This is a genomic window from Pseudomonas sp. S06B 330, assembly GCF_002845275.2.
Classification (GTDB): domain Bacteria; phylum Pseudomonadota; class Gammaproteobacteria; order Pseudomonadales; family Pseudomonadaceae; genus Aquipseudomonas.
The window spans coordinates 863472-921142 of sequence record NZ_CP088149.1 but is presented as its reverse complement, the minus strand read 5'-3'; the positions used below and the strand labels follow the sequence as shown (position 1 = coordinate 921142).

At 59.1% G+C, this 57671-nt stretch carries 48 protein-coding genes and 2 tRNA genes (2 of these 50 cut by a window edge); 20 read left to right on the top strand and 30 right to left on the bottom strand.

Annotated features, from left to right (window positions below):
• Positions 1-1000, bottom strand: partial view of a pyridoxal phosphate-dependent aminotransferase gene (locus tag CX511_RS04350; protein WP_045182805.1) — the 5' portion only. Its footprint begins 173 nt before the window's first position; 1000 of the gene's 1173 nt are visible here — the first part of the coding sequence; its start codon is at positions 998-1000; the stop codon falls past the left edge of the window.
• 210 nt (positions 1001-1210) lie between these two features.
• Here CX511_RS04350 and dksA point away from each other — a divergent pair, with 210 nt between their 5' ends.
• The 15 genes from dksA to CX511_RS04275 all read left to right on the top strand — a co-directional run bounded on the left by dksA (position 1211) and on the right by CX511_RS04275 (position 22159).
• On the top strand, positions 1211-1657 hold the full coding sequence (dksA, locus tag CX511_RS04345; protein WP_045182803.1) for an RNA polymerase-binding protein DksA: 447 nt from the start codon (positions 1211-1213) through the stop codon (positions 1655-1657).
• A 69-nt stretch (positions 1658-1726) separates the two neighbouring features.
• Positions 1727-2611, top strand: coding sequence for a tRNA glutamyl-Q(34) synthetase GluQRS (gene gluQRS, locus CX511_RS04340; RefSeq protein ID WP_045182801.1), 885 nt, complete (start codon positions 1727-1729; stop codon positions 2609-2611).
• Between the two features lie 330 nt (positions 2612-2941).
• Positions 2942-3118 (top strand): hypothetical protein, encoded by a 177-nt coding sequence (locus CX511_RS04335; protein WP_003250005.1) that lies wholly within the window; start codon positions 2942-2944, stop codon positions 3116-3118.
• Positions 3102-6056 (top strand): sensor histidine kinase, encoded by a 2955-nt coding sequence (locus CX511_RS04330; RefSeq protein WP_177327759.1) that lies wholly within the window; start codon positions 3102-3104, stop codon positions 6054-6056. Before CX511_RS04335 ends, CX511_RS04330 begins: the two co-directional genes overlap by 17 nt.
• Before the next feature lie 22 nt (positions 6057-6078).
• Positions 6079-7518, top strand: a complete 1440-nt coding sequence (locus CX511_RS04325; RefSeq protein ID WP_045182799.1) for a sigma-54-dependent transcriptional regulator — start codon at positions 6079-6081, stop codon at positions 7516-7518.
• A 700-nt stretch (positions 7519-8218) separates the two neighbouring features.
• Positions 8219-9607: a polynucleotide adenylyltransferase PcnB gene (locus tag CX511_RS04320; protein WP_045182797.1), complete on the top strand. Its 1389-nt coding sequence runs from the start codon at positions 8219-8221 to the stop codon at positions 9605-9607.
• Between the two features lie 2 nt (positions 9608-9609).
• A complete protein-coding gene (gene folK, locus CX511_RS04315; protein WP_045182795.1) occupies positions 9610-10086 on the top strand; it encodes a 2-amino-4-hydroxy-6-hydroxymethyldihydropteridine diphosphokinase in 477 nt (158 codons plus the stop codon).
• 250 nt (positions 10087-10336) lie between these two features.
• The gene (panB, locus tag CX511_RS04310) at positions 10337-11137 is read left to right on the top strand and encodes a 3-methyl-2-oxobutanoate hydroxymethyltransferase (protein WP_101292250.1); all 801 of its coding nucleotides are present in this window, start codon (positions 10337-10339) and stop codon (positions 11135-11137) included.
• Positions 11134-11991 carry a pantoate--beta-alanine ligase gene (panC, locus tag CX511_RS04305; RefSeq protein WP_101292251.1) on the top strand — a complete coding sequence of 286 codons (858 nt, stop codon included), beginning with the start codon at positions 11134-11136 and terminating at the stop codon, positions 11989-11991. The genes panB and panC overlap by 4 nt, the downstream gene beginning before the upstream one ends.
• Positions 11992-12125: 134 nt before the next feature.
• On the top strand, positions 12126-13790 hold the full coding sequence (gene pgi, locus CX511_RS04300) for a glucose-6-phosphate isomerase (RefSeq protein ID WP_045182789.1): 1665 nt from the start codon (positions 12126-12128) through the stop codon (positions 13788-13790).
• Between the two features lie 92 nt (positions 13791-13882).
• A complete protein-coding gene (gene acs / locus CX511_RS04295; RefSeq protein ID WP_101292252.1) occupies positions 13883-15817 on the top strand; it encodes an acetate--CoA ligase in 1935 nt (644 codons plus the stop codon).
• A 36-nt stretch (positions 15818-15853) separates the two neighbouring features.
• Positions 15854-16723, top strand: a complete 870-nt coding sequence (locus tag CX511_RS04290; RefSeq protein WP_045182785.1) for an oxygenase MpaB family protein — start codon at positions 15854-15856, stop codon at positions 16721-16723.
• A gap of 127 nt (positions 16724-16850) precedes the next feature.
• Positions 16851-18029 carry an acetyl-CoA C-acetyltransferase gene (locus CX511_RS04285; protein ID WP_101292253.1) on the top strand — a complete coding sequence of 393 codons (1179 nt, stop codon included), beginning with the start codon at positions 16851-16853 and terminating at the stop codon, positions 18027-18029.
• 79 nt (positions 18030-18108) lie between these two features.
• Positions 18109-19125 carry a class I SAM-dependent rRNA methyltransferase gene (locus CX511_RS04280; protein WP_045182782.1) on the top strand — a complete coding sequence of 339 codons (1017 nt, stop codon included), beginning with the start codon at positions 18109-18111 and terminating at the stop codon, positions 19123-19125.
• A 46-nt stretch (positions 19126-19171) separates the two neighbouring features.
• Positions 19172-22159: a DUF748 domain-containing protein gene (locus CX511_RS04275; RefSeq protein ID WP_436278567.1), complete on the top strand. Its 2988-nt coding sequence runs from the start codon at positions 19172-19174 to the stop codon at positions 22157-22159.
• 176 nt (positions 22160-22335) lie between these two features.
• Here CX511_RS04275 and CX511_RS04270 read toward each other — a convergent pair whose 3' ends face one another.
• The 16 genes from CX511_RS04270 to rlmE form a co-directional block, all read right to left on the bottom strand.
• On the bottom strand, positions 22336-22686 hold the full coding sequence (locus CX511_RS04270) for a BON domain-containing protein (protein WP_101292254.1): 351 nt from the start codon (positions 22684-22686) through the stop codon (positions 22336-22338).
• 260 nt (positions 22687-22946) lie between these two features.
• On the bottom strand, positions 22947-25052 hold the full coding sequence (gene pnp / locus CX511_RS04265; protein WP_045182776.1) for a polyribonucleotide nucleotidyltransferase: 2106 nt from the start codon (positions 25050-25052) through the stop codon (positions 22947-22949).
• A 250-nt stretch (positions 25053-25302) separates the two neighbouring features.
• Positions 25303-25572 carry a 30S ribosomal protein S15 gene (rpsO, locus tag CX511_RS04260; protein WP_010222985.1) on the bottom strand — a complete coding sequence of 90 codons (270 nt, stop codon included), beginning with the start codon at positions 25570-25572 and terminating at the stop codon, positions 25303-25305.
• Between the two features lie 152 nt (positions 25573-25724).
• Entirely contained in the window at positions 25725-26642 is a 918-nt protein-coding gene (gene truB, locus CX511_RS04255) for a tRNA pseudouridine(55) synthase TruB (protein ID WP_045182773.1), read from the bottom strand.
• 3 nt (positions 26643-26645) lie between these two features.
• Positions 26646-27044, bottom strand: a complete 399-nt coding sequence (gene rbfA / locus CX511_RS04250) for a 30S ribosome-binding factor RbfA (protein ID WP_028944523.1) — start codon at positions 27042-27044, stop codon at positions 26646-26648.
• Between the two features lie 121 nt (positions 27045-27165).
• Positions 27166-29670 carry a translation initiation factor IF-2 gene (gene infB / locus CX511_RS04245; RefSeq protein ID WP_045182771.1) on the bottom strand — a complete coding sequence of 835 codons (2505 nt, stop codon included), beginning with the start codon at positions 29668-29670 and terminating at the stop codon, positions 27166-27168.
• A 27-nt stretch (positions 29671-29697) separates the two neighbouring features.
• Positions 29698-31179 carry a transcription termination factor NusA gene (gene nusA / locus CX511_RS04240; RefSeq protein WP_028944525.1) on the bottom strand — a complete coding sequence of 494 codons (1482 nt, stop codon included), beginning with the start codon at positions 31177-31179 and terminating at the stop codon, positions 29698-29700.
• Positions 31180-31238: 59 nt separating this feature from the next.
• Positions 31239-31697 (bottom strand): ribosome maturation factor RimP, encoded by a 459-nt coding sequence (gene rimP, locus CX511_RS04235; protein ID WP_045182876.1) that lies wholly within the window; start codon positions 31695-31697, stop codon positions 31239-31241.
• Positions 31698-31826: 129 nt separating this feature from the next.
• A tRNA-Met gene (locus tag CX511_RS04230) sits at positions 31827-31903 on the bottom strand.
• Positions 31904-32000: 97 nt separating this feature from the next.
• Positions 32001-32086, bottom strand: a tRNA-Leu gene (locus tag CX511_RS04225).
• 19 nt (positions 32087-32105) lie between these two features.
• The gene (secG, locus tag CX511_RS04220) at positions 32106-32492 is read right to left on the bottom strand and encodes a preprotein translocase subunit SecG (RefSeq protein ID WP_045182769.1); all 387 of its coding nucleotides are present in this window, start codon (positions 32490-32492) and stop codon (positions 32106-32108) included.
• A 3-nt stretch (positions 32493-32495) separates the two neighbouring features.
• Complete coding sequence (gene tpiA / locus CX511_RS04215) at positions 32496-33251, bottom strand: triose-phosphate isomerase (protein WP_101292255.1); 756 nt, start codon at positions 33249-33251, stop codon at positions 32496-32498.
• A 66-nt stretch (positions 33252-33317) separates the two neighbouring features.
• Positions 33318-34658 carry a phosphoglucosamine mutase gene (glmM, locus tag CX511_RS04210; RefSeq protein ID WP_045182765.1) on the bottom strand — a complete coding sequence of 447 codons (1341 nt, stop codon included), beginning with the start codon at positions 34656-34658 and terminating at the stop codon, positions 33318-33320.
• Positions 34659-34674: 16 nt separating this feature from the next.
• Positions 34675-35526, bottom strand: a complete 852-nt coding sequence (gene folP / locus CX511_RS04205) for a dihydropteroate synthase (protein WP_045182763.1) — start codon at positions 35524-35526, stop codon at positions 34675-34677.
• An 8-nt stretch (positions 35527-35534) separates the two neighbouring features.
• On the bottom strand, positions 35535-37442 hold the full coding sequence (gene ftsH / locus CX511_RS04200) for an ATP-dependent zinc metalloprotease FtsH (protein WP_101292256.1): 1908 nt from the start codon (positions 37440-37442) through the stop codon (positions 35535-35537).
• Between the two features lie 212 nt (positions 37443-37654).
• Positions 37655-38278: a 23S rRNA (uridine(2552)-2'-O)-methyltransferase RlmE gene (gene rlmE / locus CX511_RS04195; protein ID WP_045182759.1), complete on the bottom strand. Its 624-nt coding sequence runs from the start codon at positions 38276-38278 to the stop codon at positions 37655-37657.
• 100 nt (positions 38279-38378) lie between these two features.
• Here rlmE and yhbY point away from each other — a divergent pair, with 100 nt between their 5' ends.
• Positions 38379-38687, top strand: coding sequence for a ribosome assembly RNA-binding protein YhbY (gene yhbY, locus CX511_RS04190; RefSeq protein ID WP_038606752.1), 309 nt, complete (start codon positions 38379-38381; stop codon positions 38685-38687).
• 12 nt (positions 38688-38699) lie between these two features.
• On the opposite strand, the gene CX511_RS04185 is transcribed toward yhbY, so the two are convergent.
• From CX511_RS04185 to grpE, 8 genes are all read right to left on the bottom strand, one after another.
• Complete coding sequence (locus tag CX511_RS04185; protein WP_045182874.1) at positions 38700-39095, bottom strand: hypothetical protein; 396 nt, start codon at positions 39093-39095, stop codon at positions 38700-38702.
• Positions 39096-39123: 28 nt separating this feature from the next.
• On the bottom strand, positions 39124-39600 hold the full coding sequence (gene greA, locus CX511_RS04180) for a transcription elongation factor GreA (protein ID WP_045182755.1): 477 nt from the start codon (positions 39598-39600) through the stop codon (positions 39124-39126).
• Positions 39597-42818: a carbamoyl-phosphate synthase large subunit gene (gene carB / locus CX511_RS04175; protein ID WP_045182752.1), complete on the bottom strand. Its 3222-nt coding sequence runs from the start codon at positions 42816-42818 to the stop codon at positions 39597-39599. The genes greA and carB overlap by 4 nt, the downstream gene beginning before the upstream one ends.
• A gap of 106 nt (positions 42819-42924) precedes the next feature.
• A complete protein-coding gene (gene carA / locus CX511_RS04170; RefSeq protein ID WP_045182750.1) occupies positions 42925-44061 on the bottom strand; it encodes a glutamine-hydrolyzing carbamoyl-phosphate synthase small subunit in 1137 nt (378 codons plus the stop codon).
• Positions 44062-44373: 312 nt separating this feature from the next.
• Positions 44374-45177: a 4-hydroxy-tetrahydrodipicolinate reductase gene (gene dapB, locus CX511_RS04165; protein WP_045182748.1), complete on the bottom strand. Its 804-nt coding sequence runs from the start codon at positions 45175-45177 to the stop codon at positions 44374-44376.
• Between the two features lie 13 nt (positions 45178-45190).
• Positions 45191-46315 (bottom strand): molecular chaperone DnaJ, encoded by a 1125-nt coding sequence (gene dnaJ / locus CX511_RS04160; protein ID WP_045182746.1) that lies wholly within the window; start codon positions 46313-46315, stop codon positions 45191-45193.
• Between the two features lie 211 nt (positions 46316-46526).
• The gene (gene dnaK / locus CX511_RS04155) at positions 46527-48443 is read right to left on the bottom strand and encodes a molecular chaperone DnaK (RefSeq protein WP_045182744.1); all 1917 of its coding nucleotides are present in this window, start codon (positions 48441-48443) and stop codon (positions 46527-46529) included.
• A 101-nt stretch (positions 48444-48544) separates the two neighbouring features.
• Positions 48545-49099 (bottom strand): nucleotide exchange factor GrpE, encoded by a 555-nt coding sequence (gene grpE, locus CX511_RS04150; protein WP_045182742.1) that lies wholly within the window; start codon positions 49097-49099, stop codon positions 48545-48547.
• Positions 49100-49329: 230 nt separating this feature from the next.
• Here grpE and recN point away from each other — a divergent pair, with 230 nt between their 5' ends.
• On the top strand, positions 49330-51003 hold the full coding sequence (recN, locus tag CX511_RS04145; protein ID WP_045182740.1) for a DNA repair protein RecN: 1674 nt from the start codon (positions 49330-49332) through the stop codon (positions 51001-51003).
• A gap of 65 nt (positions 51004-51068) precedes the next feature.
• Here recN and fur read toward each other — a convergent pair whose 3' ends face one another.
• Positions 51069-51473 (bottom strand): ferric iron uptake transcriptional regulator, encoded by a 405-nt coding sequence (gene fur, locus CX511_RS04140; RefSeq protein WP_028944541.1) that lies wholly within the window; start codon positions 51471-51473, stop codon positions 51069-51071.
• 97 nt (positions 51474-51570) lie between these two features.
• Here fur and CX511_RS04135 point away from each other — a divergent pair, with 97 nt between their 5' ends.
• Positions 51571-52104, top strand: coding sequence for an outer membrane protein assembly factor BamE (locus CX511_RS04135; RefSeq protein ID WP_045182738.1), 534 nt, complete (start codon positions 51571-51573; stop codon positions 52102-52104).
• A gap of 56 nt (positions 52105-52160) precedes the next feature.
• Here CX511_RS04135 and CX511_RS04130 read toward each other — a convergent pair whose 3' ends face one another.
• Genes CX511_RS04130 through CX511_RS04120 form a run of 3 tightly spaced genes read right to left on the bottom strand, consistent with a single transcriptional unit; the run spans position 52161 to position 54316 of the window.
• A complete protein-coding gene (locus CX511_RS04130) occupies positions 52161-52478 on the bottom strand; it encodes an RnfH family protein (protein ID WP_045182735.1) in 318 nt (105 codons plus the stop codon).
• Positions 52471-52905, bottom strand: coding sequence for a type II toxin-antitoxin system RatA family toxin (locus tag CX511_RS04125; protein ID WP_045182733.1), 435 nt, complete (start codon positions 52903-52905; stop codon positions 52471-52473). The genes CX511_RS04130 and CX511_RS04125 overlap by 8 nt, the downstream gene beginning before the upstream one ends.
• Before the next feature lie 7 nt (positions 52906-52912).
• Positions 52913-54316, bottom strand: coding sequence for a sodium-dependent transporter (locus CX511_RS04120; RefSeq protein ID WP_045182731.1), 1404 nt, complete (start codon positions 54314-54316; stop codon positions 52913-52915).
• 117 nt (positions 54317-54433) lie between these two features.
• Between CX511_RS04120 and smpB the strand changes: the two genes are divergently transcribed.
• Complete coding sequence (smpB, locus tag CX511_RS04115; protein ID WP_045182729.1) at positions 54434-54916, top strand: SsrA-binding protein SmpB; 483 nt, start codon at positions 54434-54436, stop codon at positions 54914-54916.
• A 90-nt stretch (positions 54917-55006) separates the two neighbouring features.
• On the opposite strand, the gene CX511_RS04110 is transcribed toward smpB, so the two are convergent.
• Positions 55007-55774 (bottom strand): FCD domain-containing protein, encoded by a 768-nt coding sequence (locus CX511_RS04110; RefSeq protein WP_045182727.1) that lies wholly within the window; start codon positions 55772-55774, stop codon positions 55007-55009.
• A 253-nt stretch (positions 55775-56027) separates the two neighbouring features.
• Here CX511_RS04110 and CX511_RS04105 point away from each other — a divergent pair, with 253 nt between their 5' ends.
• Positions 56028-57671 carry the 5' portion of a lactate permease LctP family transporter gene (locus CX511_RS04105; RefSeq protein ID WP_045182725.1) on the top strand. Its footprint extends 24 nt past the window's final position, so the window shows 1644 of its 1668 coding nt (coding positions 1-1644); it begins with the start codon at positions 56028-56030; the stop codon falls past the right edge of the window.

Below are 57671 nucleotides of genomic sequence, written 5' to 3'. Positions count from 1 at the left end.
ACGCATCACCGCCAAAGGCGCTGATGTCGGCATACAGGTAAAACGCCCCCTGCGGCTCCACGGCAATCTTGAAGCCAAGTTCACGCAGGGCGGGTAGCAGGAAGTCGCGACGGCGAGCGAACTCGTTGCGGCGTTCTTCAAGGATGGCCAGCGTTTGCGGCTGGAAACAGGCCAGTGCCGCATGTTGGGCCATGCTGGGGGCGCTGATGTAGAGGTTCTGGGCCAATTTTTCCAGATCAGCCACTGCTGCCGGTGGGGCCACCAGCCAGCCGAGGCGCCAACCGGTCATCCCGAAATACTTGGAAAAACTATTCAGGACAAAGGCGTGGTCGTCGACTTCCAGCACGCTGGCGGCGTCCATACCGTAGGTAAGCCCGTGGTAGATCTCATCCACCACCAGATGGCCATTGTGCGCGCGCGTTGCCGCCGACAGGCTGGCCAGCTCGCTACGGTCAAGCACAGTGCCGGTTGGATTGGCCGGGGACGCCACCAGCGCACCAACGGTGTCCTGATCCCAGTAGCGTTCGACCAGGTCAGCGGTGAGCTGATAATTGACCTCTGGGCCCACGGGCACCAACTGCGCCCCCCCTTCGACCAGGCGCAGAAAGTGTCGGTTGCACGGGTAGCCAGGGTCGGCCAGCAACCAGTGCTTGCCCGGATCGACCAGCAGGCTGCTGGCCAGCAGCAAGGCACCGGAGCCGCCCGGGGTAATCAGGATTCGTTCGGGATCGATGCTCAGGCCGTAGCGCTGCTGGTAAAAACCGGCAATCGCCTCGCGCAGTGCGGGCAAGCCTCGCGCGGCGGTGTAGCGGGTGTGCCCGGCGGCCAGTGCGGCCTGGCCGGCCTCGACGATTGGGGCGGCGGTGGTAAAGTCCGGTTCGCCGATTTCCAGGTGAATAACATCACGGCCACTGGCTTGCAGCTCATTGGCGCGGGCCAGCAGGGCCATGACGTGGAAAGGTTCGATGGCGCGACTGCGCGCACTGTAGGGCTGGGCCATAGCCTTCTCTCAAAAGGGTCTAGAATAATGATTCTACTCATGTGCTGAGGCGAACGTGTGGCTAAACCTGCTGTCAACCACGAAGACAACCGGGAGTAGCGCGCCCCGATTCGATCTGGTAAGTTCGGCGGCTCGCAGTCGCAGGGCCGGCGGGCGCCGGAGATGGAGCAGCCTGCGCAATGGATTAGAAGAGTGAGAGGCGGTCTATTCATGTCCACCCAAGAAAAGCAACAAAGCAGTCAACTCGTTCGCGGCTTCGAACCCTATAAAGAAACCAAGGGTGAGGAGTACATGGGTGCCCCCATGCGAGCGCACTTCACTAAACTCCTGCACAAGTGGAAGCAGGAGTTGATGGAAGGCGTCGACAAGACTGTGGACCACATGAAAGACGAGGCAGCCAACTTCCCTGACCCGGCCGATCGCGCCAGCCAGGAAGAAGAGTTCGCCCTTGAGCTGCGCAATCGCGATCGCGAGCGCAAGCTGATCAAGAAAATCGACAAGACCCTGCAACTGATCGAAGACGAAGAATACGGCTGGTGCGAAAGCTGCGGCGTTGAAATCGGCATTCGGCGCCTGGAGGCCCGCCCTACTGCGGACCTGTGCTACGACTGCAAGACCTTGGCAGAAATCAAGGAAAAACAGGTCGGTAAGGCCTGACGTAACCAGAACGGGGCGCTCTAGGCGCCCCGCTTCATTTATAGCTGTGACGATTGCTTGCGCATGAGCATGAACAACCCTCGCTACATCGGGCGTTTCGCCCCCACTCCAAGCGGATTTCTGCACTTCGGATCACTGGTTGCCGCGCTCGCCTCCTGGCTTGATGCCCGTGCGGTTGGCGGACAGTGGCTACTGCGCATGGAAGATATCGACCCACCCCGCGAAGCGCCCGGCGCTCAGGCGGCGATCCTGCACACCCTGGAAAGCTATGGCCTGGAATGGGATGGTGAGGTGGTCTACCAGAGTCAACGCCATGAGGCATACGCCGAAGTGATCGAGCGCTTGTTCCGTCAGGGTCTGGCTTACGCCTGCACCTGCTCGCGCAAGCAACTGGAAGGCTACAACGGTATTTACCCAGGTCTGTGTCGCAATGCTGGCCATGCGCAGGAAGATGCTGCCATTCGCCTGCGCGTACCTGAACTGACCTACCACTTCACAGATCGCTTGCAGGGCTACTTTGAACAGCATCTAGGCCGCGACGTTGGCGACTTCGTGATTCGTCGGCGCGACGGGTTGTACGCGTATCAGTTGGCGGTTGTGCTGGATGATGCCTGGCAAGGGGTAACCGACATCGTGCGTGGTGCCGACCTGCTGGACAATACCCCGCGCCAGCTTTACCTGCAGGAGTTGCTGGGGCTGTCGCAACCACGCTACCTGCATGTGCCACTGATTACCCAGCCCGACGGGCACAAGCTGGGTAAGTCATATCGCTCGGCACCACTGCCGCCGGAGCAGGCCACGCCCCTGCTGTTGCGCGCCCTGCGCGCCTTGGGCCAGCCCATCGAGGCGAGCATGCTGCAAGGCACTCCGGCCGAAGTGCTGACCCACGCTGCTTCGCGTTGGAACCCCGACACCTTGCCTCAGCGCCGAAGCGTGCCCGAAGCAGACCTCTAGCCCAGTCAGCTGTAGCCGCTGCCGCCAGGCTGCGATCGGGCGTGAAACGCCCGCAAAACCAGACTGCCGCGATTCGTCAGGAGCAATGCAATGGCCGAGGTGCGACTGCGCTGCAGTCGATCGCAGCCTCGTGCCTCGGCAGCAGCTACCGCAAGTGCTGCTGCCTAATGTGCGATAAGGCTCGCTCTCACACACAAAGCCCAATAAATTCAAATCTTTGGCTAAAACACGCAAGGTCGTTTGCAGTCTTGAGCCCATCCGTTACCATCGCCGCAGCCATTTGCGCCAATAATAAGTTCAAGCCGCAGCGCCCTAACCTTTGAGGCCAGCATGTATATCTATCGTTTGGTCCTGCTTCTGGTCGTGGGGATCTATCTGTTCTCCCCGGCCATCATGGACTGGTGGATCGAGCCAACCGGTGCCTGGTATCGCCCATACCTGCTCTGGCTGATCCTGATCGTCGTGACCTTTATCCTGCAGAGCCAACGTGATGCCGATGAGCTTTAGCCTGACCCAGATGATCCTGATCAGCGCCGCCTACCTGCTGGTGCTGTTCGGTGTGGCCTGGATCAGCGAACGCGGCATGATCCCGCGTTCGATCATTCGCCACCCCTTGACCTATACCTTGTCGCTGGGCGTCTACGCCAGCGCCTGGGCCTTCTATGGTTCAGTCGGTCTGGCCTACCAGTACGGTTACGGCTTTCTTGCCTGTTACCTGGGGGTTTCCGGCGCTTTCCTGCTAGCGCCGGTGCTGCTGTACCCGATTCTGAAGATCACCCGCACCTATCAGTTGTCGTCGCTGGCCGACCTGATCGCCTTCCGCTTTCGCAGTACCTGGGGCGGAGCGCTGACTACAGTGTTCATGCTGATCGGTGTGCTGCCGCTATTGGCCCTGCAGATTCAAGCGGTGGCCGACTCCATCAGTATTCTCACGGGCGAGCCGGTCAAGGCTCGCGTAGCCCTGGCCTTTTGCGCCTTGATTACCCTGTTCACCATCTTTTTCGGCTCGCGCCATATCGCCACCCGAGAAAAACACGAAGGCTTAGTGTTCGCCATCGCATTTGAGTCGGTGATCAAGTTACTGGCTCTGGGCGGTATAGGCCTGTACGCGCTGTATGGTGTGTTTGGTGGGCCGCATCAATTGGAAGTCTGGTTGCTGCAAAACCAGACAGCCCTTGCGGCCCTGCACACGCCGTTGCAGGAAGGCCCGTGGCGAACCCTGCTGCTGGTGTTTTTCGCCTCAGCTATCGTCATGCCGCACATGTATCACATGGCTTTTACCGAAAACCTCAACCCGCGCTCGCTGGTCAGCGCCAGTTGGGGCTTGCCGTTGTTCCTGCTGCTGATGAGCCTGGCGGTGCCGCTGATCCTCTGGGCCGGCTTGAAGATGGGTGCCAGCACCAGCCCTGAATACTTCACGCTGGGCCTGGGGATCGCCGCCAACAATCAGGCCCTGGCGCTACTTGCTTATGTCGGTGGGCTATCAGCCTCAAGTGGCTTGATCATCGTCACCACCCTGGCTCTCTCGGGCATGGCCCTGAACCACTTGGTACTGCCGCTCTACCAGCCGCCAGCCGAAGGCAATATCTATCGCTGGCTGAAGTGGACCCGGCGAGCGCTCATCGTTGCCATCATCGCTGCCGGTTTTGGTTTCTACCTGACCCTTGGCAGCCAGCAGGACCTGGCCAACCTTGGCATCGTTGCCTTCGTTGCCACCCTGCAGTTCCTGCCGGGCGTACTTTCGGTTCTCTATTGGCCGACCGCTAACCGTCGGGGTTTCATTGCCGGACTGCTGGCCGGGATTCTGGTGTGGATGGTGACCATGCTGCTGCCCCTGGTGGGCAATCTGCAGGGCTTCTACATCCCGTTGCTGAACATGATCTATGTGCTCGACGATACCAGTTGGCACATGGCGGCCATTGCCTCGCTCGCCGCGAACGTATTGCTTTTCACCCTGATCTCGCTGTTCACCAACGCCAGTACCGAAGAAGTCAGCGCCGCCGAAGCGTGCGCTGTGGATAACGTGCGTCGCCCGCAACGCCGCGAGTTGCATGCTGCCTCACCACAGGAGTTTGCCACGCAACTGGCCAAGCCCCTGGGGGCAAAGGCTGCGCAGAAGGAAGTGGAGCAGGCCCTGCGCGATCTCTACCTGCCCTTTGACGAGCGCCGCCCTTATGCGTTGCGCCGTCTGCGTGATCGCATCGAAGCCAACCTGTCGGGGTTGATGGGGCCGAGCGTGGCCCAGGACATGGTGGAAACCTTCCTCCCCTACAAGTCCGGGAATGAAAATTACGTCACTGAAGACATCCACTTCATTGAAAGCCGGCTGGAAGACTATCACTCACGCCTGACCGGCCTCGCCGCCGAGCTCGACGCCCTGCGCCGCTACCACCGCCAAACCTTGCAGGAACTGCCAATGGGCGTTTGCTCGCTAGCCAAGGATCAGGAGATCCTCATGTGGAACAAGGCCATGGAAGAGCTCACCGGCATTCCCGCCAAGCGCGTTGTTGGCTCGCGCCTGACCACCATTGGCGAACCCTGGCGTGGCCTGCTGCTCGGCTTCACCAATATTCCCGACGAACACCTGCACAAGCAGCGCCTGGGCCTGGACGGTCAGAACCGCTGGCTGAACCTGCATAAAGCGGCCATCGACGAGCCACTGGCGCCGGGCAACAGTGGCTTGGTGGTATTGGTCGAAGACCTCACCGAAACCCAGGCCCTGGAAGACAAACTGGTGCACTCCGAACGCCTGGCCAGTATTGGCCGCCTGGCTGCCGGGGTCGCTCACGAGATCGGCAACCCTGTTACCGGCATCGCCTGCCTCGCGCAGAACCTACGCGAAGAGCGTGAGGATGATGGCGAGATCACTGAATTGAGCAGCCAGATTCTTGAGCAGACCAAGCGTATTTCACGCATTGTCCAGTCGCTGATGAGCTTCGCCCATGCCGGTAGCCACCAGCACAGTGACGAGCCGGTCTGCCTGGCCGAGGTTGCGCAGGACGCCATCGGTCTGCTGGCCTTGAACCGGCGCAATTTCGAAGTACAGTTCTTCAACCTGTGCGACCCCGAGCACTGGGTCGATGGCGACCCGCAGCGCCTGGCTCAGGTCTTGATCAACTTGCTGTCCAACGCTCGCGATGCCTCACCTGCCGGCAGTGCCGTACGGGTCAAGAGCGAAGCGAGCGAGCATACCGTCGACCTGATCGTCGAGGACGAAGGCAGCGGTATTCCGAAAAACATCATGGATCGTCTGTTCGAACCCTTTTTCACAACCAAGGACCCGGGCGAAGGGACTGGACTGGGGCTTGCTCTGGTCTATTCCATCGTGGAAGAGCATTATGGACAAATCACCATCGACAGCCCGGCTGATACCCAGAGCCAACGTGGCACACGGATCCGAGTGACCCTGCCACGCCATGTCGTAGCGACGTCCGCTGTGAACTGAGACCGTCGAGAGAATTGAATCAATGCCGCATATTCTGATCGTCGAAGACGAAACCATCATCCGCTCGGCACTGCGTCGACTACTGGAACGGAACCAGTATCAGGTCAGCGAAGCCGGATCGGTGCAGGAAGCACAGGAGCGCTTCAGCATTGCCACCTTCGACTTGATTGTCAGTGACCTGCGTCTACCCGGCGCCCCGGGTACAGAACTGATCAAGCTCGGCCAGGGTACGCCGGTGCTGATCATGACCAGCTACGCCAGCCTGCGCTCTGCGGTCGACTCGATGAAGATGGGCGCGGTGGACTACATCGCCAAGCCTTTCGATCATGACGAAATGCTCCAGGCCGTAGCACGCATTCTGCGTGACCGGCAGAACGCACCGGCAGCACCGGCCGAAGTACGGGGTAACGGCAAGACCGGCGCGGCAGACAAAGGGACGAGCAACGCAGCCAATGGTGAGATTGGCATCATCGGCTCCTGCCCTCCGATGCAGGACCTGTACAGCAAGATCCGCAAGGTAGCGCCCACTGACTCCAATGTACTGATCCAGGGCGAATCGGGTACCGGTAAAGAGCTGGTTGCCCGCGCCTTGCACAACCTCTCGCGTCGCGCCAAGGCACCGATGATCTCGGTGAACTGCGCAGCGATCCCGGAAACGCTGATTGAATCGGAACTGTTCGGCCACGAAAAAGGGGCTTTCACCGGCGCCAGCGCCGGCCGCGCCGGCCTGGTCGAAGCCGCCGACGGCGGCACCTTGTTCCTCGACGAAATCGGCGAACTGCCACTGGAGGCCCAGGCACGCCTGTTGCGGGTACTGCAGGAAGGCGAAATTCGCCGGGTTGGCTCGGTGCAGTCGCAAAAGGTCGATGTGCGCCTGATCGCTGCGACCCACCGCGACCTGAAGAACCTGGCCAAGATCGGCCAGTTCCGCGAAGACCTTTATTACCGCCTGCATGTTATCGCCCTCAAGCTGCCTGCGCTGCGCGAGCGCGGCGCAGACGTCAACGAGATCGCCAATGCCTTCCTCGCCCGGCAAAGTGCGCGTGTCGGCCGCACCGACCTGCGCTTCGGCCACGATGCCGAACAGGCCATCCGTCACTACGCCTGGCCAGGTAACGTGCGTGAGCTGGAAAACGCCGTTGAGCGAGCAGTGATCCTCTGTGAGAGCCCGGAGATTTCCGCCGACTTGCTGGGCATCGATATCGAACTGAGCGACCTGGACGACGATGAGCCGTTCACCAGCCTGTCCGGCAATGGCAGCACGGCCAACAACACCAGCCATGAGCCAACCGAAGACCTGTCCCTGGAAGACTACTTTCAGCACTTCGTGCTTGAGCACCAGGACCACATGACTGAGACCGAGCTGGCACGCAAACTGGGTGTTAGCCGTAAGTGTCTGTGGGAACGTCGCCAGCGCCTGGGTATCCCCCGGCGCAAGAGTGGCGCCACCAGCGACAGCTGATCCCTTTCAGCTGTCACCGGGGGGCGAAGCGGTAACACAGCGAAATGTGAAAAAACTGTTACCTCGCCACAATCTCGTAACAAAAACCGGGGCTTAAGGTAACGAAGCCCCGGTTTTTTTTCGCCTCACCCGCCCCCTAAAATCGCCCTAACCCCTTGTTTTACTGGGGCTTGCAAAAGTTGGCACGACACCTGCTATATGTTTGGTACAAGAACAATAACAAGCACTGCAAAATATAATAAAAATAAGACGAATCGGCTCACGCACAATAAGAACAAGACGGCGGAGGCGCAGCTAACTGATTCTTTTGGAGAGGAGTTGTATTTGGGGCTTGCCCCACAACCAGGCAGAGAACAACAAAAACTGCACTCAAGCAGGGCCTGAACTGGTTGGATCGCATGATCATTGCAACCTCAGCGACCAAAGCAATCCGTTTGCTCTTGAATCCCGGTTAGGGAGATCGTCCACAAGCTTTGCGTTTTGTGGATAGGGCACTCAACAAAAACAAGAAGCCCGGCAAAAAAACAATAAGAGCACGCAACTACTTCTTGGGGAGCTTCGGCTCCCCTTGTAGTTTCTCCCCTCGCATCACCCCGCTTTGCTAGCGCCTACACCATCCCCCCAGTAAATGCTAGAATCCCCGCCCATCATGCGGCCATTCTTCTTTTTTGGCCGAACATTCCTTCAAACAGTGCATCCCATGCTGAAGAAGCTGTTCCAGTCGTTCCGTCCTCCCGTACGTGGTCCGCACCACAAGCGCACCACGCCTGAAGTGATCAATAGCGGTCAACACTCGCTGCAACGTGGCCAATTCAGTCGTCATGCGGTGAGCATCGTTGAGCGCCTGCAAAATGCTGGCTACCAGGCCTACCTGGTCGGTGGCTGTGTGCGAGACCAACTCTTGGGTATCACCCCCAAAGACTTCGACGTCGCCACCAGCGCCACCCCTGAACAAGTCCGTGCCGAGTTTCGCAATGCGCGGATCATCGGTCGCCGCTTCAAGCTGGTTCACATCCATTTCGGCCGTGAAATCATCGAAGTCGCGACCTTCCGCGCCAACCATCCGGAAAGCGAAGCAGAAGACAGCCACACCTCGTCGCGTAACGAAAGTGGCCGAATCCTGCGTGACAACGTCTACGGCACCTTGGAAGAAGACGCGCAACGCCGCGACTTCACCATCAACGCCCTGTATTACGATCCGGTCAGCGAACGCATCCTCGACTACGCCAATGGCGTCCACGACATCCGCAACCGCCTGATCCGCCTAATCGGTGATCCGACCCAGCGTTACCAGGAAGACCCGGTGCGGATGCTGCGTGCCGTACGTTTTGCCGCCAAGCTGAACTTCGGTATCGAAAAGCACACCGTGCAGCCGATCCGCCAACTGGCACCGATGCTGCGCGAAATCCCGTCCGCGCGCCTGTTCGAGGAAACGCTCAAGTTGTTCCTCTCTGGACACGCCGCCGATACCTTCGAAATGCTGGTCGACCTGCAGCTGTTCGATCCGCTGTTCCCGGCCAGTGCTGAAGCGTTGGAAGAACACCCAACCTACACCCATACCCTGATCAGCCAGGCCTTGATCAACACCGACCTGCGCATCAAACAGGGCAAGCCGGTAACACCGGCCTTCCTGTTTGCCGCCTTGCTCTGGCCAGCCTTGCCTGGTCGCGCCCTGCGCCTGCAAAGCCGTGGCATGCCGCCGATCCCGGCGATGAACGAAGCCGCCCATGAGCTGATCAGCGAACAGTGCCAGCGCATCGCGATCCCTAAACGCTTCACCCTGCCGATCCGCGAGATCTGGGACATGCAGGAACGCCTGCCACGCCGTAGCGGCAAGCGAGCCGACCTGTTACTCGACAACCCGCGTTTCCGTGCCGGTTATGACTTCCTGCTGTTACGTGAAAGCGCGGGCGAGGAAACCGACGGCCTGGGCCAATGGTGGACTGACTATCAGGACTGCAACGACAGCGAGCGGCGCGACATGATCCGTGACCTGGGCAGCCGCGAGGAAGGCACCGGTGCCGGCCCGCGCAAACGCAAGCGTAGCCCGAGCAAACGCAAGCGTGCTGACGGTGGTGCAGGCGAATAAGCATGGAGCGCGTGTACATCGGCTTGGGCAGCAACCTGGCAGAACCTCAGGAACAACTGCGTAGCGCCATTAATGCCCTACGCGACTTGCCCGGTACAACCATGGTGGCGGTTTCTGCGTTCTACAGCAGCGAATCGCTGTCGCCCGGCCAACCGCGCTACACCAATGCTGTCGCCGCGCTGGACACCGTCTTGGTACCCCTGGATTTGCTCGATAGCTTGCAAGCTATCGAGGCTGCCCAAGGCCGCGAGCGCAAGGAGCGCTGGGGGCCGCGCACACTGGACCTGGATATTCTGCTGTACGGCGATCAACTGATCGACATCCCCCGCCTCAAAGTCCCGCATTACCACATGCAGGCGCGACCGTTCGTCCTTTACCCCCTGGCCGAATTGGTACCGGAAGACTTCGTGCTTGCTGACCAGCGCAGCCTCGCCCAGTTACTGGCAGATTGCCCGTTCGTCGGTTTGGAACGCCTGTAACCGGGCGTTCCCCCATCCGGTAACGCCCGTAACAGCGCATTCGTAACAATGCGGTAACAGGGTAATTGACTTCAGCCCCCTCCCTCACGACTATAGGCCTCCCGTGGCGCCTGAGCGCCGCAAAAGGCGTATATAGGCCTGGAACAGGTCGTAACTAAAACACCACGATCGATGATGTGCTGTTCCAGAAGATGAATACACGCGTTGTACGCAGTCGTTTTTCACAGCGCCTGATTGAGGATTCCTTTTCATGCCAGATGTAACCCTGACCACCCTGCAGAGCCTCAAGGCCAAGGGTGAGAAAATAGCCATGCTGACCTGCTACGACGCGACCTTCGCCCAGGCTGCCAGTCGCGCCGGCGTGGAAATCCTGCTGGTCGGTGACTCCCTGGGCATGGTCCTGCAGGGTCATGACAGCACCTTGCCGGTAACCACGGCCGAGATGGCCTACCACACCACCTGCGTCAAACGCGGCAATGAAGGGGCATTGATTCTCGCCGACCTGCCGTTCATGGCCTGCGCCACCACCGAGCAAGCATTCGCCAACAGCGGCGCGCTGATGCAGGCGGGCGCGCATATGGTCAAGGTCGAGGGCGCCGCCTGGCTTGCGGAAACCATCCGTCTGCTGGCCGAGCGTGGCGTTCCGGTCTGCGCTCATATGGGCCTGACCCCGCAGACGGTGAACATTCTCGGCGGCTATAAGGTTCAGGGCCGTCAGGAAAACCAGGCGCGGCAGATGCGTGCCGACGCCATCGCTCTTGAGCAGGCGGGTGCCGCCATGCTGCTGCTCGAATGCGTGCCGAGCGAACTGGCTGCCGAAATCACCCAGGCGGTAAGCATTCCGGTGATCGGTATCGGCGCCGGCAGCGCGACCGATGGCCAGGTACTGGTGCTCCACGACATGCTCGGCTTGTCGCTGACTGGTCGCGTGCCGAAGTTCGTGAAGAACTTCATGGCCGGCCAGAGCGACATCCAGGGTGCACTCAGTGCCTATATAACAGCCGTCAAGGATGTCAGCTTCCCCGGCAGCGAACACGGGTTCAGTGCATGAATACAGTCAAGACCGTCCGCGAACTGCGCGCCGCCGTGGCGCGCGCGCGCAGTGAAGGTAAACGCATCGGTTTCGTGCCGACCATGGGTAACCTGCACAGTGGCCACGCCGCACTGGTGACCAAGGCGGCGCAACGCGTCGATTTCGTCGTCGCGAGCATCTTCGTCAACCCGCTGCAGTTCGGCCCCAGCGAAGACCTCGACAAGTACCCTCGGACCCTCGCCGCCGACCAGGAGAAGTTACTCCAGGCCGGTTGCCACCTGTTGTTCGCCCCCACCGTCGAAGAGATGTACCCCGATGGCATGGACGGCCAGACTCGCGTCAGCGTTCCACAACTGTCCGAAGGACTTTGTGGCGCCAGCCGCCCAGGTCATTTCGAAGGTGTGGCTACGGTCGTCAGCAAGTTGTTCAACATGGTCCAGCCGGATCTGGCGGTATTCGGCCAGAAAGACTTCCAGCAATTGGCGGTCATCCGTGCCCTGGTCCGTGACCTGAACATGCCGATCCAGATCATTGGCGAACCGACCGTGCGCGCCGAAGACGGTCTGGCGCTGTCCTCACGCAATGGTTACCTCAACGACGCCCAACGCCAGTCTGCCCCGACGCTGTATCGCGTGTTGAGCGAAATGGCGCATGCCATCGAGCAAGGTCAGCGCGACTACCCCGCCCTGATTGCCCAGGGTCAGGCGCAACTGGCCACTGCTGGCTTTCTACCGGACTACCTGGAAATCCGCCAGGCCCTGAGCCTGCGCCCGGCCGCGGCTGAAGACCGCGACCTGGTGATCCTCGCGGCCGCCGTTCTGGGCAATACCCGCCTGATCGACAACCTGCACCTGAATCTCGACGACAAATAACACCGTCGTCATTTTTGTTCAGATGGGCCTACTCCCGGTAAAGCAGGCTGCATGCCTATAATTGGCATCAGCCTGCAAACGGGGCGCTTTTTTCAGTGTCCAAGGCAGTTCACGCAATAAGGAAACCTGCAGCGATGGCGTACTACCGCACCCCTCATGATGTTACGACCTTGCCTGCGTGGCACGCGCTCCAGCAGCACCGCGATGCCATGCAGGACTTCAGCATGCGCGAGGCATTCAATGCTGATTCGCAGCGTTTCGAACATTTTTCCTTGAGCACTTGCGGGCTGTTTCTCGACTATTCGAAGAACCTGATCAACGGCCAAACCCGTGATCTGCTGGTCGGTCTGGCCAATGAAGTTGGCCTGCAAGAGGCAATCAAGGCGCTGTTTTCCGGCGAGATCCTCAACGCCTCTGAAGGCCGCCCTGCCCTGCACACCGCCTTGCGCCGCCCGGTAGGCGACAAGTTGAGCGTAAACGGCGTCAACGTGATGCCTGAGGTACACAAGGTCCTCAACCAGGTGACTGAACTGGTCGGGCGTATCCATGACGGCCTGTGGCGCGGTTACAGTGAAAAACCGATCACCGACGTGGTGAACATCGGCATCGGTGGCTCGTTCCTCGGCCCTGAGCTAGTGTCCGAAGCCCTGCTGCCCTACGCCCAGCGCGGCGTCCGTTGCCATTACCTGGCCAATATCGACGGCAGTGAATTCCATGAATTGTCGGCCAAACTGCGCGCCGAAACCACGCTGTTCATCGTTTCCTCGAAATCCTTCAACACCCTGGAAACCCTGAAGAACGCCCAGGCTGCACGCAGCTGGTACCTGGCCCAAGGCGGTTCGGAAGCCGAACTGTACAAGCACTTCATCGCCGTATCGAGCAACAAGGCTGCCGCGGTGGCCTTCGGTATCCGCGAAGAAAACATCTTCCCGATGTGGGACTGGGTCGGTGGGCGCTACTCGCTATGGTCGGCCATTGGCCTGCCGATTGCGCTGGCCATCGGTACCGCCAACTTCAAAGAGCTGCTGTCCGGTGCCTACACCATGGACCAGCATTTCCAGAACGCGCCATTCGAACAGAACATGCCGGTGCTACTGGCTTTGCTGGGCGTCTGGTACGGCAACTTCTGGGGTGCGCAGAGCCATGCGATCCTGCCGTACGATCACTACCTGCGTAACATCACCAAGCACCTGCAGCAGCTGGACATGGAGTCCAACGGCAAGAGCGTTCGTCAGGACGGTACGCCAGTGAACCACGACACCGGCCCTGTGATCTGGGGTGGCGTCGGTTGCAACGGCCAACATGCCTACCACCAGTTGCTGCACCAAGGCACGCAATTGATTCCGGCAGACTTCATCGTCCCGGTGGTCAGCTTCAATCCAGTTGCCGACCACCATCAGTGGCTTTACGCCAACTGCCTGTCGCAGAGCCAGGCGCTGATGCTCGGCAAGACCCGCGCCGAAGCTGAAGCCGAGCTGCGCGACAAAGGCGTGAGCGAAGAAGAAGTGCAAAAGCTCGCGCCGCACAAGGTGATCCCCGGCAACCGTCCGAGCAACACCCTGGTGGTCGAACGCATCAGCCCACGCCGCCTCGGCGCGCTGGTAGCCATGTACGAGCACAAGGTTTTCGTGCAGAGCGTGATCTGGGGCATCAACGCCTTCGATCAGTGGGGCGTGGAACTGGGCAAGGAGCTCGGTAAGGGCGTGTACCAGCGACTGACCGGCGGCATCGAAGACGCTGCCGAAGACGCGTCTACCCAAGGCCTGATCAACTTCTTCCGCAGCCGTCATCGCGGTTGATCCTGCTTGCCTGCCCCTGGTCGAACGAACACGGCCAGGGGTAGCAGCTACACTGTCCTGACAAAAACAATCCGTCAGAACAGGACCCCGCCATGTTCGATATCAGCGCCTATCCTCACGCCGATGCCGTCAGCAAAGCGGCGCAACTGAGCCAGGCCGACTATGAGCGTCTGTATCGCCAGTCGATAGAAAACCCCGAGGTTTTCTGGACCGAACAGGCCACGCGTCTGGACTGGATCAAACCTTTCAGCAGCATCCAACACAGCGACATGAAAACCGGCTCAGCCCGTTGGTTCGAGGGCGCTGAACTGAATGTCAGTTACAACTGCATCGACCGCCACCTGGCCACACGCGCCGAGCAAGTAGCGATCATCCGCGAAGGCGACGATCCTGGCGACGCCAGTCAGATCACCTACCGCGAATTGCATGACAAGGTCAGCCGCCTGGCCAACGTGCTCAAGCAGCGAGGGGTGAAAAAAGGCGATCGCGTGTGCATCTACATGCCGATGATCCCCGAAGCTGCCTATGCCATGCTGGCCTGCAGCCGTATTGGCGCGATTCACTCGGTGGTGTTCGGAGGTTTCTCGCCCGATGCCTTGCGCGACCGGGTTCTCGACGCCGATTGCCGCACGGTCATCACCGCAGATGAAGGGCTACGCGGCGCCAAGACCATTGCCCTGAAGAAAAACGTCGACCAGGCCCTGAGCCGTTGCCCGGATGTCAGCACGGTGGTGGTGGTCAAGCGCACTGGCGGCGCGGTTGACTGGCATGAGGGGCGTGACCTCTGGTACCACGAGGCGATTGCTCAGGTGAGTGCTGATTGCCCGCCGGAGCCGATGCAGGCCGAAGATCCGCTGTTCATCCTCTACACCTCTGGCAGTACTGGCAAACCCAAAGGCGTGCTGCACACCACCGCCGGCTACCTGCTGCAAGCAGCCATGACCTTCAAGACTGTGTTCGATTATCGCGAGGGCGAAGTGTTCTGGTGTACCGCCGACGTGGGCTGGGTCACCGGGCACAGCTACATCGTCTACGGTCCGTTGGCCAATGGTGCAATTACCTTGATGTTCGAAGGTGTGCCCAACTACCCCGACGCCTCGCGCTTCTGGCAAGTGATCGACAAGCATAAGGTCAACATCTTCTACACCGCGCCTACCGCCCTGCGCGCCTTGATGCGTGAAGGTGATGGACCGCTAAAGAGCTCCTCACGCAAGAGCCTGCGCCTACTTGGCAGCGTCGGCGAACCGATCAACCCGGAAGCCTGGGAATGGTATTTCGAGGCCGTCGGCGAAAAACGCTGTCCTATTGTCGACACCTGGTGGCAGACCGAGACGGGCGGCATCATGATCAGTCCCTTGGTTGGCAGCAGGCGTATCAAGCCCGGTTGCGCCACCCAGCCAATGTTCGGCGTGCAACCGGTGCTGCTGGACGACAAGGGCAAGCTAATCGAAGGTCCCGGCAGTGGCATGCTAGCGATCAAGGCCAGCTGGCCGGCGCAGATTCGCAGCGTATACGGCGACCACCAGCGGATGATCGACACCTACTTCAAGCCGCTGCCCGGATACTATTTCACCGGTGACGGGGCGCGCCGTGATGCCGATGGCGACTTGTGGATAACCGGACGCATCGATGATGTCATCAATGTCTCCGGACACCGTATTGGCACCGCCGAAGTCGAAAGCGCCCTGGTCTTGCATGACGCCATCGCCGAAGCGGCCGTAGTCGGGTACCCTCACGATCTCAAGGGGCAAGGGATCTACGCCTTTGTGACGCCCATGAACGGTGTAAGCGCCGACGACACGCTCAAGCAGGAACTACTGGCCCTGGTCAGCAAGGAAATTGGCAGTTTCGCCAAACCGGAACTGATCCAGTGGGCACCAGCCTTGCCCAAGACCCGTTCCGGCAAGATCATGCGGCGTATTTTGCGCAAGATAGCCTGCAACGAGCTGGACAATCTCGGTGATACCTCAACCCTGGCCGACCCCAGCGTGGTCCAGGGCTTGATCGACAAACGCCTCAACCAGTAACCGGCAGCGCCAACGGCTGCCAGTATCAAGGTAGCCATGGAAACGATTCGCCGCCGTATCGAAACTCAGGTGATGAGCCTCACCGGCTTGTCCCTGGGTCAGCTTGATCTGGAAACACCCAAGGGCGATCCCGGTCTGTTCGGCCCACAGAGCATCAGTTGGCGTGTACACGGCGACTTTCCGAGTATGCTGGTGGGCGGTATCAGTGCCCTGCTTTTGCAACTGCTGCATCCCTTGGCCTTGGCCGGGGTCTGGGACCACTCCAACTTTCGCCAGGACTTGCTCGGCCGTCTGCGCCGCACCAGCCAATTCATCTCCGGCACCACCTTCGGTTCCACTCGCGACGCTAACTGGCTGATCGAAAAAGTCCGCACCATTCACCTTCAAGTGGTTGGCAACGCTGCTGATGGCCGTCCTTACGCCGCCAGCGATCCTGATCTGTTGACCTGGGTTCATGTGGCTGAAGTCAGCAGTTTTCTGGCCGCCCATCTACGTTACCGCGACCCGAACCTGTCCCTCGCCGAGCAGGATGCCTACTACGCCGAAATCGCCCTGATCGCCGAGCGTCTGGGGGCCCGTAACGTGCCACGCTCACGCCAACAGATAGCCGATTACCTGCAGGCCATGCGCCCACAGTTGCACTGTGATCAGCGCAGCCATGAGGTGGTGCAGGTACTCCTCGATGCACCGGCGCCAAGCCGTCTGGCCCAGCCCGTGGGCAGCCTGATGTTGCGGGCGGGTATCGACCTGTTGCCTGATTGGGCGAGCGACCTGCTCGAACTGCAGCAATCGCCCTTGCAGCGGCGCCTGATTCGCCTGGGTATCCACAGCACTGCCCCGGTACTACGCTGGGCCATGCGCGATGGCTCGGCGCATCGAGCGCGGCGGCGCATGGGCATCAGCTGATACGCGACCGAGCCGTTCGCCATTGGCAGACGCCTGGGCATCTATGCCACCATGCTGATCTATCAAGGCTCGCTTGGGAGCCTGTGCTGTTCTGACACCAAATCGAATAAGAGTGAGGACCCGCGCCATGCAAGATGTCGTTATCGTTGCCGCCACCCGAACCGCTGTCGGTAGCTACCAAGGAGCGCTGGCCAACATTCCCGCCGTCGACCTCGGCGCGGCGGTGATTCGCCAACTGCTGACCCTGACCGGCGTTGACGCCGAGCTGGTCGATGAAGTCATCCTCGGCCAGGTGCTGACCGCAGGTGCCGGACAAAACCCCGCGCGCCAGGCAGCAATCAAGGCCGGCCTGCCTCACGCCGTACCGGCAATGACCCTGAACAAGGTCTGCGGCTCGGGCCTTAAGGCATTGCATCTGGCTACCCAGGCGATCCGCTGCGGCGATGCCGAGGTGATCATTGCTGGCGGCCAGGAAAACATGAGCTTGGCCAACTACGTGATGCCCGGCGCCCGCACCGGCTTGCGCATGGGCCACAGCACGTTGATCGACAGCATGATCAGCGACGGTCTGTGGGATGCCTTCAACGACTATCACATGGGTATTACTGCCGAGAACCTGGTAGAGAAGTACAGCATCAGCCGTGAACAACAGGATGCCTTTGCCGCCGCCTCGCAGCAAAAGGCCGTCGCCGCCATTGAAGCACGGCGCTTCGTCGAAGAAATCACGCCGATCCTGATACCACAGCGCAAGGGCGACCCGGTTGCCTTCGCCACCGACGAACAACCGCGTGCAGGTACGACCGCCGAGTCGCTGGGCAAGCTCAAACCCGCCTTCAAGAAAGACGGTACCGTCACTGCCGGTAACGCCTCGTCGCTCAACGACGGCGCCGCCGCAGTGATGCTGATGAGTGCCGCCAAGGCCCAGCAGTTGGGGCTGCCGATTCTGGCACGAATCAAAGCCTACGCTAATGCCGGCGTCGACCCAGCGATCATGGGTATCGGCCCGGTCAGCGCGACTCGCCGCTGCCTGGAAAAAGCCGGCTGGGACCTGGCCGACCTGGACCTGATCGAAGCCAACGAGGCGTTCGCCGCTCAAGCCCTCTCGGTAGGCAAGGAGCTGGGCTGGGACGCCAGCAAGGTGAACGTCAACGGCGGCGCCATCGCCCTTGGCCACCCAATCGGTGCCTCGGGCTGCCGCGTACTGGTAACCCTGCTGCACGAAATGATCAAACGTGACGTCAGCAAAGGCCTGGCCACACTGTGCATCGGTGGCGGTCAAGGCGTTGCCCTGGCGATCGAACGCTGATCACCGCTGGAGGGGCCACAACGGCCCCTCCGCAGGCTTGAACTGATAAACTGCACGTCCGCAAACCAAGGCCACGTGCATGTCCCTCTTGAATCAGGCGCTGCGCGCCGCCCTCGACGCCCGCCAGGGCCTTATCGCCGAACTGCATGCCCAAGGCACCGACTGCTATCGCCTGTTCCATGGCAGCCAAGAGGGCGCCAGCGGCCTGACCGTTGACCGTTACGGCCCGCAGCTGTTGGTGCAGAGCTTCCACCAAACCCTTGAAACCAGCGCCCTGATTGAACTGCACGCACTGATCGAAGCGCAATTGGGCCTTGAGCTGCTGCTGGTCTACAACGACCGATCCCAGGGCAATAGCCGCATTGATCGGCGTGACCCGGTATACCAGGCCAGCGAAATGGCCTTGGCTGATCAAGTCGGCCATGAGTGGGGGCTGAACTACCGTGTTCGTGGCCGTCACGCCGGGCAGGACCCACTGCTGTTTCTCGATCTGCGCAACGCCCGCGGTTGGGTCAAGCAGCACAGCGCCGGTAAAAGCGTACTCAACCTGTTTGCCTATACCTGCGGTGTCGGCCTCAGCGCCGCGGCGGGCGGCGCCCGTGAAGTGTGCAATCTGGATTTCGCCGACGGCAACTTGGCGGTGGGCAAGGAAAACAATGCCCTCAACCCACAGCTGCTGCCGATGCAATTCATCCAGTCCGATTATTTTCCCGCGATTCGCCAGTTTGCCGGTCTGCCTATCAGCCAGCGCCGCGGCCATAAACTGCCGCCGTACCCGCGCTTGGAACAGCGTCAGTTCGACCTGGTGTTTCTCGATCCACCCGCCTGGGCCAAGAGTGCCTTCGGCACTGTCGACCTGCTGCGCGACTACCAGAGCCTGTTGAAACCGGCCCTGCTCAGTACGGCCGAGGACGGTGTACTGATCTGCTGTAACAACCTGGCCAAGGTCAGCCTCGACGATTGGCGCGAGCAAGTCTTGCGCTGTGCCGAAAAAACTGGACGCCCGGTACGCGACTGGCAGGTACTCAAACCGGCCAGCGACTTTCCGTCGCAGGATGGCCAACCACCGCTCAAGACCTTGATTCTCCAGCTCTGAATCAAAAAACCGGCACTTTCTGAGCTTTCTTCGGAACCGATTTTACGTGCCATACTCCAAGCTCTTCCGTTTTAGACAGACGACGCCGCACATGCCCAAAGGATTGAAACGCGCCCTCGGCGCCATGTTGGCCGCATTGGCCTTGTACAGCCTGCTTGGCTTTCTGATTCTCCCAGGGGTTGCCCTGCGTATCGCCAACCAGCAATTGGCCAACTACGCCACAGTGCCCGCGCACTTGCAGCGTATCGAGCTCAACCCGTTCAGCCTTGAACTAACCCTGTGGGGGCTGCAGATTGGCGAGCCAGGCAAGGAGCAGATTGGCTTTGAACGTCTGTACGCCAACCTGCAGCTCGACAGCCTGTGGAGCGGCGCCCTGCACTTGGCAGGCGTCGAGTTGGAGAAACCGCGTACTGAGCTGCTGTTCGCCAAGGACGGCAGCCTGAACCTGGCACAACTGTTCAAGCTCCCCCCCAGCGAAGCGAAAGCCGACGAGCCGCCAAGTGATCCGTTCCCGGTGCGAATCGCCAGCATCAAACTCATTGAAGGCTACCTGCACTTCGAGGACCTGCGCCCAAGTGAGCCGATCGAGTTCCTGTACGACTCAATGAACCTGGAGCTGAAGAACCTCAGCACCCTACCCGACGACAGCACGGACATGACCTTGGTCGCGATTGGCCCCGGTGGCGGCCGTGTCGACTGGAGCGGTAGTTTCAGTGTGATCCCGCTCGCGTCTGAAGGCACCCTGAAAATCACCGACGGCAAGATGAAGGCATTCTGGCCTTATGTCCGCGATGCGGTGCCGCTGGTGCTTGAAGAGGGTGTGGTTAACCTCGACACCCATTACAAGCTGAACCTGTCCAAGCAAACCGAGCTACTGCTCGACAACACTTCGATCAGCATCGCCCCCTTTGCCATCAAGGCGCCGGATGGCCGCCCACTGGCGCGGCTGGCCCGCCTGGACGTCAGCGAAACCTCGATAGACCTGGCCAAACAACTGGTCACTGTCGGCAAGATCCGCAGCGACAAGCTGGAAACCTGGGCAGCAGTGGAGGCAGATGGCCAACTCGACTGGCAAAAGCTGTTTGCCAGCCAGCCGGCCAAAGCCACTCCGAAAGAAAAGGCCGAGCCTGCCGCCGCCGAGCCAGACACCAAGGAAAAGGAACAGGTGGCTTCCGCCGAACCGGATAAACCTTGGCAAGTCCTGCTCAAGGACGTCCAGTTGCGCAACTATCAAGTGCACCTGGCCGACCGTTCACAGAAAGAACCAGTAGCGCTGGATGTCGGCCCACTGAACCTCGACTTGCAGAATTTCGACAGCCTCAATCAATCACCTTTTACCCTCAAGCTCGATACCGGTGTGGGCAAGCAAGGCAAGCTGCAGGCTGCCGGTGAAGTCAACCTGGCACCTATTACCGCCAAGCTCAACGTCAGCACCCAGGACATCGACTTGCGTGTTGCTCAGGCCTATATCACTCCGTACATCCGCCTGGAGCTGCGCAGTGGCATGCTGGGCAGCGACCTCAAGGTCAACCTCAGCAACGTTGACCCCCTGGCCTTCAGCATTGAAGGCAAGGCTCAGGTCAATCAGTTGCACACCCTGGACACCATCAAGGACCGTGACTTCGTCAAATGGCAGCAGTTGAACCTGGATAACGTGTCCTATCGTCACGGGGATGCCCTGAGCATCGGCAAGGTCAGCCTCAAGCAGCCGTACGCGCGTTTCATGATCAACGAAGACCGTACCACCAACATCGATGACTTGCTGATCCCGCAGCCAGCCACAGCGCAATCCCAAGCCAAAGCCAAGCCTGCGGCCAGCAGCGAGAAACCTTTGGGAGTACGCATCGGTGCCATCGATATCAACGACGGCTCGGCAAACTTCGCCGACTTCAGCCTGACACCAAACTTCGCCACCGCCATTCAGCAGCTCAATGGACAGATTGGCACCATCGACAACCGTCAGCCCAAACCGGCCAAGGTCGATATCAAGGGCAAGGTCGATCGCTATGCGCCAGTGACCATCAAAGGCGCACTGAACCCCTTCGACCCGATGGCCAGCCTGGATATCGCCACCAGCTTCAAACGTGTCGAGCTGACCACCCTGACCCCTTACTCAGGCAAGTTCGCCGGCTTCCGCATCCGTAAGGGCCGCCTGAACATCGATCTGCACTACATCATCACCCAAGGCCAGCTCAAGGCAGAGAACAAGGTGGTGGTGGAGCAACTGCAACTGGGCGAGAAAGTCGACAGTCCGGATGCGGTAGACCTACCGATCCGTCTGGCAGTGGCCTTGCTCAAAGATACCGAGGGCAAGATCTCCATCGAACTGCCGGTCACCGGTAATTTGAATGACCCGCAGTTCAGCGTCATGCCAATTGTCTGGCAAACGCTGCGCAACCTGGTATTGCGCGCGGCCCAAGCGCCGTTCAAGTTCATCGGCGGCTTGATTACTGGTGGTGATGCCCAGGACCTGGGCAGCGTGTCCTTCGCCGCTGGCTCCAGCGACCTGGCGCCAGACGCCCAGAGCGCTCTGGATAAACTCGCCGCTGCGCTCAAGGAGCGCCCTGCCCTGCGCCTGGAAATCGAAGGCACCAGCGCCCAGAGCAGTGATGGGCCGTTGATTGCCCAGCAGCGTCTGGAGCGTGAATACCAGAGCACTTACTACAAGATCCTGCAGCGGCGTGGTGACAAGGTTCCCGCGCAAGCGTCAGACCTGAAAGTACCCGATGGCGACAAGCCAGCGATGCTTGAAGGCATCTACCGCACGCGAATGAAGCAACAGCCACCGGCTGAGTGGGAACAATTGGACCGCGAGCAGCGCAGTAATCAATTGCGCGATGCGGTGCTTAAGTCGTGGGGTGAGAGCCCCTTGCTCTTGCGTCAATTGGGGCAAGCTCGGGCCAGCAGCATCAAGGACTATCTAGTCGATAAAGCGAAACTCGAAGACGACCGGGTGTATTTCATTGATGCCAGCCTGGGGCAGGCTGAAAGCGATGGTCGGGTAATCACACCGATGCATCTGGATGCCGAGTAACGCCGACTGGGTCAGTGCTTGCTAATAGTTGATTCAGCCTTACTGATCAAAAAGCAAGCAAGACGGCTGCACTCACAAAAGCAGCCCCGGCAACCAGTGCCGGGGCTTTGGGTGACCAAATCCTTTTGGTCTTTCGCATGAACCTGTGAAGGTCAGCGAGTCGGGACAACGACGTCTTAGTTAGCCTTCAGACCATCAGCAGACACAGCTTTCACGCCTTTGATCTTCTTGGCGATGGCCACGGCTACATCTTTCTGCGAATCACTCACGGAAACCTTCGAAGACAGAGAAACCACACCTTTGTTGGTCTCGACCTCAATGTCAGTGCCTGGAATGCCTTTCTCGGTCATCAGGTCAGCTTTGACCTTAGTGGTGATCCAAGTGTCGGACGTCGCTTCTGTTACCTGTTCCACTTCACCGGCAGCAACGGTCAGCGGAGCCTGGGAAGGCTGTTGGGCGAATGCCCCGTTAGCCATAGTCAGCGTCAGGGCGGTGGCAGTAGCAGCAGCAATAGCGAACTTCTTCATACGAGACACTCCTGTTTTTCGAAAAGTCTGCGCCGTAAGTCCTGGCAGCAGGGGTATGTAAACTATTGCAGGGCCTGTGCCAGTTTTAGCCAATAAAAAAACACATAAAAATCAATGAGTTATAAACAACTGCAAATTCCACGATCATGCAATTTGCAAGCCCGGACAAAATCTTGCGTGCAAGATGCAAGTCCGCAAGGACATTGTAGGCGGACATAAAAAAAGGACCCCGAGGGGTCCTTTTCTTCAACACATCCCGCTTAGACGCCGGATGCCTTGGCTGCAGCAACGTCTTTGATCGACAGCTTGATACGGCCGCGGTTGTCCACGTCCAGTACCAGTACTTCGACTTCCTGACCTTCTTTGAGAATGTCGGTCACTTTCTCAACGCGAGCATCGCTCAGCATGGAGATGTGCACCAGACCGTCTTTACCCGGCAGGATGTTAACGAAGGCACCGAAGTCAACGATGCGCTCGACCTTACCAACGTAGATCTTGCCGATCTCGGCTTCTGCAGTGATGCTCAGAACGCGCTGACGAGCAGCTTCTGCAGCGTCTTTGGTCTCACCGAAGATCTTGATCGAGCCGTCGTCTTCGATGTCGATCGAAGCCTTGGTTTCTTCGCAGATGGCACGAATGGTCGCGCCGCCTTTACCGATAACATCACGGATCTTGTCGGTGTCGATCTTCATAGCGATCATGGTCGGAGCATTTTCCGACAGTTCGCTACGGGATTGACCGATGATCTGGTTCATCTGGCCGAGGATGTTCAGGCGCGCTTCCAGGGCTTGGCCCAGGGCGATTTCCATGATCTCTTCGGTGATGCCGTTGATCTTGATGTCCATCTGCAGCGCGGTAACACCTTTGGCGGTACCGGCTACTTTGAAGTCCATGTCGCCCAGGTGGTCTTCGTCACCGAGGATGTCGGTCAGAACAGCGAATTTCTCGCCTTCTTTAACCAGACCCATGGCGATACCGGCAACCGGCGCCTTCATGGGTACACCGGCGTCCATCAGGGCCAGGGAAGCACCGCAGACCGAAGCCATGGAGCTGGAACCGTTGGATTCGGTGATTTCCGATACAACGCGGATGGTGTACGGGAACACGTCAGCAGCGGGCAGCATGGCCTGAACCGAGCGACGGGCCAGACGGCCGTGACCGATTTCGCGACGACCTGCACCGCCCATGCGACCACACTCGCCCACCGAGAACGGAGGGAAGTTGTAGTGCAGCATGAAGGGGTCTTTCTTCTCGCCTTCCAGGGTGTCCAGCAGCTGGGCGTCACGCGCAGTACCCAGGGTGGCAACAACCAGGGCCTGAGTTTCACCACGGGTGAACAGGGCCGAGCCGTGAGTCTTCGGCAGAACGCCGACTTCGATGTTCAGCGGACGTACAGTCTTGGTGTCGCGGCCGTCGATACGTGGCTTGCCGTTAACGATATTTTCGCGAACGGTGCGGTATTCGATTTCGCCGAAGATCTCTTTGACTTCGGAAGCCGCTGGCTGACCTTCTTCACCAGAGAACTTGGCAATCGCTTGATCGCGCAGCTCGCCCAGGCGAGCGTAACGGTCAGCCTTGACGGTGATGGTGTAAGCGTCGGAAACCGCTGCGCCGAATTCGCCACGGATGGCGCTCAGCAGCGGGGTGTTCTCGGCCTTGGCAGTCCAGTTCCAGGTAGGCTTGGCAGCTTCGGCAGCCAGCTCCTTGACGGCCTGGATGACAGCCTGGAATTCGTCGTGGGCGAACAATACAGCGCCCAGCATCTGGTCTTCGGTCAGCTCTTTGGCTTCCGATTCAACCATCAGGACGGCGTCGGAGGTACCGGCAACGACCATGTCCAGGCTCGAAGCGGCCAGTTGCTCGTAAGTCGGGTTCAGCAGGTAGCCGGTGCTTTCGTGGAAAGCAACGCGCGCGGCGCCGATTGGGCCTTCAAACGGAATGCCGGAGATTGCCAGGGCAGCCGAGGTACCGATCATCGCAGCGATGTCCGGATCGGTCTTCTTGCTGGTGGAAACGACGGTGCAGACAACCTGCACTTCGTTCATGAAGCCTTCTGGGAACAGCGGACGGATCGGACGGTCGATCAGACGCGAGGTCAGGGTTTCTTTCTCGGAAGGACGGCCTTCACGCTTGAAGAAACCACCAGGGATCTTGCCGGCGGCGTAGGTCTTTTCCTGATAGTGAACGGACAGGGGGAAGAAGCCTTTGCCTGGATCGGCCTGTTTGGCACCGACCACGGTCACCAGTACGGTGACATCGTTATCGACGGTGACCAATACGGCGCCGGACGCTTGACGAGCAATACGGCCCGTCTCGAGGGTAACGGTCGATTGACCGAACTGGAATTTCTTGATTACCGGGTTCACGGTTTCCTACCTTCTTCAGTGGCTCTGGGGGAACTGGTTCTTGCGAATTCTTGGGCAGAACGGGGAATCGGCCCCATTGACCGTCCAGATAAAACTAGAGGTTGGGAGCCTGCCCTGCCCTTGCGGTAAACCGCTCAGGCGAGACAGACAGCCAACCTCATAGATACGCGCGGCGTGCTCATCGCTGCCGACGCCAGGCGTCGGACGCGAAGAATGCAGCACGCCGTGCACACCACTGACCAGGCCGCTATTAGCGACGCAGGCCCAGGCGACCGATCAGGGCGCTGTAACGAGTGGTGTCTTTGCCCTTCAGGTAGTCCAGCAGCTTACGACGCTGGTTAACCATGCGGATCAGACCACGACGGGAGTGGTGGTCTTTACCGTTGGCCTTGAAGTGGCCTTGCAGCTTGTTGATGTTGGCGGTCAGCAGTGCAACCTGCACTTCTGGCGAACCGGTATCACCGGCAGCTTGCTGGTATTCGCCAACGATCTTTGCTTTTTCTTCAACGCTGAGTGCCATCTGGCTTCTCCAATTCAAGGGAAACCGAACAAACGGTTTCCAATAGGCCAGGGACAAATCCCTGTATTTAAAAGTGAGGCGTAACCGTGCCTATTAACAGCCATCCTCTTTGCCACCAGTGCCAGGCCAAAGCCTGACACTGAAGGTTTCGATCATTCTGACCGAATCAGTCGACGCGGCGCGATGCGCCCGTCTTCGCTCACTTCACCGATACCGATGAAGCGACCGTTGTGATCTTGTACCCGGACCATGCCGAACTTCGGCGCGTCAGGGGCTCTGACCGGTTGACCGTGCAGCCAGTAAAAAGCACTGTGCTCGGAGAACTGCAACAGAGGCCAGTCTTGCAGACCGCTGTCCGAGGGCATCAGGAAGCGATCAATCGCCTCGTTGCCGCCTTCGGCGTGGACCGCTTCGAGTTCTTCGAGGGTCACGGTCTGGGCCAATTCAAAGGGCCCCGCATGAGTACGACGCAGTTCAGCGACATAAGCGCCACAACCGAGTACCTCGCCGATGTCCTCGACCAAGGTGCGGATGTAGGTACCTTTGGTGCAACCGACTGACAGTCGAACACGGGTGCCTTCGCACTCGAGCAATTCCAAGCGGTTAATAGTAACAGAACGCGCCTCGCGCTCCACTACTTCGCCTGCACGGGCAAGCTTGTACAACGGCTGTCCGTCACGCTTCAGGGCGGAGTACATCGGCGGTATCTGACTGATTTCGCCACGAAATTGTGGCAAAACCGCTTCAACATCGGCGCGACCAACGGTCACGTCACGGGTTTTCAGCACTTCGCCTTCAGCGTCACCAGTGGTGGTGGTCTGACCCAACTGCATGACCGTCTCGTAACCCTTGTCAGAGTCGAGCAGGTACTGCGAGAACTTGGTGGCTTCACCGAAGCACAGTGGCAGTACGCCACTAGCCAGGGGATCGAGACTGCCGGTGTGACCGGCCTTCTCGGCATTGAGCAGCCAACGCACCTTCTGCAAGGCAGCGTTGGAGGTGAACCCCAACGGCTTGTCGAGCAGGATGATACCGCTGACGTTACGACGGATACGTTTGACCTGGGCCACCGCTTACTCCTTGGTGTCCGAGGTATCGGCGGCCTGGTGCTGGCTGTCTTCGGCAACAGCACGCTCGATCAGCGCCGACAGATGGGCACCACGGGTCACGCTTTCGTCGTAGTGGAAATGCAGTTGCGGCACGCTGCGCAGTTTCATTTCCTTGCCCAATTGCATACGCAGGAAGCCCGCGGCGGAATTGAGCACTTTCAGGCTTTGCTTGATGTCTTCAGCGCTGTCCTGGCCCATTACGGTGATATACACCTTGGCGTGGCCAACATCACGGCTGACGTCGACGGCGGTGATGGTCACAAGGCCCACGCGTGGGTCTTTGACTTCGCGACGAATCAGTTGGGCCAGCTCGCGCTGCATCTGATCGCCAATGCGTTGGGTACGGCTATATTCTTTTGCCATTTTTGCTACCTGTAACTAAAGCGGCAAACGCCCGACCAGGCTTGAGCCTGACCGGGCGTTGCGTTCAGAGTTGCTGACGACCGCCTTGCAACGGGCGTTTCGCACCTCCCATGCTCGATGCTTAGAGCGTACGAGCCACTTGGACTTTCTCGAAGACTTCGATCTTGTCACCGACTTTGACGTCGTTGTAGCTCTTCACGCCGATACCGCATTCCATGCCGGCACGCACTTCGGACGCATCGTCCTTGAAGCGACGCAGCGATTCCAGCTCGCCTTCGAAGATCACCACGTCCTCGCGCAGTACGCGGATTGGACGGTTACGGTAAACCACACCCTCGAGGACCATACAGCCCGCGATGGCGCCGAATTTCGGCGAGCGGAACACGTCACGGACTTCGGCGATACCCAGAATGTTCTCGCGAACATCGCTGCCGAGCATACCGGTCAGAGCTTTCTTGACGTCTTCAATGATGTCGTAGATCACGTTGTAGTAACGCATATCCAGACCTTCCTGCTCGACGATCTTGCGCGCACCGGCATCGGCACGTACGTTGAAGCCGAACAGTACTGCATTGGAAGCCAGGGCCAGGTTGGCGTCGCTCTCGGTGATACCACCGACACCGCCACCAATCACGCGAACCTGTACTTCGTCGTTGCCCAGACCGCTCAGGGAGCCCTGCAGGGCTTCGAGAGAACCACGAACATCGGACTTGAGAACGATGTTGAGGGTCTTCTTCTCTTCCTGGCCCATGTTCTCGAAGATGTTTTCGAGTTTGCCAGCGTGAGCGCGAGCCAGTTTGACTTCACGGAACTTGCCTTGACGGAACAGGGCAACTTCACGGGCTTTCTTCTCGTCAGCCACAACGCTCAGCTCGTCACCTGCGTCCGGCGTGCCATCCAGGCCGAGGATCTCGACTGGGATCGACGGACCGGCTTCCTTCACAGGCTTGCCGTTTTCGTCGAGCATGGCCCGTACACGGCCGTAGTTCGAACCGCACAGGACCATGTCGCCCTGACGCAGGGTACCGTCTTGAACCAGCACGGTAGCGACTGGGCCGCGACCCTTGTCCAGACGCGACTCGACGACGACACCACGACCCGGGGCCGATGGCGTAGCTTTGAGCTCGAGGATCTCGGCTTGCAGCAAAACGGCTTCAAGCAGTTCGTCGACACCGGTACCCATCTTCGCCGAAACCTTGACGAATGGAGTATCTCCACCCCAGTCCTCGGAGGTCACGCCTTCGACGGCCAACTCGTTGCGAATGCGATCGAGGTCAGCACCTGGCTTGTCGATCTTGTTCACAGCTACAACCAGTGGAACACCAGCGGCCTTGGCGTGCTGGACAGCTTCACGGGTTTGCGGCATCACACCATCGTCCGCCGCGACCACCAGGATCACGATGTCGGTGGCCTTGGCACCACGGGCACGCATGGCGGTAAACGCGGCGTGGCCAGGGGTGTCGAGGAAGGTGACCATGCCACGGTCGGTTTCCACGTGGTAAGCACCGATGTGCTGGGTAATACCACCGGCTTCGCCAGCAGCTACCTTGGCACGACGGATGTAGTCGAGCAGCGAGGTCTTACCGTGGTCAACGTGGCCCATTACGGTCACGACTGGTGCACGGGAGAAGGCCTCACCTTCAAACTTCAACGACTCAGCCAGGGAATCTTCCAGGGCGGTATCGCTGACCAGGGTGACCTTGTGGCCCAGCTCTTCGGCGATCAGCTGAGCTGTCTCCTGGTCGAGCACCTGGTTGATGGTCACCGGAGTGCCCAGCTTGAACATGAACTTGACCACTTCAGCGCCCTTGACGGACATCTGGTTGGCCAAATCGGAAACCGTGATGGTCTCGCCGATCTGCACGTCGCGGATAACCGGACCGGTCGGGTTCTGGAAACCGTGGGCATTGCGCTTCTTCGGCTTGCCCTTGCCACGGCCACCGCGACGGAAGCCATCGCTTTCTTCGTCGGTGGTACGCGGAGCGGCACGCGGGGTTGGCGCCTTTTCCTTTTCCTTGACCTTGACCGAAACGCGCGGCGCTTCGTTACGGCGCTCGCCACCACGACGATCGTCGTCACGCGACTTGTCATTGCGACGCACGTCGTCTTTCTTGCGGTCGGCAACCGGCGCCGGAGCGGCGTCAGCAGACTCGATCACCGGAGCCGCAGCCGGGGTAACCGGGGCAGCAGCTGGTGCGGCAGTCGCGCTAGCGGGCTGGCGACGAGCCTCTTCCTCGGCACGCTGACGTGCTTCGGCATCGGCTTTTTCACGGGCAGCGTTTTCGACTGCACGGCGCTCGTCCTGCTCACGCTTCTGCTCGGCCTGGATTTCTTCCGGGCTGCGCTGAACGAATACTTTCTTCTTGCGTACTTCTACGCTGATGCTCTTGCTACCGGCAACACGCAGGGTGCTGGTGGTCTTGCGCTGCAAGGTAATCTTGCGCGGCTCTTCCACCTTCGCCTTGTGGCTGCTCTTCAAATGAGCCAGCAAAGCCTGCTTCTCATTATCGGTCACTACCTGACCGGCGTCGGTGTGCGGCAGACCTGCCTCACGCATCTGCTGCAGCAGGCGCTCTACCGGTGCAGCGACCTCTTGGGCCAATTCTTTCACCGTGACTTGCGTCATGCACTTCTCTCCTCAGGCCGCGCCTAATTACTCGAACCAGTGGGCTCGGGCGGCCATGATCAACTTGCCGGCACGCTCTTGGTCGATGCCGTCGATGTCGAGCAGGTCGTCAATCGACTGCTCGGCCAGGTCTTCGCGGGTAACTACGCCGCGCACCGCCAGTTCCATCGCCAAATCCTTGTCCATACCCTCAAGCGAGAGCAGGTCTTCGGCCGGATGGGCGTCTGCCAGCTTTTCCTCAGTAGCGATGGCTTTGGTCAACAAACGATCCTTGGCACGAGCGCGAAGCTCATTGACGATGTCTTCGTCAAAGCCGTCGATGTTGAGCATTTCTTCCAACGGTACGTAGGCAATCTCTTCCAGGCTGGTGAAGCCTTCATCGACCAGCACCTGTGCCAGCTCTTCGTCGACTTCCAGCTCGTCGATGAAGTTGCGCAGGATGTCACCGGTTTCAGCTTGCTGCTTGGCCTGGATGTCCGATTCGGTCATCACGTTCAGGGTCCAGCCGGTCAACTGGCTGGCAAGACGCACGTTCTGGCCACCACGGCCAATCGCTTGGGCCAGGTTATCGGCACCCACCGCGATGTCCATGGCGTGGGCATCTTCATCGACGATAATCGCCGCGACTTCAGCCGGCGACATTGCGTTGATGACGAACTGTGCCGGGTTATCGTCCCACAGGACGATATCCACACGTTCGCCGCCCAGTTCACCGGACACTGCCTGGACACGCGAACCGCGCATGCCGATACAGGCACCTTGCGGGTCAATGCGTTTGTCCTTGGAGCGTACGGCGATTTTGGCACGCGAACCCGGATCACGGGACGCGGCCATGACTTCAATCAGGCCCTCGGCGATTTCCGGCACTTCGATGCGGAACAGTTCGATCAGCATCTGTGGCGCAGTACGCGACAGGATCAGCTGCGGGCCACGGTTCTCGGTGCGAATTTCCTTGAGCAGTGCACGCAGGCGTACACCAACACGGAAAGTCTCGCGGGAGATGATGTCTTCACGGGCCAGCAACGCTTCGGCGTTGTTGCCCAGGTCAACGATGACGTTGTCACGGGTGACCTTCTTGACGGTACCGGAGATGATCTCACCCAGACGCTCGCGGTAGGCATCTACCACTTGAGCGCGCTCGGCTTCACGGACCTTCTGAACGATGACTTGCTTGGCGGTCTGGGCAGCAATACGGCCGAACTCGATCGATTCGATCTTCTCTTCGATCACGTCGCCGACCTTGGCTTCAGGATGGGTTTCCTGAATCTTGGCAGGCCAGACTTCGATTGCTGGATCATCCAGATCTGCTTCTTCGACGACCGTCCAGCGACGGAAGGTTTCGTAGCTACCGGTGTGGCGGTTGATTTCCACCCGCAGGTCTACTTCGTCGTCAAAACGTTTTTTGGTTGCAGTGGCCAATGCCACTTCCAGCGCTTCAAAAATTACGCCGGCCGGTACGCCTTTTTCGTTGGATACCGACTCAACAACCAGCAGTACTTCTTTGCTCATCGTACGCCTCGCCTTTCGCAAGCCATTGGATCCGCGCGGTCCGCGGGACCCGGCACGTCTCAGTCAAAACTGGGAATAATGTTGGCCTTGTCGATCGAATCGATCGGCAACAGGTATTCGTTGTTGTCTACCTGGACAACCACATCCTGCTCCTCCACGCCACGGAGAAGGCCCTGAAAGTTACGACGACCGTCAAAGGGCGTACGCAGCTTGATCTTCACTTGTTCGCCGGCATGCGAAGCAAACTGTTCCAAGGTGAACAGTGGGCGATCCATGCCAGGAGAGGACACTTCAAGGGTATATTCGGAAGTAATCGGGTCTTCGACATCAAGAATCGCACTGGCTTGGTGACTGACTTTTGCACAGTCATCGACCAGGACGCCATCTTCTTTATCGATATAGATCCGCAGGACCGAATGTTTGCCTTGAGAGATGAATTCGATCCCCCAGCATTGATAGCCAAGAGCCTCGACCACCGGGGCCAACAAGGCCTGCAACTGTTCTAGCTTGCTCGACACCTGAACCCCCTCGTGCATGCTATGCAAATAAAAAATGGGCAAAGCGCCCATCCCTGATACGCCGTTGAATACCGGCGTTATGACTGTTCAGCCAAGAAAAAGCCCCTGCAAAAGGGGCTCCGCTGAAACTGGTTGCGGGGGCTGGATTTGAACCAACGACCTTCGGGTTATGAGCCCGACGAGCTACCAGACTGCTCCACCCCGCGACAAAGCTGGGGCGAAAGTATACGACCGAACCCTATTAGGGTCAATCTAACCTCCACCTACAAGAAAGCCCGCTGTAGCGGGCTGTCTTGTTTCAATTGGTACCGAGAAGGGGACTCGAACCCCTACACCCTATGGGCACAACCACCTCAAGGTTGCGTGTCTACCAATTCCACCACCTCGGCAATACTACTTTGAAACCCGTTACTTCTGCTCTTGAGCGGGAGGAACATCGCCAGTGTTAGTGGCTTCGCTCTTCTGCTCTTGGAGCACCGGCACATCATCTGCTGCCGGTTTTTGCTGCTTTACTTCCAACACTGCTGGATCTGGCAACCCTACTTGAGTCAGCTCATGAGCTTTCTCTTTAGCAAAGTATCCTAACCCAAGAGCAGTTAAGAAGAAAGAGGCAGCTAGTATAGCAGTAAACTTACTCAGAAAGGTAGCAGAACCTTGGCTTCCGAACACAGTATTTGAAGCACCTGCGCCGAAAGATGCACCCGCTTCCGCACCTTTACCCTGTTGCAGCAGCACCAGCACTACCAAACCCAGTGCGCCCAACAGATGAAAAACTACAACGACTGTTTCCAGCATTTTTCAGTTTCCTGCGGCGCGACAAATTGCACCGAATTCGTCTGCGTTCAGGGAAGCCCCACCAATCAGGCCCCCATCGATATCCGGCATGCCGAACAGCTCAGCCGCATTGGCCGCCTTCACGCTGCCGCCGTATAGAAGCTGCACATTCCGTGCAACTTCAGCATTCTTTGCCGCCAGCTGCGCGCGGATGGCTGCGTGCACATCCTGCGCTTGCTGTGGCGAGGCCGTCAGCCCTGTACCGATGGCCCATACAGGCTCATAAGCAATCACCGCATTGGCGAAGGCCTCAACACCGAAAGCTTCGATGATGCTGCCCAACTGACGCCCGACAATCTCAAGCGTTTTACCCGCTTCGCGCTCTTCGAGGGTTTCCCCTACGCAGAGCACCGGCTTCAAACCGCAAGCCTGTGCTGCAGCGAACTTGCGATTGAGGACTTCGTCGTTCTCGCCAATGATCTGGCGGCGCTCCGAGTGCCCAATCAATACCAGCCCGCAACCTGCATCAATCAACTGACTCGGAGCAATTTCACCAGTCAGCGCGCCTTGTGCAGGCTCTACCGCAGAATTCTGAGCGCCAACGGTGATCGACTTACCCTCTAGCCCATCAACCACTTGGCTGATGTACAACGAAGGAGGAAACACCGCGACCTCAACACCGCTCGGCAAGGCAAGATTACTCAAGCCATTGATCAGCTCAGCGACGCTGGCGCGGGTACCGTGCATCTTCCAGTTACCAGCTACCATAGGGCGACGCATGCTGTACCTCGTCGGTCAAAGTGGGCGCAGATGTTACCCAACCCGATCACTGCTGGCAAGCGTATTTCAAACGCAAACTTCACTTACCAGTTTTGCCAGGGCTTCGGCGTGAGCGCGAACCTGACTTTCGTCATCACCCTCAACCATAACCCGCACCAACGGCTCTGTTCCGGACTTGCGCAGCAATACCCGGCCACGCCCCGCCATTTCCTCGGTAACCCGGGCACTGGCCTCTTGAACTGCCGGGTGCTCCAACGGATCGACCTTGCTGGCACCAAAGCGCACATTGATCAGCACCTGCGGACACTTGCGCAGCCCCTGACGGGCCTGAGCTAGGGTCTCCTCGCGACGCTTAAGTGCCATCAACACCTGCAGCGCAGCAATGATCGCATCGCCGGTGGTGGTGTGACTGAAGCACACCACATGCCCGGAGTTCTCACCACCGAGCACCCATTCGCGCTCCTGCAATTCAGCCATTACGTAGCGGTCACCGACCTTGGCACGCACGAACGGGATATCGAGTTCCTTCAGGGCCAGCTCCAGCCCCAGATTGCTCATCAGGGTCCCCACCACCCCACCCTGGAGCTTGTTACGCTCTTGCAGGTCACGGGCGATGATGTACAGCAGTTCATCGCCATCGACGATGGCACCGGTATGGTCGACCATCAATACCCGGTCACCATCGCCATCGAAGGCAATACCCAGGTCGGCATGCCCGACCAGTACCGCTGCTTGCAACGATTCGATGTGGGTCGAACCACAGTTCTCATTGATATTCAGGCCGTCCGGCTGCGCCGACAACACAGTGACTTCAGCGCCGAGCTCACGAAACACGCTGGGCGCGACCTTGTAAGTGGCACCATGCGCACAATCGATCACCAGCTTGAGGCCAGCAAAGTCGGTGCTGCTCGGCACGCTGCTCTTGCAGAACTCGATGTAGCGCCCGGCCGCATCGTTGATTCGCGAAACCTTGCCCAACTTGCTCGACTCAACGACCGTCATCGGCTGATCAAGCAATTCCTCGATCATCAGCTCGACCTCATCCGGCAGCTTGGTGCCCTGGCCAGAGAAGAACTTGATACCGTTGTCGTCGTGCGGGTTATGTGAGGCACTGATGACGATGCCCGCCTCGGCATGGAACGTACGGGTCAGGTAGGCAATGGCCGGGGTAGGCATCGGCCCGAGCAACATCACATCAGCGCCTGCGGCGGACAAGCCTGCCTCTAACGCGGATTCGAACATGTAGCCAGAAATACGCGTGTCCTTGCCGACCAGCACCCGGCAAGCACCCTGCTTGCGGAAGGCCATGCCCGCAGCCCAACCGAGCTTGAGCATGAAATCAGGGGTGATCGGGTATTCACCGACGCGGCCACGAATACCGTCGGTACCAAAATATTTTCTGCTCATAGATGCTCCATCACGCTTATTCGGCGGCTTGAACCGCTGCAATCATCCGCACTACATCGGCGGTTTCGGCGACATCGTGAACGCGCAGGATGCTCGCACCCTTGGTCATCGCCAACGCAGCCAATGCCAGGCTGCCATAGAGTCGCTGCTCGACCGGACGGTCAAGGGTTTGCCCAATCATGCTCTTGCGCGAAACACCCACCAACAATGGCCGCCCCAGGCGATACAGGGCCTCCATGTGCTTGAACAGGCTGAGGTTGTGCGCAAGCGTCTTGGCAAAGCCGAACCCAGGATCAAGGATGATCCGCTGGGCATCGATACCCACCGCCGCACACGCCGCCATCCTTTGTTCAAGATAGCTCGCCACTTCGACGGTGACATCCTGGTAATGAGGATTGTCCTGCATATCGCCCGGCTCGCCCCGCATGTGCATCAGGCACACTGGCAAGCCAGTGGCCGCTGCAGCATCCAGGGCACCATCACGACTGAGTGAACGGACATCATTGATCAAGCCGGCGCCAAGCCTGGCCGATTCGCGAATGACCGCAGGTGTCGAGGTATCGACAGAAATGATCACATCCAGCTCGCGATGGATCGCTTCGACCATCGGCGCCACCCGCTCCAGCTCTTCGAGTGCTGAAACGGCCCTGGCACCTGGTCGGGTGGACTCGCCACCGATATCAATCAGTGTGGCACCGGCCGCGACCATGGCCTCGGCATGACGCAATGCTGCATCACGCTGATTGAAGCGGCCGCCATCGGAAAAGGAATCGGGAGTGATATTGAGAATACCCATGACATGGGTACGAGACAAATCAAGAACCCGGTTGCCGCAAGGCAACCGGGTTGGGTACTGCTGTGAGGTCATATGAGCCCTTAGATTTGCGCCGCTGGGCCGCCGATCGGCGTTTCCGGACGATCTCCCTGCTGCGCAGGCGTGCCCGAAGTACCCGATCCACCTTCCCAGTCACGTGGCTCGCGCGGAGTACGACCAGCCATGATGTCGTCGATCTGCTCGGCATCAATGGTCTCGTACTTCATCAAGGCGTCAGCCATGGCGTCAAGCTTGTCGCGGTTGTCGGTAAGGATCTGCTTGGCGGTGGCATAACACTGATCGATGATGCTGCGCACCTCGGAATCAATCAACTTGGCCGTTTCGCCCGAGACGCTGGCGTGCTGGGAGCCGGCACTGCGGCCCAGGAACACTTCGCCTTCTTCCTCGGCATACATCAGCGGCCCCAGTTTTTCCGACAGGCCCCACTTGGTGACCATGTTCCGGGCAATCTGACTGGCACGCATGATGTCATTGGATGCACCGGTGGTCACACCGTCAAAGCCCAGAGTCATTTCCTCGGCGATACGGCCGCCGTACAGCGAGCAGATCTGACTGATCAGGGCGCGCTTGGACAGGCTGTAACGGTCCTCTTCAGGGAGGAACATGGTGACACCCAAAGCCCGGCCACGTGGAATGATCGAGACCTTGTAGACCGGATCGTGCTCAGGCACGACACGACCGACGATGGCATGACCCGCTTCATGATAAGCGGTGTTCTGCTTCTCTTTCTCGGACATGACCATGGACTTGCGCTCGGCGCCCATCATGATCTTGTCTTTGGCCAACTCGAACTCTTTCATTTCGACGGTGCGCTTACCGCCACGGGCAGCAAACAGCGAAGCCTCGTTAACCAGGTTAGCCAGGTCAGCACCGGAGAAACCAGGAGTACCACGGGCAATGACCGCCGGATTGACGTTCTCGCCGACCGGCACTTTGCGCATGTGCACCTTGAGAATCTGCTCACGGCCACGGATATCCGGCAGACCGACCACAACCTGACGGTCGAAACGGCCTGGACGCAGCAACGCTGGGTCAAGCACGTCCGGACGGTTGGTCGCGGCAATGACGATGATGCCGTCATTCATTTCGAAGCCGTCCATCTCTACCAGCAACTGGTTGAGGGTCTGTTCACGCTCGTCGTGACCGCCGCCCATGCCGGCACCACGATGACGACCGACGGCATCGATCTCGTCGATGAAAATAATGCACGGTGCGTGCTTCTTGGCCTGCTCGAACATGTCGCGAACACGGCTGGCACCCACACCGACGAACATTTCGACGAAGTCAGAACCGGAGATTGTGAAGAATGGTACTTTGGCTTCCCCGGCAATGGCCTTGGCCAGCAGGGTTTTACCGGTACCTGGTGGGCCGACCATCAGCACACCACGCGGAATACGACCACCCAGGCGCTGGAACTTGCCCGGATCGCGCAGAAACTCTACCAACTCGCCGACTTCTTCCTTGGCCTCGTCGCAACCTGCGACGTCGGCCAAGGTCGTTTTGACCTGATCTTCAGAGAGCAGGCGTGCCTTGCTCTTGCCGAAACTCATCGGCCCGCCTTTGCCACCTGCACCACCTTGCATCTGGCGCATGAAGAACATGAAGACGGCAATGATGACCAGGATCGGGAAGCTGGCAACCAGCAGTTGAGTCCAGATGGACTGCTGTTCAGGCTGCTTACCTTCGACCACGACATGGTTGTCGACCAGATCGCCGATCAGGCCGTTGTCGGCAATGGCAGGACGAATAGTCTTGAAGCTATCGCCATCGGTGCGTTTGCCAGTAATGACATAGCCATCGACCGCTACGCGTTCGACCTTGCCATCCTTGACCTGCTGAATGAAGTCGGAATAGTTGAGGGTCTGCGGCTCATTCGGGCTGGAGAAGTTGTTCATCACCGTCACCAGGACAGCTGCGATGATCAACCACAGGATCAAGTTCTTTGCCATATCGTTCAATTAGCTACCCTCTGAAGCCGGCTGACGGCGCAGCCGTGCCTCGCATGATATTCACCGGCCTAACTTACTACATAACCTACACATCTGCAGGCGCCGTCTGTAACCCTTTGTGAAACCTAGACTACACGATGTTCATCCAGGTCAGGCAGGACAGCCGATTGGAAATAACTATCGGACACCCTGAAAGCCACCGGCCTGAAGCCTTACTCGCCGCGATAACCCCTCGCCAGCATGTACTGCTCACGGGAGCGATCCCGCGAGGAATCTGGTTTGAGCATTATGACTTTGTCGAACTTTTTACGGGCATCTTTCAGATACACGTCAAATCCTTCGCCCTGGAAGATCTTGATTACAAAATCGCCACCGGGCTTGAGCACCCGGGTTGCCAGGTCAAGCGCCAATTCGCACAGAAACATGGCCTTGGGCATGTCCACGGCAGGCGTACCACTCATATTGGGGGCCATATCGGAAATCACAAGGTCTACGTGTGAATTACCAACCGCCTCAAGAATCTGCGCCAACACTTCGTCCTGGGTAAAATCACCGCGAATGAAGGTGACATCGGGAATGCTGTCCATTTCCAGGATGTCAGAGGCGATCAGACGCCCCTGACCGCCGATCAGACGACTGGTCACCTGCGACCAGCCACCGGGCGCCGCGCCGAGATCGATCACACTCATACCCGGGCGAATCAAACGGTACTTTTCCTGAATTTCCAGCAATTTATAGCTCGCACGCGAGCGATAACCATCCTTTTGCGCCTTTTTGACGTAAGGATCGTTGAAATGTTCTTTTAGCCAGCCAAGGCTTGTCTTGGAACGCGCCATTGGGCACCTCGATGATAAGGGTCGTGATTAACTGGGCGGATCCACGGGCCCTCGGGTAAAATGGCCGCCATTTTTACAGAATCAGACAAAGGGTCAGATTATGCCGCTCAATAACGAGCAGAAGAAACAGTACAAATCCATTGGCCACGACCTGAAACCAGTTCTGATTGTGGCAGGCAATGGACTGACTGAAGGCGTTATCGCCGAACTCGAACGCGCTCTGGCTGATCATGAATTGATCAAGGTCGAGATTCGTTCGGAAGATCGCGAAGAACGTGCTGCCGCAATCGCTGCGCTGTGCAAAGCAGGCCGCGCCGAACTGGTGCAGACCATCGGCAAAAAGGCGCTGATCTACCGCCGCAATCCACAGCCGAACAAGCAGCTGTCGAACATCCATCGCTACAAGTGATGTTCGCCGCGGTCAGTGGCGCGCTTTGCGCGCCCTGCCCGGCACCGGCTGCATGACCAGCAGCAAGCCAGTAAGACCCAACACCAGGTAACAGAACAATTGCCAGCGCAGCTCTTGGGGCAACCCCACGCGCAAGGCGAAATACGCCACGCACGCCAGCATCGCCATCAACAGCAATTGCCCACGCATGTCCCGCCACAAACTGGCCAGGCCCTGCGCCTGAACCAGCACCATCACTTGTACACCTGCGCAAAACGCCGCAAAGGCTACCAGTAAAGATGCCATCAGGCTGCCAATGTCTTCGATCAACAGCGGCGCCAGACCAACTTTGCCTAACGCCGGCAATAAACCAAAATGCAGCATCCACAGGCCGCCAACCCAGAACACCTGGGTCAGCTGCCAGATCACCGTGGCCGCGGCAAAGCCGCGGCGCCGATCAGATGTGTGCGACTTCGACAATCTCGTACTCGACCAGGCCGCTCGGAGTCTTAACCGCTACCACGTCGCCTTCTTCCTTGCCCATCAGGGCGCGGGCGATGGGCGAACCCACCGACAGCTTGCCCGCCTTGATATCGGCTTCGTCCTCACCGACGATCTTGTATTTCACACTCTCGTCCGTCTCGACGTTGGCGATTTCAACGGTGGTACCGAAGATCACCTTGCCGGTATGAGCGATGGTGGTGACATCAATCACCACCGCGTTCTGCAGACGGCCTTCGATGTCACGGATGCGCGCCTCGACCATGCCCTGCTCTTCACGAGCGGCGTGGTACTCGGCGTTTTCCTTGAGGTCACCGAGCTCACGAGCCTCGCCAATGGCTTGGCTCAAACGCGGACGCTCGGTCTTGCTGAGGAATTCGTGTTCTTCCTCCAGGGCGCGATGGCCCTGGACAGTCATGGGGTATTTGATCATGCCTTGAGTCCTGCATGGAGATCCTGCAAGCGACGCACGGTCTTTTCCGGACCGAACTTGAGCGCTTCACAGATAGCTTCACCGGCCGCAATGGTAGTAGTGCAGTAGATCTTGTGCTGCAACGCATTGCGACGAATCGAGTAGGAGTCAGCGATCGACTGACGACCTTCGGTGGTGTTGATGATCAGCGACACTTCGTCGTTCTTGATCATGTCGACCACGTGCGGACGACCTTCGGTCACTTTGTTCACGCGACGCACTTTCAAGCCAGCCGCTTCGATGACCTTGGCGGTACCGACGGTGGCAACCACTTCGAAGCCCAGGGCGATCAGGTCGCGAGCAACACCAGCCACTTGTGGCTTGTCGTCGTCACGCACACTGATGAACGCAGTGCCGCCGGTCGGCAACACTTCGCTGGCACCCATCTGGGCCTTGGCGAACGCTTCACCGAAGCTATCGCCGACACCCATGACTTCACCGGTGGATTTCATTTCTGGGCCGAGGATCGGGTCAACACCCGGGAACTTGGCGAACGGGAACACCGCTTCTTTGACGCTGTAGAAGTTAGGAATGATTTCCTGGGTGAAACCGATTTCCTTCAGCGACTTACCGGCCATCACGCGAGCGGCAATCATCGCCAGCGAAGTGCCGATGCACTTGGAAACGAAAGGCACGGTGCGCGAAGCGCGCGGGTTGACTTCGATCACGTAGATCTTGTCGCCCTGCAGCGCCAGCTGGACGTTCATCAGGCCAACAACCCCCAGTTCCAGGGCCATTTTCTTGACCTGTTCACGGACTTCATCCTGAACATGAGCTGGCAACGAGTACGGTGGCAGCGAGCACGCCGAGTCACCGGAGTGAACACCGGCCTGTTCGATGTGCTGCATGATCGCACCGATTACCACGTCCTTGCCGTCGCAGACCGCATCCACGTCCATCTCGATGGCGCAGTTGAGGAAGTGGTCGAGCAGTACCGGGCTGTCGTTGGAAACTTGTACCGCTTCACGCAGGTAGCGCTTGAGCTCGTCCAGTTCGTAGACGATCTCCATTGCGCGGCCACCCAATACGTAGGACGGGCGCACCACCAGCGGGTAACCGATGACACCAGCAGCGCGAATCGCTTCGTCTTCGCTGCGAACAGTGGCGTTTGGCGGCTGCAGCAGATTCAGGCGCTGAACCATGTGCTGGAAACGCTCACGGTCTTCGGCACGGTCGATAGCGTCAGGGCTGGTACCGATGATCGGTACGCCGGCTTCTTCCAGGGCGCGAGCCAGTTTCAGTGGGGTCTGGCCACCGTAGTGAACGATCACACCTTTTGGCTTCTCGACGCGAACTACTTCCAGCACGTCTTCCAGCGTCAGCGGCTCGAAGTACAAGCGGTCGGAGGTGTCGTAGTCGGTGGAGACGGTTTCCGGGTTACAGTTGACCATGATGGTCTCGTAACCGTCTTCGCGCAGGGCCAGTGCCGCGTGCACACAGCAGTAGTCGAACTCGATACCTTGACCGATACGGTTAGGACCGCCACCAAGGATCATAATCTTGTCACGGGTCGACGGGTTGGCCTCGCACTCTTCCTCGTAGGTCGAGTACAGGTAGGCGGTGTCAGTGGCGAACTCGGCGGCGCAGGTGTCGACGCGCTTGTAGACCGGGAACACTTCCAGCTTGTGACGATGGCGACGCAGGTTCTTGTCGGTGATACCCAACAGTTTGGCCAGACGCTGGTCAGAGAAGCCTTTACGCTTCAGACGCAGCATCAGGTCCTTGTCGATCGCCGACAGTGCGAGGGTTTTGACCTTCTCTTCTTCTTTGATCAGGTCTTCCATCTGCACCAGGAACCAGTGGTCGATACCGGTCAGGGCGAAGATTTCGTCGCAGGTCATACCGGCGCGCATGGCATCAGCGACGTACCAGATACGCTCAGCGCCCGGCACGGTCAGCTCGCGCTTGAGGATGCTGCTGGCTTCAGGGCTGGCCAGGTCGACCTTCGGGTCGAGGCCGCAAACACCAACTTCCAGACCGCGCAGCGCTTTTTGCAGCGACTCCTGGAAGGTCCGGCCGATGGCCATGACTTCACCCACGGATTTCATCTGGGTGGTCAGACGGGCGTCGGCTTTCGGGAATTTTTCGAAGGCAAAACGTGGCAGCTTGGTAACCACGTAGTCGATCGACGGCTCGAACGAGGCCGGGGTACGACCGCCGGTGATGTCGTTCTGCAGTTCGTCGAGGGTGTAACCGACGGCCAGCTTGGCAGCGATCTTGGCAATCGGGAAGCCAGTGGCTTTCGAGGCCAGCGCCGAGGAGCGCGACACACGCGGGTTCATTTCGATGACGACCATGCGGCCGGTGTCCGGGCAGATACCGAACTGCACGTTGGAACCGCCGGTTTCAACACCGATTTCACGCAGCACCGCCAGCGAGGCGTTGCGCATGATCTGGTATTCCTTGTCGGTCAGGGTCTGTGCAGGTGCGACAGTGATCGAGTCACCCGTGTGCACGCCCATCGGGTCGAAGTTTTCGATCGAGCAGACGATGATGCAGTTGTCCTTTTTGTCGCGGACCACTTCCATCTCGTACTCTTTCCAGCCGATCAGCGATTCGTCGATCAGCAGCTCTTTGGTTGGCGACAGGTCCAGACCACGAGCGCAAATTTCTTCGAACTCTTCACGGTTGTAAGCGATGCCGCCACCAGTGCCGCCCATGGTGAAGGACGGACGGATGATGCACGGGAAGCCAAGCTTCTCGAGCACAGCGTTGGCTTCTTCCATGCTATGAGCGATACCGGAGCGCGGGCACTCAAGACCGATGGCCTTCATGGCGGTGTCGAAGCGCGAACGGTCTTCAGCCTTGTCGATGGTGTCGGCGTTGGCACCGATCATCTCCACGCCAAACTTCTCCAGAACGCCTTCGCGCTCCAGGTCCAGGGCGCAGTTCAGCGCAGTCTGGCCACCCATGGTTGGCAGCAGCGCGTCCGGACGCTCTTTCTCGATGATCTTGGCCACCGTTTGCCATTTGATCGGCTCGATGTAGGTGGCGTCGGCCATGGCCGGGTCGGTCATGATGGTGGCTGGGTTGGAGTTCACCAGGATGACGCGATAGCCTTCCTCGCGCAGGGCTTTACACGCCTGGGCACCGGAGTAGTCGAATTCGCAGGCCTGGCCGATCACGATCGGGCCAGCGCCGAGAATCAGGATGCTTTTAATGTCTGTACGTTTTGGCATGGGTTGTCACTCAATTCCGCAGGTCAGTCGGCAAGCCGCATTGAACAATCTTGGGGGCGGCACCTGAACGCGGCTTGCACCGGTCCAGGGCCTTCTCGCCAGGTGCTCAGCGGCGCTTGGCCATGGCATCGATGAAACGGTCGAACAGTGGCGCGACGTCGGTCGGGCCTGGGCTGGCTTCAGGGTGACCCTGGAAGCTGAACGCGCTCTTGTCGGTGCGCTCGATCCCTTGCAGGGTACCGTCGAACAGCGACTTGTGAATGGCGCGCACGTTACCTGGCAGGGTGGCTTCATCGACTGCGAAGCCGTGGTTCTGACTGGTGATCATTACCACGCCAGTGTCCAGGTCCTGGACTGGGTGGTTGGCGCCATGGTGACCATGACCCATTTTCACGGTCTTGGCACCGGAGGCCAGGGCCAGCAGTTGGTGGCCCAGGCAGATACCGAACACTGGGGTCTCGGTTTCGAGGATATCCTTGATCGCCTGGATCGCGTAGTCACATGGCTCCGGATCACCTGGGCCGTTGGACAGGAACACGCCATCCGGGTTGAGTGCCAGGACTTCGCTGGCCGGGGTTTGTGCCGGCACGACGGTCAGGCGGCAGCCGCGAGCAACCAGCATGCGCAGGATGTTCAGCTTGACGCCAAAGTCGTAGGCGACCACGTGGTATGGCAGCTCGGCGGCCTCGATGGTCGCGTGACTGTCGGTTTTCAGCTCCCAGACGCTGGAGCGCCATTCATAGCTGGACTTGGTGCTGACCACTTTGGCCAGGTCCATGCCCTTGAGGCCCGGGAAGCCGCGAGCGGCGGCAATTGCAGCCTCTTCGCTGATGTTGTCGCCGGCCAGGATGCAGCCGTTCTGCGCGCCCTTCTCACGCAGGATGCGCGTCAGGCGACGCGTGTCGATCCCGGCGATCGCAACCACGTTGTTGGCTTTGAGGTAGTCAGGCAGCGACTGCTTGTTGCGCCAGTTGCTGGCAATCAGAGGCAGATCACGAATGACCAGACCGGCCGACCAGACACGGTCGGACTCGGCATCTTCCGGCGTGGTGCCGGTATTGCCAATGTGCGGGTAAGTCAGGGTAACGATTTGCTGCGCATAGGAAGGGTCAGTCAGGATTTCCTGATAGCCGGTCATTGCGGTGTTAAACACCACCTCACCAACGGTCTGACCGTCGGCTCCAATGGCTTCACCGCGAAAAATGCTGCCATCGGCAAGGGCGAGTATGGCTGGCTTAGTCAAGAAGACCTCCCGTAAATCAAGCCTGAAGGGGCGATCGCAGGTTGCAAAAAAGCGGAATGACGTATAGACACGTCACCCCGCTTTCTTCGTCGAATTATCTGCGCGCTTTTAGTGGACACACTAAAGCTGTAGCTTACAGAAAAACGCTTTTTTGGTCTACCACTGATGTGCCTGAAAGGCGCAGGAATGCGACAGGGCGTCGCTAGGAGAGCGGAAGATCGTTGGCAAGGCTTGCGCCTACAGCATTCGCTGGCGACTTCTGCGGGAGCTGGCCTTACCAGCGATGGGCCGCTGGGCGGCCCCGAACAGCAATCAACGCAGGTCGAGCACGTCCTGCATGTCGTACAGGCCAGGCTCGCGCCCGTCCAGCCATAGCGCGGCACGCACCGCCCCCTTGGCGAAGGTCATGCGGCTCGACGCCTTGTGGGTGATCTCAAGGCGTTCACCATCAGCGGCGAACAGCACGGTGTGATCACCGACCACATCACCCGCACGCACGGTGGCAAAACCGATGGTCTGACGATCGCGGGCACCGGTCTGACCCTCACGACCATAGACCGCCACTTCCTGCAGGTCACGCCCCAACGCATTGGCAACAACTTCACCCATACGCAGCGCAGTACCCGACGGCGCATCAACCTTGTGCCGGTGGTGAGCTTCGATGATCTCGATGTCGACATCATCACCCAATACCCGCGCCGCCATATCCAGCAGCTTGAGGCTGAGGTTGACGCCGACACTGAAGTTGGCAGCAAAGACAATCGGAATGTCCTTGCCCGCTTCAGCCAGCAGCTGCTTTTCTTCGACACTGAAGCCTGTGGTGCCGATGATCATGGCCTTGCCCGCCTTGCGGCAGAACGCCAGGTTCTTCAGGGTCACCGAAGGGTGGGTGAAGTCGATCAGCACATCGAACTCATCGGCAACTTTCGCCAGGTCGTCGGACAACAGCACACCGATGCGCCCCAGCGCCGCCAGCTCACCGGCATCGGCACCCACCAGGGTGCTGTCCGGACGATCAATAGCTGCAGTCAGCCCGGCACCCGGAGTCTGCTGCACCGCTTCGATCAGGGTCTTGCCCATGCGCCCTGCCGCACCCATTACCGCTATACGTCGCATGCCCTATTCCTTCTTACAAGTCGCCGAAGAAGCGCTTCACGCCTTCGAACCAGCCATTGGCTTTCGGCGAATGGGAACTGTCACCTTCCAGCGAGTCACGCAGCTCTTCGAGCAGCTCACGCTGACGACGACTGAGATTGACCGGGGTTTCCACGGCAACGCGGCACATCAGGTCACCCGCACCACCACCGCGAACCGGCGCAACACCCTTGCCACGCAGACGGAACTGCTTGCCGGTCTGAGTCCCTTCCGGAATCTTCAGCTTGACCCGGCCATCAAGGGTCGGCACTTCCAGCTCGCCACCCAGGGCAGCATCGGTGTAGCTGATCGGCACTTCGCAGTACAGGTGCTTGCCGTCACGCTGGAAGATCGGGTGTTCGCGCACGTTGATCACAACGTACAGATCACCGGTCGGACCGCCATGGGAACCAGCCTCACCTTCACCAGACAGGCGAATACGGTCGCCCGTGTCGACCCCCGCCGGCACCTTGACCGAAAGGGTCTTGTACTCTTCGATACGCCCTTCACCGTGGCAAGAGCCGCACGGATCAGTAATGATTTTGCCCTGGCCATGGCAACGTGGGCAGGTCTGCTGAACAGAGAAGAAGCCCTGCTGCATGCGCACCTGACCAATACCACCACAGGTCGGACAGGTCGAAGGCGACGAGCCTTTCTTGGCACCGGAACCGTCACACGGTTCGCAGTTGACCAGCGTCGGCACACGGATATTGACCGTGGTGCCACGCACCGCCTCTTCCAGGTTCAGCTCCAGGGTGTAGCGCAGGTCGCTGCCACGCTGGGCACCGCCACGACCACCACCACGGCCGCCACCGAAGAAGTCGCTGAACACATCGCCGAAAATATCGGAGAAGTTCGCGCCACCAAAGCCGGCACCGCCGCCACCCATGCTCGGATCGACGCCTGCATGACCATACTGGTCATAGGCCGCGCGCTTGCTGGCATCGGAGAGCACTTCATAAGCCTCGTTGGCTTCTTTGAATTTCTCTTCCGACTCTTTGTCATCAGGGTTACGGTCCGGGTGATGCTTCATCGCCAGACGGCGATAGGCCTTCTTCAGGTCCGCTTCACTGGAGCCGCGCTCAACTCCCAGAACTTCGTAATAGTCACGCTTTGCCATAAGTCTTTTGCACTCTTGAGGACGTTCGGCAAACCTCTGCGCTTTCCGCGCTGTGCCGCCAGCACCCGCCTAATTCCCCTCCAGGAGGCCTGACAGATGCTGTAAAAATTCGGGTATTCCAGACACGCCAACGCGGGAGCAAGCCCCCGCGCGGCGACATCCTACCAGCCAACCACTAAAAAGCAGTCAACCGGCCGACAACCTGTAGCAATTACTTGTTGTCTTTGACTTCTTCGAACTCAGCATCGACGACGTCGTCGTGCTTAGGTTCTTCAGCCTGCTGCGCGCCAGCTTGTGGCTGTTCGGCCTGCTGCTCGGCGTACATTTTCTGAGCAACTGGAGCCGACACTTTCGACAGCTCTTCAACCTTGGCTTCGATGGCAGCCTTGTCGTCGCCTTTGACAGCGGCTTCCAGGGCAACCACAGCAGCCTCGATTGCAGTCTTCTCTTCGGCAGTGACCTTGTCACCCGCGTCAGCGACCATCTTGCGAGTCGAGTGAACCAGTGCATCACCCTGGTTACGGGCAGCGGCCAGCTCTTCGAACTTGCGGTCTTCTTCCGAGTTCGCTTCGGCGTCGCGGATCATCTGCTGAATTTCTTCATCAGACAGACCCGAGTTGGCCTTGATCACGATCGACTGGGTCTTGCCAGTAGCCTTGTCTTTGGCGCCTACGTGCAGAATGCCGTTGGCGTCGATGTCGAAGGTTACTTCGATCTGTGGCACGCCACGTGGTGCTGGTGGAATCTCAGCCAAGTCGAACTTGCCCAGGGACTTGTTCTGCGCAGCCTGTTTACGCTCACCTTGCAGCACGTGAATGGTCACAGCGCTCTGGTTGTCATCGGCAGTCGAGAACACCTGCGACTTTTTGGTCGGGATGGTGGTGTTCTTCTCGATCAGCGCGGTCATCACGCCACCCATGGTTTCGATACCCAGGGTCAGCGGGCTGACGTCCAGCAGCAGTACGTCTTTGACGTCACCGGCCAGTACTGCACCTTGAATCGCTGCACCCATGGCAACCGCTTCGTCCGGGTTGACGTCCTTGCGTGCTTCTTTACCGAAGAAATCGGTAACTGCCTTCTGCACCAGTGGCATACGGGTCTGACCACCGACCAGGATCACGTCGTCGATCTTGCTGACGTCGATACCGGCGTCTTTCATCGCGATGCGGCATGGCTCGATGGTGCGCTGAACCAGGTCTTCGACCAGCGACTCCAGCTTGGCGCGGGAGATCTTCACGTTCAGGTGCTTAGGACCGGTGGCATCTGCAGTGATGTACGGCAGGTTGACGTCGGTCATCTGACTCGAGGACAGCTCGATCTTGGCCTTTTCAGCAGCCTCTTTCAGGCGCTGCATGGCCAGCGGATCACCCTTGAGGTTCATGCCGCTTTCTTTCTTGAACTCATCGACGAGGTAGTCGATCAAGCGAATGTCGAAGTCCTCACCACCGAGGAAGGTGTCACCGTTGGTGGCCAATACTTCGAACTGGTGCTCACCATCGACTTCGGCGATTTCGATAACCGAAACGTCGAAAGTACCACCACCGAGGTCATAAACGATCACGGTGTGATCGCCTTTAGCCTTGTCCATACCGTAGGCCAGAGCGGCTGCGGTTGGTTCGTTGATGATACGTTTTACGTCCAGACCCGCGATACGACCGGCATCCTTGGTGGCCTGACGCTGGCTGTCGTTGAAGTAGGCCGGAACGGTGATGACCGCTTCGGTAACAGGCTCGCCGAGGTAATCTTCGGCGGTCTTCTTCATCTTTTTCAGGATCTCAGCCGAGATCTGTGGCGGCGCCATTTTCTGGCCGTTGACTTCGACCCAGGCGTCGTTGTTGTCAGCCTTGACGATCTTGTACGGCACCATCTGGATGTCTTTCTGCACGACGTCTTCTTCGAAGCGACGACCGATCAGACGCTTAACCGCGTACAGGGTGTTGTGCGGGTTGGTGACGGCCTGACGCTTGGCCGACTGACCAACCAGAATCTCGCCATCGTTGGCGTAGGCGATGATCGACGGCGTGGTACGCGCGCCTTCAGCGTTCTCGATAACTTTGACGTTGCCGTTTTCCAGGATGGAGACGCAGGAGTTGGTGGTCCCCAGGTCGATACCGATGATTTTGCCCATGTTAACTCTCCCGAAACTTGAATTTGGTTGCCGCAGCAGTGGTGGCTAACTGCGGTAATACTTGAATGCTTGACACCTAAATGGGGGCGCCTGAAACGATTTCAAGCCTGCTCGTCAATCGACGGCGAAACCGCTGCAGGGGCCTTGCTGACCACGACCATGGCCGGGCGCAGCAGGCGACCATTCAGTTGGTAGCCCTTCTGGAACACTTTGAGCACGCTGTTGGGCTCGACTTCAGCGCTTTCCTGCATGGCCATGGCCTGATGGTGCTCGGCATTGAAAGGTTCGCCGTGCGGGTCAATCGCCTCGAGGTTGTAGCGCTTGAGCGTGTCGTGGAACATCTTCAAGGTCAGCTCGATGCCTTCACGCATTGGGCGAATGCTCTCGTCTTCAGCGCTGGACAGCTCCAGGCCACGCTCGAGGCTATCGATGACCGGCAGCAGGTCACCGGCAAATTTTTCCAGCGCGAACTTGTGCGCCTTCTCGACGTCCTGCTCGGCACGACGGCGAACGTTCTGCAGGTCAGCAGCGGTGCGCAGGGATTGATCCTGGGCCGCCGCCAGCTGCTCTTCGAGCACCTGCACGCGGGCGCTCAGGTCTTGTGCGCCAGTTTCTTCGGCGTTCAGATTCTGTTCATCCAGCTGTTCGTCAGCCATAAAATCACTCCTCTCGAATTGTGTCAGCGAGCTGAACTCGCGTTTCTGTCGGCTATATGGGGTCGTAAAACCCAGGTTCAAGGGGCAAAAAGCACAGTTGGCCGATTCATTCATAACCCATCGACATCAGAATCACGTTCAGATAACCAAATCGAACTAAGCGCAGCCATTGTCAGCGGATTTGAAAACACTGTATAAATAACCAGACTTCACGCCTGGGAGCCGCCCCAATGCTGGTGCACCTGTCCGTACACAACTATGCCATCGTCGAACACCTGGACCTCGAGCTAGCTCGGGGGATGAGCGTCATCACCGGTGAAACCGGGGCCGGCAAATCGATCATGCTCGATGCCCTGGGCCTGACCCTGGGTGATCGCGCCGACAGCGGCGTGGTGCGTCCCGGCGCCGACAAGGCTGACATCCTCGCCACCTTCGACCTTGCCGACATCCCCGAGGCGCGCACCTGGCTGGCCGAGCGCGACCTGGACAACGACGGCCCGTGCATCCTGCGCCGGGTAATCACCGCCGAAGGTCGCAGCCGCGGCTACATCAATGGCACACCCTGCCCTCTAGGCGACCTCAAGGCGCTCGGCGAGTTGCTGATTGATATCCACAGCCAGCATGAACACCAATCACTACTCAAGACCGACACCCACCGCCGCCTACTTGACGAGTATGCCGGTGCCAGCGACCTTGCCCGCCAGGTGCAACTGGCCGCCCAGCGCTGGCGCCAGACGCGTCAGGAACTGGAGCGGCTGTCCAACTCCGGCGACGAACAACGGGCACAGCACCAACTGCTCAGTTACCAGCTCGAAGAACTCGATAATCTCGGCCTGGGTGAAAACGAACTGGAGCAACTGGAGCAGGAACACAAGAACCTGACCAACGCTGAAGCACTGTTCGGCATTTGCCGCCAGGTGATCGACCACTGCAGCGAAAGCGACTCGGGCAACGTGCTCAACGCCCTGACCGCCAGCCTCAATCGCCTGACCGCCGTGCAGAATGCTCCCAAAGCGCTGGGCGAAGCCGCGAACATGATTGCCAGCGCGCAGATCCAGGTAGAAGAAGCTGTCGGCGAACTGAACCGCTTCCTTGATCACTTCGATGCCGACCCGGCACGCCTACAGCAACTCGAAGAGCGCCTGGACAGCATCTATACCCTCGCCCGCAAACACCGGGTTCATCCAACCGAGCTGGCCAACCTGCAACAACGTTTAATGGATGAGCTCGAAGGCCTTAATGCCAATGACGAGTCCATCGAGCGCCTGGACGACGAACTGGCCGCCTTTGCCCGCCACTACCAGGACAAAGCCGGCGAACTGAGCGCCTTGCGCGTCCAGGCCGCCAGCCAGTTGGCAACGGCGGTTGAGCAAGAAATTCAGCGCCTGGGCATGCCCGGTGGCCGCTTCAGTATCCAATTGCATGCCAATAGCAGTGACGAACTGTCGCCTCACGGCCTGGAGCACGTAGAACTGTTGGTCAGCGCCAACCCTGGTCAGCCGCTAAAGGGCCTGGCCAAAGTCGCGTCCGGGGGAGAGCTGTCACGCATCAGCCTGGCTATCCAGGTGATTACCGCGCAAACCTCGCGCATCCCGACACTGGTGTTCGACGAAGTCGACGTGGGAATCGGTGGCCCCACTGCCGAGATCGTCGGTCAATTGTTGCGGCGTCTGGGCGAACGCGGGCAGGTCTTGACGGTAACCCACCTGCCACAAGTTGCGGCGCAAGGCCATCATCACCTGTTTGTCCATAAGGTGCGCAACAGCAATGCGACCCACACTGCCGTGGCCAATCTGGGCAAGCGCGAGCGCGTCGAAGAAGTCGCGCGGATGCTTGGCGGTATCGACCTGACCAAGGAATCCCTGGCCCACGCCCGCAAAATGGTGGTCACCAGCAAGGCCTGATGCCCCAGAAAACACAAAGGCGACCCTAGGGTCGCCTTTGATGCAGTACAGCAAGAAACGTCTGCTTACTTTTTCTTGCGCACGTACAGGACCAGATTATGGTCAACCAGCTCGAAACCATGTTCGGCAACGATTTCTTTCTGACGCTTTTCAATCTCGCTATCGAAGAACTCGATAACTTCGCCAGACTCCACGTTGACCATATGGTCGTGGTGGCCGCCGTCGGCCAATTCGAACACGGCGTGACCGCCGTCGAAGTTGTGGCGCACGACCAGGCCTGCGGCTTCGAACTGGGTCAGAACACGATAAACCGTGGCCAGACCGACATCCTCGCCTGCCTCCATCAGCGCCTTGTAGACATCCTCAGCACTCATGTGACGCTGCTCGGTAGAGTCGAGCATCTGTAGAATTTTTACTCGAGGCAGTGTCACCTTGAGACCGGCTTTGCGCAGTTCGCTATTTTCAACCATGGTCAGCTTTCTCGCCGATGCTGCTTCGCAGCTTCTCTGAATACGGGTATGATCGGGGTTTACGTTGTCCAGCCAAGATAGTGGAAGTCGCCCACCGATGCAAAACACCAAGCTCTTGCTAACCAGCCTCACCCTTGTGGGACTGCTCGCACTCGCCGGTTGCTCGTTCCCCGGGGTTTACAAAATCGACATCCAGCAGGGCAATGTCGTCACGCAAGACATGATAGACCAATTACGCCCCGGAATGACCCGTCGGCAAGTAAGGTTTATCATGGGCAACCCGCTGATCCAGGATACCTTCCACACCAATCGTTGGGATTACCTGTACAGCCTGCAACCTGGTGGCGGTGAACGCCAGCAGGAGCGCATGAGCATCTTCTTCAACGAGAGCGATCAGTTGGTCAGCCTGTCTGGCGACTTTATGCCGGGCGTCAGCCGCGACCAGGAAATCCTCGGTGGCAGCGGCGACACCAGTGTCAGCCCTGCTCAACCAGGCACTGAACAGGTTGAACCGGTCAAGGAAACCCCGGCCAAGCCAGGCTCCCTTGAAGAGAAGATCCAGAACGAAGTCGATACCATCGAAACCATTCCAGTACCGACTCCAGCCCCACTGGAAACCTCGCCGCAGTAAGTACACTGCAGGTAAAGAAAAGCCCGGAGATTCCGGGCTTTTTTGTTTCTGCTGTTTCAGCGCTTGGCTTTCTTGAATACTCGCGCCACCTTGGCTGCACGCTGCTTGCGCACCTCCTTGGGGTCGACCAGTAGAGGCCGATACAACTCGATACGATCCCCGTCGGCAACGACCTGCTGCGCAGCCTCGGTGAAGACCTTGCCGAAGATGCCAAGTGGGCACGCCTCTACATCCAGGCCCGGCACGTGCTCAGCGAGCCCCGACAAGCGCACCGCCTCTCGCAGCGTGGTCCCGGGCGCCACCGCTACAGCCAGCAGCCATTGCTGCTCAGCCGTCGCGTAGACCACCTCAACCTGCAGCAGACCCTCAGCCATTGAGTTGCTTGGCCCGCTGACAAAAGGCATCGACCAGAGTGTTGGCAGCCTGATTGAACAATGGCCCGAGGGTTGCCCTCACCAGCGGCCCGGCATAGTCGAAGGACAGGTCCAGGCTGATCTTGCAGGCCTTCTCCCCCAGAGGCTTGAAAATCCACAAGCCGTGCAACTGGTTGAACGGGCCCTCCTCCAGGTTCATCTCGATGGATTGACCCGGCACTAACACATTGCGAGTGACGAACTTCTGGCTCATGCCACCTTTGGCCACTTCCAGGCTGGCACGCATCAGCGTGTCACTGACCTCCAGCACGGTGGTGGACGAGCACCAGGGCAAAAACTCCGGATAGCCTGCAACATCGTTGACCAGGTCGTACAACGCCTGGGCGGGATAAGGCAGCAGGGCCGAACGTTGAATATGAGTAGTCATCCAGGCGTCACTTCCAAAGCTGAGCGGCAAACACAACCAGAATGCCGAGGGGCGCCACATAGCGCATCAAGAAGAAAGTCAGAGCAAACAGCAGCGGGCTGCGCATGGCCAATTCATCGCGCACCGCTTCACGCCCCATGATCCAACCAGCGAATATCACAAAGCACAAACCACCCAGCGGCAACATGATCCGCGAGGTGAAAAAGTCGATCACGCCGAAGAAGTCCAGCCCGCCGCTCGCCCCCCATTGGTAGAGCTGAAAGCCGCTGCCATCGTTCACGAAAAAGCGTGCCTGCTGCCAGATATTGAACGAAAACACTGTGCCCAGGCCAACCAGCCAGCAACTGAAGGCCAGCCAGGTGGTGATCCAGCCACGTCGCACACCAGTGCGCTCGACCAGATAGGCAACCATAGGTTCGAGCAGGGAAATCGCCGAACTCCAGGCTGCTACCGCCACCAGAACAAAGAATACGACGCCCATCAGTTGGCCAAAGGCCACATTACCGAAAGCAAACGGCAAGGCAACGAACATCAGGCCGGGCCCCTCACTCGGGTTCAGGCCGGCGGCAAACACAATCGGGAACAAGGCCAAACCCGCCAGCAGTGAGACGAAGGTGTCGAGTAGGGCCACAGCGACGATGGTGCCACCGATGGAAGCACCTTTAGGCATGTAAGCGCCGTAGATCAGCAACGAGCCAACCCCGACACTCAACGAAAAGAAGGCATGCCCCATGGCCGGCAACAACCCATCGAGCAGACGCGAGGTGTCGAAGTCGAACATGAAATGCAGCCCTTGCATGAAGTGCCCGGTGGTCAGGCTGTAACCAAGCAGGATCACCAGCAGCAAGAACAGCAGCGGCATCATGATGCGCAGACTCTTCTCAAGCCCGGCGACCACGCCACGGGCAATCACCAGCGCCGACAGCAGCATGAACAGGCTATGCCACAGCACCAGACGCCAAGGGTCGCTGATCACACCATTGAAGTAACTGCCGACCTGGTCAGCCGTTACGCCCTGGAAGTCGCCCTTACCCATGTTAATGATGTAATCGAACGACCACCCACCGACCACACTGTAGAACGACAGGATCAACAGCGCCGTGATCATCCCGGCGAAGGCCCACCAGGACCAGCGCGGTGAATGCCCGGCCTCCAGCGCCAGGTCACGCAAGGCATTGGCCGGACTCTGCCGGGTGCGGCGACCGATCAACGTCTCGGCGAGCATCACCGGAATACCGATCAGGGCAATACAGGCCAGAAACACCAGGACAAAGGCACCGCCACCGTAGACGCCGACCATGTAGGGGAACTTCCAGATACTTCCCAACCCCACCGCAGCACCGGTTGCCGCCAGTACAAACACCCAGCGACTGGCCCAGCCACCATGGACAGAAACCTTGTCCGTCGACATCAACACGCTCAACTGTGGAAAAAAAGAGCGCGCATTGTCCGGGATTCAACTCACAGGCTCAAGGCGCACTGCTACCCCGTAGCCGACAACGCAACGACTGCCTATAATGCCGCCCCTATGGCTAAACAAACGAAACATCCGACAGGGACCATCGCGCAGAATAAAAAGGCGCGACACGATTACTTCATCGAGCACAAGTTCGAGGCCGGATTGGTCCTGTCCGGTTGGGAAGTAAAAAGTCTGCGTGCCGGCAAGGCGCACCTGACCGACAGTTACGTGGTGCTCAAAGATGGCGAGGCCTGGCTGATGGGCAGCCATATCACGCCGCTGACGGCCGCCAGTACGCATGTCATTGCCGACCCGACACGCACCCGCAAACTGCTGCTCAACCGCCGTGAGCTGGAGCGCCTGCATGCTGCCGTGCAGCAAAAGGGCTACACCTGCGTAGCCTTGTCGATCTACTGGAGCAAGCACTTGATCAAGTGCGAGATCGCGCTCGGCAAGGGCAAGAAGGAATACGACAAGCGCGACACCCAGCGCGAGCGTGACTCCGATCGCGAGTTGCAGCGCGCAGTGCGCAACAAGGGTCGGGAAGACTGACTCTGCTGAAGCATCGGCAATGCTAACTCCCGCAGATTGCTACGCTCTCTGTGGGAGTCGGCCTTGCCAGCGCAGCCTTGCCAACCCTGACTAGTGCCCGCTCCGCCGCTCCGCTCTCGCCACCCGCTGCACTTCCTGACGCACCTCGTCGAGCACTTCCTGCACATACAAAATGTGTCGACTGGAAATTTCTCGCGCGTCCTCGGCACGCCCTTCGACAATCGCCTGATACAGATCGCGGTGCTGACCGATCAGCATGTCACGGGTTTCTGCGCGCTGCTTGTACATACCACCAATGTTGGTGACCACGTTGCGCTTGAGCAGGTCGAACAGGCCGCGAATGGTGTGCAACAACACGGCATTGTGGCTGGCTTCGGCAATGGCCAGATGAAAACGCGCGTCGGCCGCGCCCTCTTCCGCCCGACTGACTTCATCCTGGCGGGTGTAGCAGTCCTGCAGGGTATCGAACGCCGCCTTGAGGCGTTGACGATCAGGCTCTGTCGCCCGAGTCGCCGCGTAATAGGCACATGACGCTTCCAGGGTATGACGAAACTCAAGCAGATCACGCTGGGCTTCAGGATTGCTTTCCAGCAATTGCAGCAACGGGTCGCTAAACGTCGAGCCCAGTGACTCAGCTACATAGTTGCCGCCACCCTGGCGACTGACCAGCAGCCCCTTGGCCACCAGCTTTTGAATCGCTTCGCGCAACGACGGTCGCGACACGCCGAACTGTTCGGCCAGGGCCCGCTCGGCAGGCAGCCGCTGACCGGCACTCAGGGTGCCTTCAAGAATCATCCCCTCAAGCCGTTCGACGATATCGTCGGATAAACGGCGTTGGCGGACCTGATCAAAAACCATCACATACTCTCCACAATCCCGAGTGCGTTCGGGGCTGTCTATTCTGGCGCATCCGCACTCTGCCGACACCCATCAGATGGCAAATTTCCGTACTACTCAGCCCCTTCTTCCGACGTTCGCCCGACAAAAGTTTTACCGGGACAAATTGACACACCCGCAGCGAGGCTTTTAACCTAGCGCCTCGACATTGTAAATTGGTCTTACCAATTATCCAATGCCAGTGCTGACCAACAACAATTAGGGGCCACCCCATATGCAAACCTGGCAACAGCTCTACAGTCCGCTTGGTAGTCTTGGCCTGTCCGCGCTCGCGGCAGTCATCCCGATCGTGTTCTTCTTCCTCGCCCTGGCGGTGTTCCGTCTCAAGGGTCACGTCGCCGGCAGCATCACCCTCGGTTTGTCGATCCTGGTGGCGATCTTCGCCTTCCAGATGCCTGCCGACATGGCTATTGCAGCCGCCGGTTACGGTTTTGCCTACGGCCTGTGGCCTATTGCCTGGATCATCGTTGCCGCGGTGTTCCTCTACAAACTGACAGTCAAAAGCGGCCAGTTCGAAGTGATCCGCAGCTCCGTGCTGTCGATCACCGATGACCAGCGCCTGCAGGTGCTGCTGATCGGTTTCTGCTTTGGTGCCTTCCTCGAAGGTGCAGCTGGCTTCGGCGCACCAGTAGCGATTACCGCTGCCCTGCTGGTCGGCCTGGGCTTCAACCCGCTGTACGCCGCGGGCCTGTGCCTGATCGCCAACACCGCACCGGTGGCCTTCGGCGCCCTGGGTATCCCGATCATCGTTGCTGGCCAAGTAACCGGTATCGACGCCTTCAAGATTGGCGCCATGACCGGCCGCCAACTGCCATTGCTGTCGCTGTTTGTGCCGTTCTGGCTGGTGTTCATGATGGACGGCCTGCGCGGCGTCAAAGAAACCTGGCCTGCAGCCCTGGTGGCCGGCCTGAGCTTCGCCGTTACCCAGTACTTCACCTCGAACTTCATTGGCCCGGAACTGCCGGACATCACCTCAGCTCTGGCCAGCCTGATTTCCCTGACCCTGTTCCTCAAGGTCTGGCAGCCCAAGCGTTCGTTCACTACCGCCACCGGCAGTGTCGGCGCCGCCGTGGTCAATGGCGGTGGCAGCCAGCCTTCACCTTACAGCTTCGGCGAGATCTTCAAGGCCTGGTCGCCGTTCCTGATTCTCACCGTGCTGGTCACCATCTGGACCTTGAAGCCGTTCAAGGCGGCCTTCGCGGCTGGCGGCTCAATGTACAGCTGGGTGTTCAACTTCGCGATTCCGCACCTTGATCAGTTGGTAATCAAGACCGCACCGATCGTCGCCACCCCGACCGCGATTCCGGCCGTGTTCAAACTCGACCCGATTTCCGCCACCGGCACCGCGATTTTCTTCTCGGCGCTGATCTCCATGCTGGTGCTGAAGATCAATTTCAAAACTGGTCTGACCACTTTGAAGGAGACCTTCTTTGAGCTGCGCTGGCCAATCCTGTCGATTGGTATGGTGCTGGCCTTCGCCTTCGTCACCAACTACTCGGGCATGTCTTCGACCATGGCCCTGGTATTGGCGGGTACTGGCGCAGCCTTCCCGTTCTTCTCACCATTCCTTGGCTGGCTGGGTGTGTTCCTGACCGGTTCCGACACCTCGTCCAACGCCCTGTTCAGTTCGCTGCAGGCCACCACGGCGCACCAGATCGGGGTCAACGACACCCTGCTGGTCGCGGCTAACACCAGCGGCGGCGTGACCGGCAAGATGATCTCGCCACAGTCGATCGCCGTTGCCTGCGCGGCTACCGGCCTGGTCGGCAAGGAATCGGATCTGTTCCGCTTTACCCTCAAACACAGCCTGTTCTTCGCCACCATCGTCGGCCTGATCACCCTGATCCAGGCTTATTGG

What these genes read in the sequence shown, in the direction of transcription:
- recN (WP_045182740.1), top strand. Translation starts at nt 49,330, where the DNA reads ATGCTGGTGCACCTGTCCGTACACAACTATGCCATCGTCGAACACCTG.
- grpE (WP_045182742.1), bottom strand. Translation starts at nt 49,099, where the DNA reads ATGGCTGACGAACAGCTGGATGAACAGAATCTGAACGCCGAAGAAACT.
- CX511_RS04120 (WP_045182731.1), bottom strand. Translation starts at nt 54,316, where the DNA reads ATGTCGACGGACAAGGTTTCTGTCCATGGTGGCTGGGCCAGTCGCTGG.
- CX511_RS04290 (WP_045182785.1), top strand. Translation starts at nt 15,854, where the DNA reads ATGGAAACGATTCGCCGCCGTATCGAAACTCAGGTGATGAGCCTCACC.
- smpB (WP_045182729.1), top strand. Translation starts at nt 54,434, where the DNA reads ATGGCTAAACAAACGAAACATCCGACAGGGACCATCGCGCAGAATAAA.
- CX511_RS04110 (WP_045182727.1), bottom strand. Translation starts at nt 55,774, where the DNA reads ATGGTTTTTGATCAGGTCCGCCAACGCCGTTTATCCGACGATATCGTC.
- nusA (WP_028944525.1), bottom strand. Translation starts at nt 31,179, where the DNA reads ATGAGCAAAGAAGTACTGCTGGTTGTTGAGTCGGTATCCAACGAAAAA.
- CX511_RS04270 (WP_101292254.1), bottom strand. Translation starts at nt 22,686, where the DNA reads ATGAAGAAGTTCGCTATTGCTGCTGCTACTGCCACCGCCCTGACGCTG.
- gluQRS (WP_045182801.1), top strand. Translation starts at nt 1,727, where the DNA reads ATGAACAACCCTCGCTACATCGGGCGTTTCGCCCCCACTCCAAGCGGA.
- pgi (WP_045182789.1), top strand. Translation starts at nt 12,126, where the DNA reads ATGGCGTACTACCGCACCCCTCATGATGTTACGACCTTGCCTGCGTGG.
- ftsH (WP_101292256.1), bottom strand. Translation starts at nt 37,442, where the DNA reads ATGGCAAAGAACTTGATCCTGTGGTTGATCATCGCAGCTGTCCTGGTG.
- CX511_RS04280 (WP_045182782.1), top strand. Translation starts at nt 18,109, where the DNA reads ATGTCCCTCTTGAATCAGGCGCTGCGCGCCGCCCTCGACGCCCGCCAG.
- dnaK (WP_045182744.1), bottom strand. Translation starts at nt 48,443, where the DNA reads ATGGGCAAAATCATCGGTATCGACCTGGGGACCACCAACTCCTGCGTC.
- folK (WP_045182795.1), top strand. Translation starts at nt 9,610, where the DNA reads ATGGAGCGCGTGTACATCGGCTTGGGCAGCAACCTGGCAGAACCTCAG.
- CX511_RS04125 (WP_045182733.1), bottom strand. Translation starts at nt 52,905, where the DNA reads ATGACTACTCATATTCAACGTTCGGCCCTGCTGCCTTATCCCGCCCAG.
- folP (WP_045182763.1), bottom strand. Translation starts at nt 35,526, where the DNA reads ATGACCTCACAGCAGTACCCAACCCGGTTGCCTTGCGGCAACCGGGTT.
- panB (WP_101292250.1), top strand. Translation starts at nt 10,337, where the DNA reads ATGCCAGATGTAACCCTGACCACCCTGCAGAGCCTCAAGGCCAAGGGT.
- fur (WP_028944541.1), bottom strand. Translation starts at nt 51,473, where the DNA reads ATGGTTGAAAATAGCGAACTGCGCAAAGCCGGTCTCAAGGTGACACTG.
- CX511_RS04335 (WP_003250005.1), top strand. Translation starts at nt 2,942, where the DNA reads ATGTATATCTATCGTTTGGTCCTGCTTCTGGTCGTGGGGATCTATCTG.
- acs (WP_101292252.1), top strand. Translation starts at nt 13,883, where the DNA reads ATGTTCGATATCAGCGCCTATCCTCACGCCGATGCCGTCAGCAAAGCG.
- secG (WP_045182769.1), bottom strand. Translation starts at nt 32,492, where the DNA reads ATGCTGGAAACAGTCGTTGTAGTTTTTCATCTGTTGGGCGCACTGGGT.
- carB (WP_045182752.1), bottom strand. Translation starts at nt 42,818, where the DNA reads ATGCCAAAACGTACAGACATTAAAAGCATCCTGATTCTCGGCGCTGGC.
- CX511_RS04320 (WP_045182797.1), top strand. Translation starts at nt 8,219, where the DNA reads ATGCTGAAGAAGCTGTTCCAGTCGTTCCGTCCTCCCGTACGTGGTCCG.
- CX511_RS04330 (WP_177327759.1), top strand. Translation starts at nt 3,102, where the DNA reads ATGCCGATGAGCTTTAGCCTGACCCAGATGATCCTGATCAGCGCCGCC.
- greA (WP_045182755.1), bottom strand. Translation starts at nt 39,600, where the DNA reads ATGATCAAATACCCCATGACTGTCCAGGGCCATCGCGCCCTGGAGGAA.
- infB (WP_045182771.1), bottom strand. Translation starts at nt 29,670, where the DNA reads ATGACGCAAGTCACGGTGAAAGAATTGGCCCAAGAGGTCGCTGCACCG.
- rpsO (WP_010222985.1), bottom strand. Translation starts at nt 25,572, where the DNA reads ATGGCACTCAGCGTTGAAGAAAAAGCAAAGATCGTTGGCGAATACCAG.
- CX511_RS04285 (WP_101292253.1), top strand. Translation starts at nt 16,851, where the DNA reads ATGCAAGATGTCGTTATCGTTGCCGCCACCCGAACCGCTGTCGGTAGC.
- rlmE (WP_045182759.1), bottom strand. Translation starts at nt 38,278, where the DNA reads ATGGCGCGTTCCAAGACAAGCCTTGGCTGGCTAAAAGAACATTTCAAC.
- tpiA (WP_101292255.1), bottom strand. Translation starts at nt 33,251, where the DNA reads ATGCGTCGCCCTATGGTAGCTGGTAACTGGAAGATGCACGGTACCCGC.
- CX511_RS04135 (WP_045182738.1), top strand. Translation starts at nt 51,571, where the DNA reads ATGCAAAACACCAAGCTCTTGCTAACCAGCCTCACCCTTGTGGGACTG.
- glmM (WP_045182765.1), bottom strand. Translation starts at nt 34,658, where the DNA reads ATGAGCAGAAAATATTTTGGTACCGACGGTATTCGTGGCCGCGTCGGT.
- CX511_RS04325 (WP_045182799.1), top strand. Translation starts at nt 6,079, where the DNA reads ATGCCGCATATTCTGATCGTCGAAGACGAAACCATCATCCGCTCGGCA.
- dnaJ (WP_045182746.1), bottom strand. Translation starts at nt 46,315, where the DNA reads ATGGCAAAGCGTGACTATTACGAAGTTCTGGGAGTTGAGCGCGGCTCC.
- CX511_RS04130 (WP_045182735.1), bottom strand. Translation starts at nt 52,478, where the DNA reads ATGGCTGAGGGTCTGCTGCAGGTTGAGGTGGTCTACGCGACGGCTGAG.
- rbfA (WP_028944523.1), bottom strand. Translation starts at nt 27,044, where the DNA reads ATGGCAAAAGAATATAGCCGTACCCAACGCATTGGCGATCAGATGCAG.
- yhbY (WP_038606752.1), top strand. Translation starts at nt 38,379, where the DNA reads ATGCCGCTCAATAACGAGCAGAAGAAACAGTACAAATCCATTGGCCAC.
- dapB (WP_045182748.1), bottom strand. Translation starts at nt 45,177, where the DNA reads ATGCGACGTATAGCGGTAATGGGTGCGGCAGGGCGCATGGGCAAGACC.
- dksA (WP_045182803.1), top strand. Translation starts at nt 1,211, where the DNA reads ATGTCCACCCAAGAAAAGCAACAAAGCAGTCAACTCGTTCGCGGCTTC.
- panC (WP_101292251.1), top strand. Translation starts at nt 11,134, where the DNA reads ATGAATACAGTCAAGACCGTCCGCGAACTGCGCGCCGCCGTGGCGCGC.